Genomic DNA, 56,773 nt, shown 5'->3' with positions numbered 1-56,773 from the left:
TCCAGCGCCGTCGCCGAGCCGGGGATCGAGGTGATGATCGAGCATTTCTTGTCGATGAAGGCGCGGATCTGGTTGATCTGCTGACTGGCGTCGTTGTTGGAATCCGACACCTCGAAGCTCGCCACGGTGCCGTCGGCGATCAGGCCGTCGACCAGCCGCTTCAACTCCTTGGTGACGGTGACGCGCCACGGATTGCCCTGGTAGGACTCGGAGTGGCACCATTTCCATGGCTTTGGCGGCGGCGTGAAATTATCCCAGGCCGACGGCAGCACCTTTTGCGGCGCGCCGTCATATTGCGCCTTCAGTTCGGTCGGCAATCCAGCAATCACGCCCGAAACGTCTTGAGCGCAGGCTATGGTCGTGACCGATGCAAGTGCGGTTGCGGCCATAAGGCCGCGGATCAGGCTGTTCATGTTCTCCTCCGTTCGGTTGTTCAGGCTCCTCCGCCGGCAACGCCGGACACCTGCGTCGAAAGGCTCTCCCGAAACAGGCGATTGAGATCGGCAACGACGCGAGCGGCATTGTGCCTTTCGCTCAGGCCGAGATTGATGCGATCGGACGCCGCCTGCTGGAACGCCATGTAGCCGTCGTGCCGCGGCCTGACCCAGGCACCTTCGAGCGTGGCCCGCGTGTCCTTGTAGAAATTGCCGGCGGCGGCGTTGACGGCGGCATCCGCCCAGGCTGCCGCATGGCCGGGCTGGCCGCCGGCCGAGGCGTAAGGGCCGCGCTGCACGTCACCGCTGGCGATCCAGTAGGCGAAGTCGATTGCTTCCTGTCCGGCCTTCGAGAAGGCCGACACGGCGATGCCGGTGCCGCCGAGCGCCGAGCCTTTGGGGCCGGCATTGCCAGCGGCCGGAATATCCGCGAAAGCCAGGCGGTTGGGTCGAAACCCGGCGATGGCATAGGAGACATAGCCATAGATCAGCGGCGCGCAGGCGATCCGCGAGCCGGATCCGGCCATTTGCTCCAGAACCGCGATCGGATCCATGCCAAGACAGGCCGGGTCGACGAGGGCTGCGATCTCGCGCATCATCTCGAAGACCTGCTTGCCCGCTGCCGGATCCACATGGTCGCCAGGGCCTTCACCGGCGGGTCGGCCGAGATTGCCGGCAAGCGTGTAGAACACCATCAGCGAATGCGGCGGCCTGAGCGGCAACAGCACGTGGCCTTGCCGGGCCAGATCGAGGGCATCGGCCCAGCTCGCCGGCGCAGCCGAAAGCATGTCGGGCCGCCATGCCTGCACCTGGCTGGCCGCGTCGATCGGAAACGCCCACTGCCGGCCTTGCCAGTTGTAGCTCGGAAAGGACCGGCCGACGCTGCCCGCCGCAAGTGCTGCACGCTCGCCTTCCCGGCCGGCGACATCGAGCGGCGTCAGGCAGTTCTCGGCGGTGATCTGGCCGACATGCGGATGGTCGACGACGATCAGGTCGTAGGCACGGGCCAGTTCCTCGACCGGGAAGGATTCGAAATCCTGCAGCGAGCGCTTGTCCCATTCAACGGCGATGCCAGTTTGTTGCTTCCACAGTCTCGAACAGGCGACCATCGGGTCATAGCCGCGCGGATGGCTCCAGGTCATGCCTTTGAGCGTGACGTCGCTCACAGCCCGAACTCCGCGCGGATTTTTGCGCTGTGCTCGCCGATGCGTGGCGCGGCCCGCTCGACCTTCGCGCGGATGCCGTCTACCCTGAGCGGCGAGCGCGTGGTGAGGATCGAAACGTCATCCTCGCGCGTCACCGTCTGCAGCATGTCGAGGACCTGGAAGCCTTCGCTGGCCATCATCTCCGGCCAGGTCAAAACCTTGGCGCACCAGATGTCGGCAGGCTCGAGAATGGCAAGCCATTCGTCGACCGTCTTCGTTGCGATCTTTTGCGCGATGATCGCCTTGATCTCGTCGCGGGCGGTGAACCAGGTCGACGGCTGGTCGCGATAGGGCGCAAGCTCCTCGAGCCCGAGGAGATCGGCGAGTTTCGAGATCGGCGTCATGGCGATCGCCAGATAGCCGTCCTTGGCCGGATAGACGCCGTAGGGCGCCGAGAGATAGGCGTGCGCGCTGCGGAAGCTCGACCGCCGCGGCAGCCGGCGCCCGTCATTGAGGTGCGTGGTCAGCACCTCGAACTGGAAGTCGACCAGCGCTTCGAGCAGGCTGGTCTCGACATGGCTGCCCTTGCCGGTCACGCCGCGCCGCACCAGTGCGGCGAGGATGCCTTGCGCGGCGGCGGAACCCGCCAGCATGTCGGCGATCGCCAGGCCGAAGGGCACCGGCCCTTGGTCCTCGTCGCCGTTCAGCCACATCACGCCGGAGCGGGCCTGCGCCAGCAGATCCTGCCCGGGCCGCTTGACCCACGGGCCTTCGTCGCCATAGCCGCTGATCGAGGCATAGACCAGGTGCGGATTGATCTTGCGCACCGCCTCGTAATCGAAGCCCAGGCGTTCGATGACGCCGGGCCTGAAATTCTGGATCAGCACGTCGGCCTTGGCCAGCAGGCCGCGCAGCGCCGCAAGGTCGGCCTCGTCCTTCAAGTCGATGGAAAGGCTTTCCTTGGCGCGGTTGATCGCATGGAAAATGGTGGAATCGCCGCCGATCTCGGTGTCGCTGAGATAAAGCCGGCGCGACAGGTCGCCGCCATCCGGCCGTTCGATCTTGATGACGCGAGCGCCGAGGTCGAGCAGTCTGAGCGAGCAGTAGGGCCCGGACAAGAACTGGCTCATATCGACAACGATGAGCCCGGTCAGCGGCAGTTCGGCAATGGCAGCCATTGCCTATTTCTCCGTCTTGCCGGCGAAATCGGCCGGATTGCGGTACTTCACCGTCTGCAGGTGCTCGCAATAAAGCACGAGCTCGCCTTCACCCTTGAAGACTTCATAGCTGGCGCGGATCAGCCCCATTTCCTTGTATTTTGGCTTCTTGTCGAGGTTGGAGCGGATCGAATAGATCGTGTCGCCTATGAACACCGGCTTGATGAAGCGCAATTTGTCGTAGCCATACGAAAAGGCGTTGATGCAATTGGTGGCGACGAGACCGAGCCCGGCTGAGAACACGAAGGCCCCTGCCACCAGCCGCTTGCCGAAAATGCCTTGCGTCTCGGCGAACATCTGGTCCTGCACGTATGGATGGATGTCGAGCACCAGCGTGTTGAAGAGATGGCTGTCGCCCTCGGCAATGGTCCGGCGCAGCGAGCGGATCTTCTGGCCGACCGGCCAGTCTTCGTAGAACCAGTTCTCCGCGTTCCAGACGGGAAGGTCGGCGTGATTCCTAGGCATGTTGGCGGGGTGTGTCGATGCCACGCCCACGGTTGGCGCGAAACCGCTCATGACGACTTCCTCTGGGAGCGGGAATCGTCCATCAGGGCGCGCCGCAGACCAGCGAAATGCATGATCGATCCTCCCGTCAATCTTCTTTTGTGAATAGTATTTTCACATATGGGGTTGTGTTGCAAGCGTGAACAGGCGAAATTTTGCCTGCTCCGTCGGGGCCAATGCCGGCGGACAAGGGAGGAAGTGATGCAGAATGCCTGTCTGGTTTTCGTCGGCAGCCTCAATCGCGACGCCCCGTATTTTCAGGGCGCGCGCGGCATCGGGCTGGGTGTCTACAGTTTCGACGAAGGGACGCTGCGGACGAAGAAACTGGCCGAGACGGGAGACATCGACAATCCCACCTTCCTGTCGGTGACGCCGGACGGCTCCCACATCTATGCCAACTCAGAAGTGTTCACCTGGCGCGAAGGGGTGGTCTCGGCCTACCGTTTCGACAGGCAGACCGCCACGCTGTCCTACATCAACAAGCAGCCGACGCTGGGCAGCATCACGGCGCACAACGCCATCACGCGCGACCGGACGAAGCTGCTGGTCGCCAATTACGGCATGGGCGAGGGCGGCCCCGATCGCTCGGTCGTGGTCTATGGGTTGGGTGAGAATGGCGGCCTGACAGCGCCGTTGTCGAGCGTTGCCCATAGCGGGACCGGACCAGATCCTGCCCGCCAGGAGCGGCCGCATGCCCATAGCGTAACCGAGACGGTTGCCGGCGGCATGGCGATCGTCGCTGACCTCGGCATCGACCGGCTGGTGTCCTATCGCATCGGCTCAGACGGCAGCCTGACGAAGCTCGCCGAGTCGGCGCTTGCGCCAGGCGCGGGTCCGCGCCATCTCGCACTGCATCCGGGCGGTCGCTTCGTGTTCGTCATGAACGAGCTGGATTCGACGGTTGTCTCGCTGGCGCTGGACGAAGCATCAGGCAAGCTTCCGGTGATCGACAGCAAGCCGGCCGTGCCGCCCGAGGCGCGCGACGGCAATCACTGCGCCGACATCCAGATCTCGCCTGACGGCCGCTTTCTCTACGGCTCCAACCGCGGCCATGACAGCATCGTGGTGTTTTCGATCGACCAGCAAACCGGCAGGCTTGCCCTTGTCGGCTATACGCCTTGCGGCGGCGCCACGCCGCGCAATCTGGCACTGACGCCCTCGGGCGGCCATCTGTTCTCGGCCAACCAGAATGCCGACCGCATCTCGATTTTCGCCCGTGATGTCGCAACCGGCCGGCTGACCGACGCCGGCCGATCCATCGATATTGGCACGCCGATGTGTGTGAGGATCGTGCGTTGACGCGATCTCAGAACTCGAGCGCCTGCCTGAGTGCCGGGCCGCTCCTGACGCGCAGATCGAGGTCGGCCTCGATATGGTCGATGTGGTGCAGCATCAGCGCGCTGGCGCGTTCGGCATTGCCATTTTCCAGCGCCTCGAGGATCTGCGTGTGTTCGTTGTGGCCGCAGCTCGAGATGCCCGAGCGGCCATAGAGTGCGATCACCAGCGATGAACGAGCGACCAATTCCTCCATGAAGCGCTGCAGGATGACGTTTCCCGCGACCGACGCCAGAAGCAGGTGAAAATCCCCCGACGCCTTGATCTCCGATCGCCTTGCGTTCGGTCCGCGTTCGGCGATGAAACGGCCTTCTTCGTCGAGCTGGGCCTTGAACGCGGCGACATGCGCCGGCGTCATCCGTCCGGCGGCGGCAATCGCGATGCCTGGTTCGATGAGCCGGCGCGAAGCAAAAACCTGCCGCGCTTCCTCCGGCGACGGATTGGCGACGAAGGCGCCGCGATTGCGCTCGGTGCGCACCAATCCCTCGAAGGAAAGCATCTGCAGTGCCGCACGCGCCACGGTGCGGCTGACATCGAACAGCGTGCCGACTTCGCCTTCGGAAAGCTTTGTTCCCGGCGCCAGCCGGCGATCGACGATCGCGTCGCGCAACTGGTCGCGGATCGCCTGCGCGCGATCCTCGTTGGCGGCCTCGATAGCAGGGAAGGTCTGGTCGGCAATGTTCATGGCAGTGGTCCTGCGTTCTTCTACCCTGAATCGCATCGCTTGGACGAGAGACAAAGTGAATACAGAGATGAAAAAGATTGCATACGATCTTTGCGAAGATCGGCGGCAATCGCCTATAATTTGTGCATTGCACAAGGGCGACGTATCGGCAGCTAAATAGAGGCGGCCCTGATTTCTTCGAGGATTCAGTCGGTTGGTGCGGCGGCGCGCAACTGGCACGCATGATGCTTTGGCTAATCCGACCAAAGGGGAAGCTGGATGTCCAAAGCCGCCGAAATCGACATTGTGTCCGTTTCGAAAGTCTATGGCGCGACGACTGCCGTCGAAGGCATCAGCCTGAAAATCCCTGCGGGAACCTATTGCTGCCTGCTCGGTCCGTCCGGCTGTGGCAAGACCTCGACGCTGCGCATGATCGCCGGGCACGAGAGCATATCGAGTGGCGACGTGCGTCTCGGCAACACAGTGGTCACCGACCTGCCGCCGGCCAGGCGCGGCACTGCCATGATGTTCCAGTCCTACGCACTGTTTCCGCATCTCGACCTGATCGACAATGTCGCCTTCAGCCTGAAGATGAAAGGCGTCGGCAAGGAGGAACGCCGCGTCAAGGCACTCGACATGCTGAAGCTGATGCAGATGGAGGCCTATGCCAGCCGCCGCCCGGCGCAGCTTTCCGGCGGGCAGCAGCAGCGCGTTGCTCTTGCGCGCGCATTGATCACCGATCCCGAGGCGCTGTTGCTCGACGAACCGCTTTCGGCGCTCGATCCTTTCCTGAAGATCCGCATGCGAGCCGAACTGAAGAAGCTGCAGACGTCGCTCGGCATCACTTTCGTCCACGTCACCCACAGCCAGGAAGAGGCGATGGCGCTGGCCGACCTGATCGTGGTGATGAACGACGGCCGTATCGAGCAGGCGGCGCACCCTCGCACGGTGTTCGAGCGGCCGGCCACGGCCTTCGTCGCTCGTTTCATGGGCGACCACAATGTCATCTCCGGGCGCGTCGCCGGCAGTCGCGACGGCATGGTCGTTTTCGATGTGCCCGGCGGCGTCACGCTCGCGGCCAGCGGGCAGGGCAGGGAGACCGGGGAACCCATCGACATCGCCATTCGCACCGACCACGTGCGCATCGGCGAGCCGCCGGCAGCCGGGCTCGGCTTCACCGGCATTATTGCAAACGTCGAGTACCGCGGTTCGACCGTGAAGCTCTCGGTCAATGGCGCCGGCATCGAGGAGTTCACGGTGATCGTCGACGACACCAGCTTCTTCGCCAGCCCGGTTGCCGTCGGCGACGCAGTGCCGATCGCCTGGGACGCCGAGGACGCGATCGTCCTTGGTCGTCTCGATTCCTGAAATCCAGCATAACCAATCGAAACAGGGGAACTGAACATGACCAACACCACCGACAAGAAGACTGGAATATCGCGACGTTCGCTGCTCAAGACAGGTGCCGCCGCCGTCGGTTTCGCCGCCGGTTCCGGCGCCATATCTGGCTTTCCGACCATCTGGGCGCAATCGAACATCACGCTGCGCCAGTTCGGCACCGGCGTATCCAACCTCAATGCCATCGCCGACAAGTGCAAGGCCGATCTCGGCATCACGCTGGAGATGACAGCAACCGATTCCGACGCCGCCGCACAGCGCGCCGTGACGCAGCCCGACAGCTACGACATCGCCGACATCGAATACTGGATCTGCAAGAAGGTGTTCCCGACAGGCGTCCTGCAGCCGATGGATGTCACCAAGCTGAAATATTACGACGAGCTGGTGCCGCTGTTCAAAACCGGCAAGCTGGCGCCGGACAGCGTTATCGCCCAGGGCACCGCGCCGCACACGGTCGGTTACGTCGAGGCGCAGGACAGCAAGGTCTTCGCCAAGGCGCCGACCAACTGGTTCACCATGGTGCCGACGATCTACAATGCCGATACGCTCGGCATCCGCCCCGACCTCGTCGGCCGCGATATCACCACCTGGGCCGACATCATGGATCCGGCCTTCAAGGGCAAGACCGCCATCCTCAACATCCCGTCGATCGGCATCATGGATGCGGCGATGATCATGGAAGCCACCGGCAACATCAAATACGCCGACAAGGGCAACATGACCAAGGAGGAGATCGACAAGACGATCGACTTCCTGATCAAGGCCAAGCAAGCCGGCCAGTTCCGCGCCTTCTGGAAATCCTTCGACGAGAGCGTCAACCTGATGGCTTCAGGCGAAGTGGTGATCCAGTCAATGTGGTCGCCGGCCGTGGCCGCAGTCCGCTCCAAGGGCATCGCGTGCCGGTTCCAGCCGCTCAAGGAAGGCTACCGGTCCTGGGGTGGCGGGCTTGGCCTGGCAGCCCATCTCTCCGGCGCCGAACTCGATGCCGCCTATGAATACATCAACTGGTACACGTCCGGCTGGGTTGGCGGCTATCTCAACCGCCAGGGCTATTACTCGGCCAACATGGTGTCGGCCAAGAAGTTCATGTCCGAGGACGAGTGGGGCTACTGGATCGAAGGCAAGCCGGCAAAGGGCGATATCCTGTCGCCGGACGGCAAGGTCATGGAAAAGGCTGGCGCCGTGCGTGACGGCGGCTCTTTCGAAGAGCGCATGGGCAAGGTCGCCTGCTGGAACTCGGTCATGGACGAAGACCGCTACATGGTGAAGCGCTGGAACGAGTTCATCGCTGCGTAGGTACAACGTCTTCCCCTTCTCCCCTTGTGGGAGAAGGTGGATTGGCGCGCAGCGCCAAGACGGTTGAGGGGTGCCGGCCGGAGCGCTGTTGGTGCCAAGCTGGAACACCCCTCATCCGACCGAGCTTCGCTCGGCCACCTTCTCCCACAAGGGGGAGAAGGAAAGGCGGCTTCGCCGCATCGCTGACTTATACCGAGATGTTCATGACAGCCGCGCTCGAACGCCCCGCCACCGCCGCCGCCAAACCCGCCAGACGCCGCCGGCTCTCGATCGGCGCCCTCGTCCCCTATCTCCAGGCAACACCACTTGCCCTGATCCTCGGCGCGTTCCTCCTGCTGCCAATTCTGATGATCGCCGTGGTCTCATTCTGGGATTACGATTTCGCAGCGATGTATCCGGATTTCCTGACCACCAATTATTCCGACACGCTCGGCTCCTGGGTCACCTGGAAAACCTACCTGAATACGCTGAAATACGCCGCCATCGTCTGGGCGCTGACGCTGTTCATCGGTTTCTGGGTCGCCTATTTCCTTGCCTTCCATATCAGGACCACGGCCATGCAGATGGTGCTGTTCCTTGTCTGCACGGTGCCGTTCCTGACCTCCAACATCATCCGCATGATCTCGTGGATTCCGGTGCTTGGCCGCAATGGCCTGGTCAACTCGACGCTGGTGCAAATGGGGCTGATCCCGAAGCCGATCGAATGGCTGCTCTATTCCGAATTCGCCGTGGTGCTGGCCATGGTGCATCTCTATACGCTGTTCATGGTGACGCCGATCTTCAATACGCTGATGCGCATCGACAAGTCGTTGATAGAAGCCGCGCGCGACGCCGGCGCTTCCGGCTGGCAGGTTCTGTGGAACGTCGTCATTCCGCTCGCCAAGCCCGGCATGGCGATCGGCACCATTTTCGTCGTCACCCTGGTGATGGCCGACTTCTCGACGGTGCAGGTGATGTCCGGCGGGCAGAGCGCCTCCGTCGCGCTGATGATGAAGAACCAGATGTCGCTGCTGCAATATCCGGCAGCCGCCGCCAACGCCGTCGTGCTCTTGGTGCTGGTGCTGCTGATGGTCGCGGGCATCCTGCGCATCGTCGACATCCGCAAGGAGCTGTGAGGCGATGAGCCAGGACAAGCGCACCCTCGAATTCTATGTGTTGGCGGCGTTCTTCGGTCTTTTCGTGTTGTTCCTCTACGGCCCGCTTTCGGCGATCCTGATCCTCTCTTTCCAGGGCGAGAACGGCGGTCTGACATTTCCGCTGAACGGCGTGTCGCTGCACTGGTTCGCCAATTTGTTCGAGCGCCAGGCGGTCGGCGACTTCGGCGGCAGCTTCAAACGCTCGCTCGTCCTTGGCCTGATGGTGATGGTCGTCACTGTCGCCGTGTCGCTGCTCGCCGGCCTGGCCTTCCGGCAGAAATTTCGCTGCGCAACCGCACTGTTCTATCTGGCCGTCGCCAGCCTGGTCGTGCCGTCGATCATCATCAGTCTCGGCATCGGCGTCGTCTTCCAGCAGATCGGCTTCCGCCCCGCCTGGTACACCTCCGCTTTCGGCGCCCATCTGACCTGGACCTTGCCTTTCGGCGTGCTGATTATGTTTGCTGTCTTCAACCGGTTCTCGCCAGCCTATGAGGAAGCCGCGCGCGATCTCGGAGCGTCGTCGTGGCAGACCTTTGCCCATGTCGTGCTGCCGATGATCGCGCCCAGCCTGATCGGCGTCGGCCTGTTCGGTTTTACTCTGTCATATGACGAGTTCGCCCGCACGCTGATGACCTCGGGCACGTTCAACACGTTGCCGCTCGAAATATACGGCATGACGACGAATGTCACGACGCCGGTGCTCTATGCGCTGGGCACCGTGACGACCGTGTTTTCCTTCCTGGTGATCCTGCTGACGCTCGGCGCAATCGTCTATGTCGGCCGCCGCCGCGAGCGTGCCTGACAGTGCAGATCCTCGTCGTCAATCCAAACACCACCGCCAGCATGACCGATACTATCGCGGTCGCCGCCCGATCGGTCGCTGCTCAATCGACGAAGATCGTTGCCGTCACCTCGTCGATGGGACCTGTATCGATCGAAGGCTATTACGATGAAGCACTTGCCGTGCCCGGCCTGCTGGTCGAGATCGCCGCCGGCGAACGCTCGGGCGCGCAAGCCGCGATCATTGCCTGTTTCGACGACACCGGCCTCGATGCCGCGCGCGCCATGGCCAACATTCCGGTCATCGGCATTTGCGAGGCATCGCTCAGCACGGCCTCGTTCATCGCCCAGCGCTTCACCGTCGTCACCACCACCGGACGTTCGCGCGTGCCGGTCGAAGGGTTGGTGCAGCGCTATGGCATGGCAGGGCGCGCGCGTGTGCGCGCCGCCGACATCCCGGTTCTTGCCCTCGAAGATCCGGCGTCCGACGCACTGCTCAGGCTGCGCAACGAGATTGCGCGCGCCATCGACGAGGATCGCGCCGAGGCGATCGTGCTCGGCTGTGCCGGCATGGCCGATCTGGCGGCGGCGCTGCAGCGGGAATTCGGGCTTCCGGTCATCGACGGCGTGGGCGCTGCCGTGAAACAGGCCGAGGCATTGATCGCCCTTGGCCTGACGACATCCAAGCGCGGCGCCTATGCAAGCCCGTTGGCAAAGTCCTATCATGGCGCGTTGAAATCCTTCGCGCCTGGCGCCGCCGAGTGATCGCAATGCCCCGAACGATCCGAACGCTCGCACGTGAAGAAGTGCAAACCTTTGTCGATTGGGCGGCGGCGGAAGGCTGGAATCCCGGCCTTAACGATGCCGCGCTGTTTCAGGCAGCCGACCCGCAGGGCTTCATCGGCGCCTTTATCGATGGCGAGATGGCGGCCGGCATTTCGGCCGTCGCCTATGGCGACGGTTTCGGCTTCATCGGCCTCTACATCTGCCGGCCGGACAGGCGTGGCCAAGGCCATGGCAAGGTCGTTTGGGATGCCGGCACGGCGCGGCTCGGCAAGCGCACGATCGGCCTCGACGGTGTCGTCGAACAGCAGGCCAACTACCGCAGCATGGGTTTTGCACCGGCCTACCGGACGATCCGGTTCATGGGGTCACCGAATGTCCCGGCAGCCGTCGGCAACGACATTCGCGCCATAGGGCCGGAACTCGTGCCGGACATACTGGACTATGACCGCTGCTTCTTTCCCGGCCCGAGGCGATCCTTCCTGGAACACTGGCTGCGCCCGCCGCATATGGCGCTTGCCATCCTCAAGCACGGCGCCATTGCGGGATACGGCGTCGCGCGCCAATGCCGGGACGGCTGCAAGATCGGCCCGCTCTTTGCCGACAGCCTGGACGCGGCAAGCCATCTCTTCGCCGCGCTCGCGCACATGTCCGGTCCCGGAAACGTCCATCTCGACGTTCCCGAAACCAGCCGGCAATTTGCAGACTTGCTGTCGTCCGCAGGCCTTCAACCGGGCTTCGAGACGGCTCGGATGTACAAGGGAAAGGCGCCGCAGCTCAAGCAGTCCGGAGTTTTTGCGATAACGACGTTGGAGTTGGGGTGAGGCGGTACAAGCCGACTTCCAGTGCAAAGCCGGGCAACAGGACTACGCGGTCTATTTTTCCTGAACTGAAATGCCGGAATCGTCGATGCGAAGTTCCACGCCTTTCGGCCTAGTCTCCTCGCGATAAACGTAAATCCCCAACGCAATAACGGCGACGGCCAAAGCGCCGATGATGAGATAAAGATAGTTCTGCTTCATCCGCTGTCGTTAACAACATGATTTGAGCGAGTCTAGCGGTTCGGTATCAGGACGGCGGACGGACACGCGCCGTCGATCAGCCTTGGTATCCTACGCGCGCAGCGAGGGCGAGCTAGCCTACCCCATCCAGCCGGTCGCGCAGCATGCTCCAGGGGAGCAGCATGTTTGGCGCATGCCGCATCAGACTGTGGAGCGGGATCGGCGACGGCGGTCCAAACGGCAGCGGCAAATCCTGAGGCTTTGTTCCGCTCGCCCAGTCGGCAAGCACCTTGCCCATGGCAGTCGTCATGGCGATGCCGCGCCCATTGCAGGCAAAGCCCGCAATCAGGCCGGGGCCGAGATCGACGAGGTGCGGCAGGAAGTCGGGCTCGACGGCAGCCATCCCCGACCAGCTGTATTCAAGCGGCGGGATGTCCGGGAGATCGAGATGCTTCGCCAGCCGCCGCCAGATCGCCCGCGGCACCCGCGTGTCGGCACCGGGGCCAAAAACATGCATGCCGCCGGTGATCAGCCTGTTTTCGCCGTCGAAGCGGAAGGTGAAGAGATTGCGTCTTGTGTCGCCGACGCCTTGCCCGCCAGGAAGCAGGCGAGTGCGTATTTCGCGCGGCAGCGGCGCTGTCGCGATCTGGAAGATTTTCAGCGGGAAATAGGTTCGCTGCAACGTGCGATCCAGCGCTCCGCCATAGGCGTTGGTGGCGACCAGCACCTTTCCTGCGCGTACCGAACCGGAGGCCGTCTTCAAAGCCCAACCATCGCCTATGTGATCGATCGACGCGACACGCGTATGCTCGAAGATGCGCGCTCCGGCCTTTTCCGCCGCGTCGGCCAATCCGCGCGCATATTCGACCGGATTGAGGACGCCACCCGATCTGTCGATCCAGCCGCCGAGATAACCGCGAACGCCGGTCAGCTCTTCGACCGCCTGTCTATCCAGCGCAACGGCCGGCCTTCCGCGTGGTGCCCATTGTTCGGCGCGCGATCTGGTCTTTTGCAAAGCGGCCGGTGAATGGGCTGGTTGTATCCAGCCGCTCTGGACGGCATCGCATTCGATGGCATGCCGCCTGATCAGGTCGAAGACGAGGTCGGCGCTGCCGGCGGCGAAATCGACAAGGCGTTCGCCGCGTTCGGGCCCGAGCTGGGCAATGATATCGTCGGGGTCTCTTTTCGCGAAATTCGGCACGACGAAGCCGGCATTCCTGCCGGTTGCCCCCCAGGCGATGATTTCCGCCTCGAGGACGGCAACCGAGATGCCTTTCTCGGCACTGTGCAGCGCGGTGGAAAGGCCTGAAAACCCGCCGCCGACAATTGCCAGATCGACATCGAGTGCGCCTTCGAGGGCGGGCCGGTGGCGGCGACTGCGGCTGACGGCATGCCAAAGGGAAACGCCGTGCGGCCGGGTCACAGCGTTCATGAGCCGCTCTCGCTCGGGGCCACGCGTGCACGCTTGCCGAACCTTGGGCGCCGCGGCCTGTCGCCAAACAGGCCGTTCGGCCTGACCAGAAGGATGACGCACAGCATCACGCCGATGGCGACGATCTGCAGCGAAGCGGCGCGGGCCTGTTGTTCGGGCGAGAACAACATACTGGTCAAGGCTCCCGATCCGGCCCATATCGCCCAGACCAGGATGCTGCCGATGACGGCGCCGATGTTGCTGCCCGAGCCACCGACGATCAGCATCACCCAGACCTGGAAAGTCAGCGCCGGCAAATAATTGTCCGGGGCGATGAAGCCGGTGAAATGCGCCTGCAGCGCACCGGCAAGCGCCATGATGGCGCCACCGACGGCAAAGGCCTGAACGCGGTAGAACCGTGCGCTTTTGCCTAGGGATATGGCGGCCCGCTCATCCTCGCGAAGCGCCTTCAACACGCGCCCCCACGGGCTGCGCGACAGATGCTCCAGCGCGAGATAGACGATCAGCGTCACCACCGAGACGATCGCAAGGTTCGAAAGGTTGAACAGCAAAGGCGTTTCGGCAAGACCGCCGAACGGACGCGGAATGAAGCCGATGCCGAACGGCCCGCCGGTCAGCTTCTGGGCGTTGAGCGCTACCAGTTGCACGACGACGGCGACGCCGAAAGTAGTGATCGCCAGATAGTCCGATCTCAGACGTAGCGTGGCAATGCCGGTGATGGCGGCGGCGACGCCGCCCAACAGCATGGCGCCAAGCCAGCCGATAAGGATCGGCAGGTCGAAGCCGCCCAGGCGCGCGGCATCGTCGGGCGTGGTCAGCAGCGCCGAGGTGTAGGCGCCGATGGCAACGAAGCCGGCGACCCCGACATTGAAAAGCCCGGTCAGCCCCCATTGCAGATTGAGCCCGAGCGTGATGAGCGAAAAGATCAGCGCGGTGGTCAGGAAGAAGGCGCCGTAGCCGAGCAGATCCATCAGCGTTCCCTCACTCCGAAAAGGCCGATGGGCCGCACGAACAGCACCGCCATCAGGATGATGAACGAGACGGCTGCCCGCCATTCGGCGCCGATCAATTGCACGGCAGCCGCTTCGGCCATGCCGATGATCAGGCCGCCGAGAACGGCGCCGGGCACGCTGCCGATGCCGCCGAGGATGGCGGCCGCGAACATCGGCAGCAGCATCTCGAAACCCATGAACGGGCGGATCTGGATGAGAATGCCGATCATGACGCCGGCGACGCAGGCCAGCGCGCCGCCGATGATCCAGGTGACGCGCACCACCCTGGCGACGTCGATGCCGACGATGCGGGCAAGTGCCGCGTTCTGGCTCAATGCCTGCATCGAGCGGCCGGTCTGGGTCCGCGTCATCAGGAGATGCACGCCGAGCACCAGCACGGCGGTCAGCAGCAGCAGCGCGATCTGGTCCGGGGTGATGCGGATGCCGAAACCTATCGGCATGGCGATCTGGATCGCCCGGCTGAAATAGGTCGGACGCGAGGTGAAGATGAATTCGAGCAGGCTTCTCAGCGCCATCGAGGCGCCGAAGCTCGCCATCACCACGATGATCGCCTGGCCCTTGGCCCGCAGCCGCGCGAACAGCACCATGTCGAGCGCCAGCGCCAGCAGGCCGGTGGCCGCCATGCCGATGATGAGCGCGACGATCAGCGGCCAACCGAAGGAGAGGGGCGCGATCGGCGCGATCTTGCCGAAAATCGCGCCAATGGCGCCAACCACGGCGAGCGTCGCATAGGCGCCCCAGGCCATGAAGTCGCCATGGGCGAAGTTCGAGAAGCGCAGGATCGAATAGGTGAGTGTCACGCCGATGGCGCCGAGGCCGATCATCGACCCTGCCAGCAGTCCGTCGACGACGAATTGCAGGTTCATGCCGCGCTTCCTTGTCCAAGGTCGAGGCGGCGCTGGCCAAGATAGAGTTCAGCGACGACCGGGTCGTTCCAGAGCTCGGAGGCGACGCCCTGGTGCCGCTCCTTGCCCTCGACCAGCACATAGGCGCGGTCTCCAATGGCAAGCGCTGCCTTGGCGTTCTGTTCGACCAGCAGAATGGTGACGCCGGACTTTCGGATGCCGGCCAGCATCTCGAGCACCATCGCCACGAATTTCGGCGACAGGCCGGCCGACGGCTCGTCGAGCACCAGCACCTTGGGATGGACGATCAACGCCCGGGCGACGGCCAGCATCTGCCGCTGTCCACCCGACAGATTGCCCGCGGCCGTTCTGCGCTGACGGGCAAGATCGGGAAAGGCCGCATACATTTCCTCGATGCGGGCTGGGACCTCGCGCGGCCTCAGGATGCCGCAGGCGACCCTGAGATTGTCCTCGACCGACATCAGCGGGAAGATGTTCTCTGTCTGTGGCACGAAGGCAAGGCCAAGGCGGACCATGATGTGAGCGGGCGACGCCGTGATATTCTTGCCGTCCAGCAGCACCGTGCCGCCGGTGATCGGGACAAGGCCGGCGATGGCCTTGATAAGGCTCGACTTGCCGGCGCCGTTGGGACCGAGAACGACGACGATCTCGCCCTGGTCGACGGTGATCGAAGCGCCGCGCACGATCGGAACGCCAGGCTCGTAGCCGGCTTCGAGATCGCGGACATCGAGTACCTTTTGGCTCATGCCGTGCCTCCGAGGTAGGCCTCGATGACGCGCGGGTCGCGCGCCACCTCCTCCGGGGTGCCTTCGCACAGAAGCTGCCCGCTCGCCATGACCAGCACGCGGTGGCAAAGCCGCGTCACCATGTCGATATTGTGCTCGATCAGCAGGAAGGTGATGCCGCGCGCATTGATGTCGCGGATGCGGTCGATAATGATCTCGAGCAGGGTTGCGTTGACCCCGGCCGCCGGCTCGTCGAGCAGGATGATCGCCGGGTCGGCCATCATCACGCGGGCCAGTTCGAGCAGCTTGCGCTGGCCGCCTGAAAGCACGCGCGCAGGTTCGCGCGCGAGGTGAGCGATCGTGACGAGCTCGAGCAGTTCGACGGCTCTTGTCTCGGCAGCCCTTTCTTCGGCAGCGACCCGCCGGGGCGTCAGGAAATTGGCGAGCAGTTTTTCTCCGGCCTGCCCTTGCGCGGCCAGCATAACGTTTTCGATCAGCGTCAGGTTAGGCAAGGGCCGGGGGATCTGGAACGTGCGGCCAAGGCCGCGGCCAATGCGGCGATGGGCAGCTTCCCCCGACACCGATACGCCGTTGAGGAGGATTTCGCCGCTGGTCGGCAGAATGCTGCCGGCGAGCAGGTCGAACATCGTGGTCTTGCCGGCGCCGTTCGGGCCGATAAGGCCAAGTATTTCGCCCGGCCGGACGTCGAACGAGACATTGTTGACCGCGACCAGGCCGCCGAAGCGTCTGAGGACGTTCCTGGCCGTGAGGACCGGCGTACGGATCTCCTCCTGCCGTTCCGTCGTGTCGCTCATCAATTCCTCTGGCCGAAAAGCGATCTTCGTCGCCTATGATTTGATTTGTGATCACGCTTGCTTTGATCACGCTATTCGGCTTTAATTTCTTCCGCAAGCCGAAAACGGCCAAGACCGGGATTGCCTATGCAGAAGGCCGCCATCGAAAAGAACAATGAGATGATCGCAGCCCAGCTTACGCCGGTCGGCCGCGAGACCGTGCAGGATCGCGTCTATTCGGAGCTGCGCCGCGCCTTGATCGGCGGTCTTTTCGAGCCGAGCCAGGTTCTGACCATCCGCGGCCTCGCCGACGCGCTGGTCACCAGCACCATGCCGGTGCGCGAGGCGCTCGGACGGCTGATCACCGAGAAGGCGCTGGAGGCGCTTCCCAACCGCTCAGTGCGCGTGCCGCCGATCACGCTGGAGCGCATCGACGACCTCTTGCGGGCCCGCTCCCTGATCGAGGGCGAAGCGATCGCCCTGGCCGCCACGCGCATGAACCCGCGCCAGATCGCTTCGGTCGAAGCCATGCTCGGCGAGTGGGACGAGATGCGGGCGCTGAAGCACAAGAAGGATATCGACCGCGAGGCCACGCTCAACCAGAGCTTCCATTTCGAGATCTACCGTTGCTGCGGTTCCGCCGTGCTGATCCCGATGATCGAGAGCCTGTGGTTGCAATCCGGGCCTTGCATCCGCGTTGCCATTTACGCCTTCTCCGACGCCGGCGAGGTCGATACGGCCCACTACCACCGCAGCATCGTCGCAGCGCTTTCCAGGCAGGATGCGCAAGCGGCGCGCGAGGCGCTGGTGGCCGACATCAGCCGGCCCTTCGCCTTTCTGCGCGACAAGCTCCAATCCACAAGCAAAGAAGGATAGAGGGCATGACGGTGCCTGGCATCAACATCACCGAGCCACACTCGATGCTTTCCGTGACCGCGCTGCTGTTGCCTGAAAAGGCGCCCGACAACGCTGCCTTCCTGCTGGCGTATCTCGAGCAGCCGCGCGTCGTTGCCGGCATCCATGCTATGTGGACGGGGCCGGAAATCTCCTGCCCGGTTCCATCAGCCGAACTTGAGGGCCAAACCTATGCCAGGCCCTTGCCAGCGGAGAACGCAACGCTGACGCCGCAGCCGGGCGACATCGTGTTGTCCTACGTGCCGCCGCGCATGTGGGGCGGCAACCCGAATGCCATCTTTGACGTCGGCCTGTTCTACGGAGCGGGTGCACGCCTGCTGTTCCCGATCGGCTGGCTTGCCGGAAGCGTCGTCGCGCAGGTGGTGCCTGAGGATCGCGATAAATTCGCAGCCGCTTGTGGCGTGATCCGCCGCAACGGTGCCTGCGACATCACCTTCACCCGGGTGGAGATCTGAATGGCTGAGACCGACGACAGTTTCGAACTCTTCGACCTTCGCGTCGAGGCGGTTATCCCCGAGGGCAAGCCGATCTATTGCGGCGCCAAGCCCGGCGACTATTTCGAGTTGAACGGCGAGATGCTGTCGATGCCGGCGGGGCAAGGTTTCTCGATCTATTCCATTGCGGCAGTGTTGCCGCTTCTGGCCGCAAAGCAGCGCCCGACCCACAGGAACGACTGGATGACGTCGGACGCCGAGATCGCTTGTCCGGATCCCAATTGTGCCAGCCGGCTCCGGATCGTCAGGACCGGCAAGCGGCGGTTCAGCCATGCCGAAACGACGGCGGTGCCGCTGCCGAAGGAGAATGACCGGAGATGACCGCCAAGGCTTTCGAGCTCAGCCCCGGCTACACGATCTCGCGCGTTATTCGCGGCGGCTGGCAGCTTGCCGGCGGGCACGGCGCGATCGACCGCCAACAGGCGGTAACTGACCTGATCGCCACCTTCGACGCCGGCATCAGGACCTATGATTGCGCCGATATCTATACCGGTGTCGAAGAGCTGATCGGCGCGGCGCGCCTGCGCCTTGCCAATGAGCGTGGCCTCGACGCTGCCACCAAAATGAAGGTGCACACCAAGCTGGTGCCTGACCTGGAAAGGCTTTCCAATATCAGCCGCGACTACATCAGAGGCATCGTCGAGCAGTCGCTGCGGCGGCTGAAGACCGAGCGGCTCGATCTCGTGCAGTTCCACTGGTGGGACTATGCGCTGCCCGGCTACGTCGAAGCGATGGGCTGGCTCAACGAAATCCGCAGGGAAGGCAAGGTGCGCAACATCGGCACCACGAACTTCGACACGCCGCGGTTGGCCGAGATCCTGGCCGCCGGTGTGCCGCTGGTCAGCCAGCAATTGCAATACTCGGTGCTCGACCAGCGGCCAGCCAACAGACTTGCAGCGCTCGCCAGCCGGCACGGCGTCAGTTTCCTCTGCTACGGTTCGGTGGCGGGCGGCTTCCTCAGCGAAAAATGGCTTAGCGCTGCCGAGCCGCAGACGCCGCTCGAAAACCGATCGCTGGTCAAATACAAGCTGATCATTGACGACTTTGGTGGCTGGGAGCTTTTCCAGGAGTTGCTTCGCACACTGAAGGCCGTCGCCGACCGCCACGGCGTCGATATCGCCACCATCGCCAGCGCCTGGGTGCTGGAGCAGCCGCAAGTGGCGGCCGTCATCGTCGGCGCCCGCAACCAGGCGCACGCCCTTGCCAATGCCAGAATCATGGACGTCGCGCTCGATGCCGACGACCGGGCGAGGATCGCTGCCGTGATCGCGCAAAGCCGTGGGCCGCTGGGCGACGTCTACACATTGGAACGCGACCGTCACGGCCGCCACGGCTCGATCATGCATTACAATTTGAATGCAGGCAGGAAATGAACGCGGCCATGGACGAAAAGCCCTCCTTGCTTTCCCGCGCCAGCGCCGAGGTGGTCGATCTCCACCGCTTCTTCGTCGACTGGTTCAATGCGGCGAGTGCGGACAATGCAGATTTCAGGCGCTTCGAACGCGTCATGGGCGAAGGCTTCTGCATGGTTGTGCCGGATGGCCAGGTCCTCGATCGTGACGCGGTGCTCGACCATGTCAGGGCAAGCCGCGCCACTTGTGACGGCGATTTCACCATCTCGATCGAGGAAATCCGGGCCGGCTGGCAACAAGGCGACACGATCGTCGTCAGCTACATCGAAGCGCAGCAGCGCGCCGGCAAACATAGCCGCCGCCGCTCGAGTGCCGTTTTCACCACCAGTTCATCGGCGCCCAACGGCGTCGAATGGCGACATCTGCATGAAACCTGGCTGCAGATGCCGGAAGGCTGAACAGGCTCAAGACATCAATGAGAGTCGTGTAACGAAAGGGGAACAACAATGAAAAAGACCATACTTCAGATCACCACCGCGCTCGCACTGCTGACAGCGGCCGGCGCAGCGCAAGCCGCCGATTGCAAGATCACCGTCGGCCTCGTCATGGAACTGACAGGCCCGGCCGGCGAGTACGGCCAGGCCGGCGCCAAATCGGTCGAGATGGCCTTCCGCGACATCAACGATGCGGGCGGCGTCCGCGGCTGCGATCTCGCGACCGACACGCGCGACAGCCAGAGCCAGGGCAACATTGCGGTCGACGCCGCGACGCAGCTCGTGCAGGTCAAGAAGGTGCCGGTGATCATCGGCGGCATCATCTCCTCGGTGTCGATCCCGATCCTGACCTCGGTCACCGCTCCGGCCAAGATAGTCCAGGTGTCGCCTGCTTCCTCGTCGCCGACGCTGACGGCGCTCGGGCGCGACGGCAAGACCAACGGCATCTTCTTCCGCACCATCACATCTGATGCGCTGCAGGGCGTCGCTGCCGCCAAATATGCCATCGACAAAGGCTTCAAGAAGCTGTCGGTCATCCACGTCAACAACGACTTCGGCGTCAACATGGTGGCGGAATTTTCGCGCGCCTATAAGGCACTCGGCGGCACCATTGTCTCCGACACGCCCTACAATGAAAAGCAGTCGAGCTATGCCTCGGAAGTGACGGCGGCGATGGCTGGCGAGCCCGACGGGCTTTATCTCGTCAGCACGCCTGTCGACGGCGCAACCATCGCCCGCACCTGGATTTCGCAGGGCGGTGTCCAGAAATTCCTGCTCAATGACGGCATGAACAGCCCGGACTTCATCGAATCCGTTGGCGCGGATTACCTGAAGGATGCGTACGGCACTTCCTCCGGCACCAGTCCGACCGCATCGACCGAGTATTTCACCAAGAACTACAAGGAATTTTCGGGCATCGAACCGTCGAACCCGGCGGCCGACCGGTCGTATGATGCCGGCGCCATCGTCGGCTTGGCCATCGCCATTGCCGGCTCCGAGGATCCGGCCAAGATCAAGGACGCGATGTACAAGGCGGTCGACCCGGCCGGCACGCCGATCTATGCCGGCAAGGACGAGTTCGCCAAGGCGCTCGGCCTGATCAAGGATGGCAAGCCGATCCGCTACAAAGGCGTCATCGGCCCGGTCGCCTTCGACAAATACGGCGACATCACCGGCCCGTTCCGCCTCTGGAAGATCGTCGATGGCAAGGTGACGACCGACGGCGAAATGACGACGGATGACGTCAACGCCCTGCAGGCGAAGCTTCAGTAAGCCGCCTATGTCTTGTCCGGCGTCGATCCCATTTCAATGAGGTTGATGCCGGCCACTTGCATGTCCTGCCGCTGGTTAGGCCGGCCTGGAAACGACCACCGCACCTGCCGCCGGCATGATCCAAGGGCAGGCATAGTAATCGGCGATGCGATTTATGGTCCCGCCGGCGGCTTCGATCCGAACCGGATGGGCCGGCTTCCAACCGTTTTCGCCATGGTGGAGCACTAGCAGCACCGCCTGGCCATCGATCTCGCCAACCGCCATTTTCCAGGTCGTCGAGGCTCTTTCATATTCAACGAAGTAAGGTGATTCCGACAGCCTGCCCTTGAAGCAATCCGCGACACGCAATTGTGCGTCGGCGCTGGTCAACGCCCGTACCCCATCCCAATCGCGGCGGTTGAACAGTTCGACATAGCGGCTGAGCAATTCCAGGAATTCCGGATCGCGTTGGGGCTCCGAACGGACGATTGGGTCGCCTGACAAGGCGGCCAATTTCGAACGGCCACGGCTCAACGCAGCCTTGACGCCGCCCACGGTCGAGCCGACGAGGTCGGCGATCTCTTCCAGCGAATAGTCGAAGACGTCCTTGAGCAGGACGCAGGCGCGTTCTTTGGGCGGCAGGTGGATCACCAGCCGTTCGATCGCGCGATCCGCGCCCTGGCCCGCCGGCTCGACCGGCAGGATGATCTCGTCTTCGGCGAAATTGGCCTCCGCATGCTGACGCACCTGCCGGCTTCGCAGAAAATCGATGCAGCGATTATGTGCAATGCGAAAAAGCCAGGGGCGAAGAGCACTCGCATCGTCCAGCTTCTCGATCTTCCGATAGGCCTCGAACAGCGCCTCTTGCATCACGTCTTCGGCGTCGAGCGTTGAACCGGTCATGCGTGCACAGTAGCGGTGCAGCCGTCCACGCAAATGCGCGACTGTCTCCAGAAAACCGGCGTAGCGGACGTCGAAAAGCCCGGTCGGGTCAAGTCTTGGCTGCATCTTCATGGCATACGGATCATAGCGGGACATAGGTCAACGTAATGACGCCGTTCTTGAAACGGTGGGTATCTATAAGCTCCAGTCTGACCAGGGACGGGTCGACATCCTGGAAAGCGCGTTTGCCATGTCCGACGCGGGTCGGCACGATCGAGAGCTGATACTCGTCGACAAGCCTGTTGGCGAGCAGCGTCTGGTCGAGATTGCTCACTCCGTACTTCAAAATGTTGCCGCCGGCCTGCTGCTTGATCCTGGCAATTTCGGCAGCGATGTCGCCTTCGATCAGCGACGCGTTCCAGCTCACTTCCTTGAGGCTGCGCGACGCGACGAGCTTCTTCAGCCCGTTCATGCGATCCATGTACTTGCTGCCTTTGACCTGCGGCCAACGCGCCGAAAACATTTCGTAGGTGACGCGGCCGAGCAGGAAAAAATCCGCCTCGCCGGCCTTTTCATAGGAGTGTTCCTTCATCTCTTCGTCGAAGAACGGTGACGCCCATTCCATTGGTGCTTCGATGACGCCGTCCAGCGAAATGAAGCTGCCTACGATTAATTTTCTCATCGCGTGTCTCCGGTTGCGCAACAGGCATCCCGTCGGATCCAAGAACCGGCGCAAACGAACCGGCCCGACGGATGACCACAGGATGCAGTGCCTAAGACGTTTCCGGTTCGACTTTGGATACGCGTGAGAATCGTTTGAGCTAATAAAGCGGCTTGGCCATATGCCGGGGGGTCGGCCATTCCGTCGTTATCCCGGGCTGCACTGGCCGCTCGAGATAGGTCGACAGGACCACATAGCTTCGGGTCGAGGTGACGCCAGGCGTTTCGTAGAGGCGCGACAGCAGGCCTTCGAGTGCCCGCGTGTCCTCGGTGCGGACCTTGATCAGCATGCATGTGTCGCCGGCCACCGAATGGATCTCCTCGACTTCGGGGTGCTCGGAGATCGCCATCAGCTCCGGCGTCTTTCCCCACCCCTTGGTATCGATATGGACGAAGGCGAGCAGCGGCTTGCGCACCGCCTTGGGGTCGATGATGGCCGCGGTGTTGCGGATGGTGCCGCTGCGCCGGAGGCGCTTGACGCGTTCATGGGCTGCCGGCGGTGAAAGGCCGACGCGGTCGCCGAGCTCGGCATAGCTGATCGTGGCGTCGTCGACCAGAACGCCTAATATTTTTCGGTCGGTTGCATCGATATCGCGGGCGGCAGGCCTGTTCTGCGGAATGCCATCTGTTTCTTCATCCATATTAAAATTCCCGATTGATGCAGAATTTAATACGGCCATTATTGCCATATGTCGAACACTGATCAAGTCGCTACATTCGCAGCGGCCCCCAAGCCGCCAATCCCGGCACTCGCTTACCTGCTGACGGGGTGCATTGCCGTGATCGGCTCGAACTCGCTGGTGCTCGGTCCGATCGCGCCGGCGGTGGCCGCGTCCTTCGGCACAAGCGTGCCGGCGGTTATGATCGCGTCGGCCGCGTTCGGGCTCGGGACGTCGGCAAGCGCCTTGTTCCTGGCGCGCTATATCGACCGGCTTGGTGCCCGCCGCATGCTGCAAGGAGCGTTGCTGCTGCTGGCGATAGCGCTCGTCGCCAGCGCTGCTGCGCCGACGGTGACGGCGCTGGTCGCGGCCCAGCTTCTCGCCGGCATCGCTGCAGGTGTCGCCATGCCGGCAATCTACGCCAGCTCAGCCGCGATTGCACCGCCCGGCCGCGAAAGCGGCACCATAGGCGTCGTGCTGACCGGCTGGACGCTGAGCATGGTCGCCGGGGTTTCGCTGTCGGCCGTACTTGCCGACCTGGTGCATTGGCGCGCCGTTTTCGCGGCGGTCGCGGTGCTCGCAGCACTCGCATTGGCAAGCCTGGCGCTGACGTCGCTGAGCGATGTCAGGAAGAGCGGCCCGGCGCCGACGCCGCTGGGCGCCTTGAGCGTCCCTGGCATAGTGCCGCTTCTGGTTGCCTGCGCCGCATTCATGACCGCGTTCTACGGTGTCTATGGCTATCTTGGCGATCACCTTCACAATGGCTTGGGACGGCCGGTCAGCGCCAACGGGCTGGCCGCGCTCGCTTATGGCGCCGGATTTGGTGCGGCGGCACTTCTTGACGGCGTTATCGACCGCCTGGGCGCGCGGCGTGTCATGCCATTTGCCTATCTGCTTGTCGCGGTCGTCTATGTCGTGATTGCCGCGGCAAGCAGTAGTTTTCATCTGACCATAGCGGTGATAGCCGTCTGGGGCCTTGCCAATCATTTCGGGCTGAACGTCCTGGTGATGCGCCTGTCGGCGCTCGACCCTGCGCGTCGCGGCACGATCATGGGTTTGAACAGCGCGGTGACCTATCTTGCGGTGTTCGTCGGCACCACGGCGTTCGGACCGCTCTATTCCACGTTCGGTTTTGCAGCATCGGCGGTGATTGCAGCTTTGCTCATGCTAATCGCTGCTGCGGCAGCGGCGTGGCGTTCGCCGAAGCTATAGCGCAGCAAGGCTTGCTTCTCGGTCCCGTCCTTCGATAGATGCTTGGTGGATGGACAATACAACGCTCGAGACAACCGCCGATCCCTTGCCGCACGAGCTGGCTTTTCTCGGAGAGCGGCTTGCGGCGTTCAACGACAGTGATGTCGGCGCCTCCTGCAGGAAGGCATTGGCCGTGTTCGTGCGCGATGAGCACGGCGCTATTGTCGCCGGCATCTCGGGATATACAGCCTGGGGCTGGCTCTATGTGCAATGGCTCTGGGTCGATGAAAAACTGCGCGGTCACCGCATGGCTGGCAGGATGCTCGAAGCGGCCGAGAGGGAGGCGATCGCGCGCGACTGTCACGGCGCCTGGATCGACACGTTCAATCCCAAGGCCGCCAAGGCCTATGAGCGCCAGGGCTATTTGCCCTTCGGCGTGCTTGCCGATTTCCCCATTGGCCGCAGCCGTATCTTCCTGCAGAAGAAATTGTTGGCTTAGTTAGCTGGCAAGGCGTCCGCCGCGCATCGGCTGCGGCACGCCGGTCGTACTGGGGAAGCTGATCGGCAAGCCTCTGAGCACGCGCACTGCCAGGAACGCAAAACACTCCGCCTCCACCGCATCGCCCTTCCAGCCAAGCGCCTCGGCCGGAACCGCTTCGACGCCAGCGCGGCTGGCAAGCATGGCCATGATCGTTGGGTTGTGTCGACCGCCACCGCTGACCACCAGCCGCTTCGGCCGGCGCGGCAGAAGATCGAGCGCCTTGCCGACGGCGGCCGCGGTGAAGGCCGTCAGCAGGGCTGCGCCATCCTCGGCGTTCATTCCGTCCGCCATCGAGGCGCCGAAATCGAAACGGTCCAGCGATTTCGGATAGGGTTTGGTCAAATACGGATGCTGCAGGAGCTTGGCCAGCCGTGCCTCGTCGACCGTGCCGGCGCGGGCAAGGGCGCCGTCGCGGTCCATTTCGCCGAGCCCCTTCGATTTGATGAAATCGTTCAGCGGTGCGTTGGCGGGCCCGGTGTCGAAGGCAACAACATTGTCCGTGCCGTCCCACCAGGTGATGTTGGCGACGCCGCCGAGATTGAGCACCGCCGTGTCGCCGGTGGCGTCGGCTTCGCGCAGCAGCGCGGCGTGATAGGCGGCCGACAGCGGCGCGCCCTGGCCGCCGGCGCGCATGTCGGCCGAGCGGAAGTCATAGGCGACCCTGGTGCCAAGGATGGCATGCATCAGCTCGCCGTCGCCAAGCTGGCGGGTCTGGCCCAGTCGGCCCACTTGCGGGGCACGGTGCAGCACGGTCTGGCCGTGGAAGCCGACGACCCCTATATCGGCCATCGTCAGCCCGTGGCTTTCGACAAGATCCTTGACCGCCGCGGACTGGGCGCGCGTCAGCGCTTCCTCTGCCTCGTGGAAGATTGCCGGTTCCGGCCCTGTGAAATTCCAGCTCCTTGCCTGCCGCAGCGTCTCTTCCAGCAAGGTCCGGATCGACTGCGGGTAGGGGGCCAGCGTGTAGATGCCGAAGTCGTCAATCCGTTCGCCGTCGGTCTTGATCAGCGCGACATCGATATTGCCGTCCAGCACGGTGCCGGTCATCAGGCCGACGGCCCACATGGGTTCGCCATTTTTCGGATTCATGGTTGTCAGGCTCCGTTGACGAGATCGCCGACCGCTTGGCGAAGCGCTGCGATCCCGCTGTTGAAATGACGTGTCGGATGGATCCGGTTGGTGAGCAAGGTCCAGGCTCTGCCTTTGTCGAAGTCGACCCACAGCCCGACACCGGTAAAGCCGGTATGCCCGATGGTTTCGGGGCTGCATAACCGGCCGCCGGACCAGCCTTCGTAGGGTCGCTCCCAGCCATGGGTGCGGGTTGCCGACAAGGGCGTGCGCATCAGCGCGATCGAACGCTGCGACGCGCCGGTCCCGTCCAGCAGCCCTTGCGCAAAGTCGAGGACCGAAGCCGCCGTTCCGAACAGGCCGGCGTGACCGGCACCTTGCAAGGCCGAGCAATTGTCGTCGTGGACTTCGCCGCAGAGCACGCGATGGCGCCATGTGCAGTCTTCGGTCGCCGCCGCTTGATCCGGTTCGGCGGAGAACGCGAAGCCCGGACCGGGATCTATGTCGCGAATGGTCTTGCCAGACAGGCGTTCCAGGACGAAGCCGAGCAGGATGAAGTTGATATCGGAATAGACCGGCTCGCCAGCCTGCCATTCGCGCTGCAGGATGAACGCGCGCAGCAGCTCGGGGTCACGCCCATAGGTGTAGATTGGCGCGACGGCGGGAAACGGTGTCTGATGGCCGAGACACTGGCGAAACGTTACGTTCCGTTCCCAGGCTTTTTCGTCATATTGGCGAAGGTCGGGCAGGACGGAAATCAGCGGCGCGTCGAGGTCGACGACGCCTTCTTCCGCCAGCGCCAGGATACGCGACGTGGTGAAGATGACTTTGGTCAGGGATGCCAGGTCGAACCATGTCCCGACATGCATCGGCCGTATCTTGGGCACGACTTGGGCTGAGCCGATTGCCCGGACGATGCGTTCGCCGTCCCCGTCAACTATGCCGAGCACGCCGCCCGGAATGCGCGATGCGGTCACGGCCGCTTCGAGCGGGGCGAATGCGCGGGAGAAGAGATCATGGTCGATCAACTACGCCTCCGTTTGGAAGGCAGCGATGGGGCTGTCCCTCCGGCCTTTCATATCCTTGGGCGACAATCATCACACTTCCACCCGTGCTCTATGATCCGGCCCGAATTGCTGCCAATTGGCCGGGCCCGGCTCAAACCCCAGCGGACGCACGAGCGAGGGGACCTGGCGCGTGTCCAGCTCGAAACGTTCATGCCGCCGGTCTATAGTAGGAACGGCCGCGATAAGCTGTTTGGTATAGGAGTGCTTCGGCTCCGAGAGCACCGATCTGGCATCGCCGATCTCGACAATCTGGCCGGCATAGATGACCGCGATGCGATGGGCGATCCGCTCGACGACAGCCATGTCATGCGAGATGAACAGATAGGCCAGCCCGAATTCACGCTGCAGCTCGATCAAAAGCTTCAACACCCTGGCCTGCACCGACACATCGAGCGCCGAAACCGCTTCGTCGAGGACGATAACCGAAGGATTGAGCATCAGCGCGCGAGCGATGCACAGGCGTTGCCGCTGGCCGCCGGAGAATTCGTGCGGATAGCGCTGCAGGCTGTTTTCCGGCAGGCCGACGCGTTTCAGCAGCGCTGCCATTTTCGCCCGCGTTTCAGCAGTTATCCGTCCGCCGGTAGCGATCACCGGCTCTGCGAGGAGGTTTTCGACGGTGAGTCTGGGATTGAGCGAGCCATAGGGATTCTGGAACACCATCTGCACGGGAAGGGCGCTCTGCCCGGCGGCGGCCTTGCGCGCGCTGGCCGAGATTGTGCCGCGCGTCGAGCGCACCAGCCCCAGAATCGCGCGGGCGGTGGTGGACTTTCCGGAACCGCTCTCGCCGACGACCGCCAATGTCTCGCCCGGCATTAGCTCGAAATCCACACCGTCCACGGCATGGACGGCACCGCTGGTACGGCTGAGAAAACCACCCTTGACCGGAAATCGCACCACGAGGCCATCGACCTTCAGCGCCGGCTCGGCAGCTTTTTGCTTTTCGCGTTGCGCGTCCCTGCGTGTCGCACCGCCGCCGGCGAAATGCGGCACCGCATGCAGCAGATGCCGCGTATAGGGATGCTGCGGATCGTCCAATATCTGGTTCAATGCGCCCTGCTCGACAGCTTCTCCGCCTTGCATCACCATCACCTTGTCGGCGATGCCTGCAACCAGACCGATGTCGTGGGTGATGAAGATCATCGACATCCCGGTTTCCTGCTTCAACTCGGCGAGCAGCGCCATGATCTGCGCCTGCACCGTAACATCCAGCGCCGTCGTTGGCTCGTCGGCAATGAGCAGGCGCGGGTTGCACGCAATCGCCATGGCGATCATCACCCGCTGCAGCATGCCGCCCGACAGCTGGTTGGGCGTATATTTCAACCGCCTCGCTGCGTCCGGAATACGCACGCGGTCGAGCGCGTCCTTGGCCGCCGCCGTCGCTCGCCGGCCGGTCAGGCCGCGATGCAGGCGAAATGATTCCTCGATCTGCCAGCCAATGGTCAGCACCGGATTGAGCGAGGTCATCGGCTCCTGGAAGATCATGCCGATTTCGCCCCCGCGGATCTTCGTCAATTGCGGCTCGGCTGCGGCTGTCAGGTCGAAGGTGCTGCCGTCGGCCCGCCTCAGCTTGATCGACCCGCCGGTGATGCGGCCGCCGCCATAATCGACAAGGCGATTGATCGACAGCGCCGTAACCGATTTGCCCGAACCGCTTTCGCCGACGATGGCCAGCGTTTCGCCGTCGGCGAGATCGAAGCTGACGCCGCGCACGACCTCATTGGCTTGCGGGTTGCGACCGAAGCCGACGCGCAATCCGCTGACGGACAGCAGCGAGATCATGCGATCGATCTCCGCATCTTCGGGTCGAGGACATCGCGCAACGCATCGCCGAGCAGGTTGAAACCGAGGATGCCGATCATGATCGCCACGCCCGGGAAGATCATCAGCCAGGGAGCTGTCTCCATCAGATTGCGGCTGTCGCTCAGCATCAGGCCGAGCGACGCGGCGGGCGGCTGCGTGCCGAGCCCGAGGAAGCTTAAGCCGGCTTCGGTCAGCAGTGCCCAGGCCAGCGCCAGCGTCACCTGAACCGTCAGTGGCGCCACCAGATTGAGCAGCAGATGCCGTGTTACGATATAGCCCGCACTGCTGCCGAACGTGCGGGCCGCGTCGACGAACTCGCGCGCCTTGAGCGACAGAGCCGGACCTCGTACGACGCGCGTGAAGATCGGTGTGTAGACGATGGCGATGGCAATGACGCTGGTCGAGGTTCCCGGTCCCGCAACCGCGACGATCAGCAGCGCCAGCAGGATCGCCGGGAACGCCAGCACAACGTCCATGATGCGCATCACTAGGCCGTCCCAGCGGCGCCCGAACCAGGCTGCCGCCAGCCCGAGCACGGTGCCGGCCAGTGTCGCGACGGCGACCGAAAAGAAGGCCACGATGAAGGACTGGCCGATCCCGGTCATCAGCCGGCTTGCGACATCGCGGCCGAATAGGTCCGTGCCCATCCAGTAGGTGCTATCAGGCGCATGCAGCCGTTCGACCCGGTGCTGCGTCAGCGGATTGTGCGGCGTCAGCCCCAGCATGCCAAGCACGGCAAGCAGCAGATAAAGCGCAACGATCGCACCGCCGATGCGGCCGCTGGGATGCGCAAATATAGCCCGCAATGTCGCCATCAGTGCTCGCTTAGCCGGATACGCGGGTCGAGCGCGACATAGGCGAGGTCGACGAGGAGATTGACGATCATGAAGTTGAAGGCGATGAACAGCACGCTTCCCTGCACCAGCGCGTAGTCGCGCTGCAGGATGGCATCCAGCACCATGCGGCCGAGACCGGGCAGCGCATAGATCTGCTCGACGATGACAGCTCCGCCCAGGAGGTAGCCGAACTCTATGCCGCTCAGCGTCACGACCGGGATGAGCGCGTTGGGCAAAGCATGCCGCCAGATGACGCCGCGCGCCGAAACGCCCTTGCTGCGCGCCGTCCTGACATAGTCGTCGCTGAGCACATCGAGCATCGCCGAACGCGATATGCGGGTCACCGAAGCCGCGAAGGCAAATCCAAGCGTGATCGCAGGAAGCAACAGCTGGCCGAGATTGCGCAGCGGATCCTGCCACAGCGGCGAAAACTCGCCCATCGCCGGCAAAACGCCAAACCCCGCCGACAGCGTGTAGATGATCAGCAGGGCAAGGACGAAGTTCGGCGTCGACTGCCCGATCATTGCGACAACGCGCACGCCGAGGTCGGACAGCTTTTCGTTATGGGTGGCGGCAAAGATCCCCGCCGGCATGCCGACAAGCAGGGCGATGACCATCGACAGCAGGGCGAGTTCCAACGTTAGCGGGAAATGCTCGAGGATGACGTCGAGCACCGGCCTGCCATAGGTGGACGAAATGCCGAGATTACCTTGGAAAAGACCAAGCAGCCAGCGCCAGTATTGGATGAACCAGGGCTGGTCGATGCCGAAATAAGCTGCAAGCGCATCGCGCTGCTGCGGCGTCAGCAGGCCGGCTTCGGTCCCCAGCATTGCCGTGATCGAATCGCCCGGAACCATCCGGATCGCCAGGAACACCACGATGGACACGCCAAGCAGGACGAGAGGGAAGGTCGCCAGTCGCCGCATCAGATAGTTCACGCGAAGAATATCCTCTCGTCCGGCATCAAAGCAGCTACTGGATCGTCACCTTGGCGAGGCTGAACAGCGAACCTGTCGGCACCGGTTCGAATCCTGCGATATTCTTCTGCTGGGCCGTGTAGCTGTAGGACGTGTAGAGCCAGATCCAGGGCGACATCTCAGTGATGTGCTTCTCGAAGTCGGCGAAGATCGCTTTGCGCGCTGCCGGGTCGGTCTCGGTGCGGCCCTTCTGCATAAGACTGTCCAGCGTGTCGTCGATATAGTTCGCCACCTTCTGCAGATTGCCCGTCTTGGTCCAGTAGCGGTTGTACATAGTGTAGGGATCGGCCCTGCCGCCGTTCAGCGCGACGGCCATGTCGAAATCGCCCTTCAGCCAGGCGTCGACATAGACGTTGAGCTCCATCATCTTGATGTCGAGCTTGACGCCGATTTCTGCGAGTTGCGACTGGATGACCTGGGCTTCCGCCGCTGCCGTCGGCGGCTCGCCGGTGGCGCCGATCACGGTCGCCGAAAAGCCGTCGGCATAGCCGGCTTGGGCCATCAACTGCTTGGCCCTCTCAATGTCGCGCTTATAGCAGAACAACTGCTTCGGATCGGTCGCCAGTGCCGGGATGGTCAGCGGGCCGGTGACCTTGCCTTCGCCGAGCGAGGCGGTGTCCAGCACTTCCTGCCGGTCGATGGCGCAGGAAATCGCCTGACGCACCTTGAGTTCGGTCATCGGCTTGCGGGAGGGATTGAGCTGCAGCACGTGATAGGCAAGCACCGGCACGCGGTTCAACTGCAGGCTGGCTTCCTTGGGCACCAGCGTGGCGACAAGCGGATCGTTGAGCAGGGCAAAATCGATCTGCTTGGTGCGCATCGCCGCCAGAATCGCCGTCTCGTCCGGCAGCACGCTGATATCGATGCCGTCGACGCCGGTCGCGCCGCCTGCCCAGTCCTTGTTGGCGACAAGCACTTCCTTGGAATTCGGATCCCATTTTTCGAGCTTGAACGGACCCGAGCCGATCGTTGTCGTGCCGATCGAGCCGGCCGCGATTTCGCTTGCCGGGACGATCGCCGCGTTGACGTCGCTCATCGCCGTCAGGATCGGCACGTCCGGCTGCGAGAGGTGGAACACGACGGTGGCGGGATCGGGCGTGTCGATGCTGGCGATCGAGAGAAAGTTGGCGCGCGCCGCAGCACCCGTCTTCTCGTCGAGTATGCGCTCGAACGATGCCTTGACGTCGGCCGAGGTCACGGCGGCGCCGTTCTGGAATTTTGCTTTCGGATTGAGCCTGAAGCTCAGCTCCTTGCCGTCCGGCGAGAACTGCCATGAATCGGCAATCGCGGGCGTGATTTGCAGGTTTGCGTCGAGCCGCACCAGCGGTTCGTAGATCAGCTCCAGCAGCCGCAGTGAGGAGAATGCGGTCTGCTTGTGCGGATCAAGCCCGGTGGCGTCCTGCGACCACGCCATATGCAGCGTCGCCGCACTCGCCTGCACCGGTAGCGCGGCGATGGCAACCATTGCCGCGAGCGTCATGCCGGTAAGCAGTTTCTTGCCAATGTGCCGTACCATTGTCGTCTCCCATTATTGTTAAACCAGATGCCTTGCAGTTCCCCGGACCGCTTCAAAGGGACACACGCCCCGGAACATCGGCCCAGTATCCATGCGGTCTTACACCGTCTTTTCGCCTATCGCCTTGCGCAGGAAACCTCCCGCGTTGGCAAGCGCCTTACGTGCTTCTTCGACACCCATGCCGGTGATCGTCACCAGGATTGCCAGTTTTACATCATTGCCGGTCTGGTCGAGTGCCTGTCGTGCCTGCTGTGCCGCGCAGCCGGTCGTCTGCATCACGATCCTAACCGCCCTTGCGACAAGCTTCTTGTTGCTTGGATTGAGGTCAACCATCAGGTTCTGATAGCTCTTGCCGATGCGGATCATGCTGGCGGTAGACAGCATATTGAGCACCAGCTTTTGCGCGGTTCCCGATTTCAGCCGGGTCGAGCCGGTGAGGACCTCCGGGCCAACCACCGGAGAGATGCCAATATCGGCAATGCCGGCAATGGTCGATCGAGGATTGCAGGACAACGCCACGGTGGTGGCTCCCACTTCCTTGGCATAGGTCAGGCCACCGATGACATAAGGTGTGCGTCCGCTGACAGCGATGCCGACCACCACGTCGCCAGCGGTCAGCTTGATGTCCTGCAGCGCCTTTATTCCCTGTTTCGGATCGTCCTCGGCGCCTTCCGCAGAGTGCATCAGCGCGTCGACGCCGCCGGCGATCAGGCCCACCACCATGTCCTCGGGTACGCCGAAGGTCGGCGGACATTCCGAGGCGTCGAGGACGCCGAGCCGGCCGCTGGTGCCAGCCCCCATATAGACAAGGCGTGCACCGTTCTGGAACGCGCTCACGATCCGGTCCACGGCCGCAGCAATATCGGGGATGACCTTCTCGACGGCTGCCGCAACGCCTTTGTCCTCGTCATTGATCTTGCGCAGCACCTCGAGGGTCGGCAACAGATCGATGTCCATGGTTTTCGGGTTCCGGTCCTCGGAAATCAGCCGCTCCAGCTCCGACATCAACCCTTGTTCGACCACTTCGCTTACTTTCAAGTGCGACTGCGAGCAGGACTGTGATGCCCGCGGCAAGCGGCGTCCAGTGCCTGCACCTGGCCGTCGGCTCCGTACCGGCTGCGCCGGTTCTGTTTCGTTAACTTTTTAGAATTCGATATTCCCTCTGTCAACGGAAAGTAGGAATATTATATTCCTTGCCGAGCAAGGCATCACTGGCGGCAGAGGGATTGTCTGGCCAGGATTATGGCTCCCGAAACCGCATCGCCGTCGGCCGGCTTCAGCCGTCGGCGGACGTCGGGAGCGAGCCATGGCTCAAGCGGGCTGGACAACCCACCGAGCAACGTAATCCGCGGCGCGCCTTTTTCGAACAGCACCCGCACGAAGGTGTCGATCTGCTCGGCAGCGCCTTGCACGATCCGCCGACCGGCCGGATCGCCCTGGTCGGCATGGCGGATCACCATCGGCGCCATGGCGGCATAGTCCGTCGCGCTGGCGCGGTCCATCCAGGCCACCGCCTCGAACGGATCGTCCTTGAAGCGCTGCATCACCTCGGCCAGCAGCGCCGTCCGCTCATGCCGGCCGTCATGGGCTCGCAAGGCGAACTGCACTGCCTTCAGTCCGAGATCGGCGCCGCTGCCCTCGTCGGAAATCGGAAAACCGTAGCCGCCGACGCGCAGGTCGCGCCCTTCGACAAAGCCGAGCCCGATCGAACCGGTCCCGGCTATGACGATGGCGCCGTCCTGGCCGGAATGCGCGCCAAGGCAAGCCGCGACGCCGTCGCTGACGAAGTCGATGCTCGCAAAGGGTTGTTCGATGGCATGAAACGCCTCGAGCGCACCCTTACGGCCGATGCCGGCAACACCGATACCCGCGCGGATCCTGGCGATTTCCGCCGCCGCGAACCCTGCCTCTTCGATCGCCGCGCCAAAGGCTTTGGCAATCGAGGCCCAGGCCACCTCTATACCGAGTCGCGTTGTCGCCGGGCCCGACAGGCCTTGCCCGAGCACGGTTCCTGCTTCGTCTTCGATACGCGCCCGGCAGCCGGTTCCGCCGCCATCGACGCCCAGGAAATAATGCGGAGACGCCCCACCGGCACTCATTGCCTTATTCGTTCGATCTGGGCGCCGCACAGCCGGAGCTTGCGGTCCAACTGCTCGTACCCGCGGTCGAGATGATAGACGCGATTGATCGTCGTCTCGCCCTCCGACACCAGCGCTGCCAGCACCAGCGAGACGGAGGCGCGCAAGTCGGTCGCCATCACTTGCGCGCCCTTCAGCTTCTCGCCTCCGCGCACCAGCGCCATGGTGCCTTGCAGCTTGATATTGGCGCCGAGCCGCATCAGTTCAGGCACATGCATGAAGCGGTTCTCGAAGATCGTCTCGCGCAACAGCGAAGCGCCCTCGGCACAGCACATCAACGCCATGAACTGCGCCTGGAGATCGGTCGGAAAGCCCGGATAGGGCTCCGTCGTCACGTCGACCGCCTTGAGCGGCCCGTCTCTCGATACGATCAGCCCGCGGTCGCCCGGCCATATTTTCACACCGGCTGCTTCGAGCAGCTGGACGACGGATGCCATGTGCTCGAGCCGCGCGTGGGTCAGCTCGAGCTGACCGCCGGTGATGGCCGCTGCGACGGCATAGGTGCCGGCCTCTATCCGGTCCGGGATGATGTCGTGCGTGGCGGCGCGCCAGTCTGTGCTGCCCCCGATCAGGATGCGGTGCGTGCCGGCGCCCTCGATCCGCGCGCCCATGGCGTTCAGGCAGGCGGCAAGATCGGCCACCTCCGGCTCGCGGGCCGCGTTGAGGATCTCGGTCTCGCCGTTTGCCGTCGTCGCCGCCATCATCGCCGTTTCGGTCGCGCCGACCGATGGCGAGCTCAAAATGATGCGCGCGCCTTTCAGTCTGCCCGGCGCAGACGCGACGATCAGTCCGTTTTCGATCGCGATATCGGCGCCAAGTGCGGCAAGTGCGGCGACATGCATGTCGACCGGCCGTGCGCCGATCGCGCAGCCGCCAGGCAGCGAGACCCGGGCATGGCCGAAGCGGGCAAGCAGTGGACCGAGAACCAGCACCGTCGCGCGCATGCGCCTGACGGTATCGTAGCTTGTCTCCCTGGAAGCGGCAGCACTGGTATCGATTGTGGCGGCATGCGCCGATCTGGTGACTTCGGCCCCATGAAGGCCGACGACGCCAAGCATGTTGTCGACATCCGTCACCTCAGGCAGGTTGGTCAGCTGCAGCGGATAGGGGCTGAGCAACGCCGCCGCTATTTGCGGCAAGGCCGCGTTCTTGGCGCCGGAGATCGTCACCGCGCCCTCAAGCCTGTGCCCGCCGACGATCCGCAATTTGTCCATGGCTCTGACCTAATCCCGAGCTGTCGGCGTGTCTACGATCTTTCATGTCCGAATCGTCGACATGCCCGAAGGCTGGGCCGCAACCGCACCAGTCGAGATTTGATGGTTCATTCTTGGCTGTCAATCAGAGACGGAATAATTTATTCCTTGGCTTGGCATTGTCGATGACAGGCAATGGAGGAACGCATGTCCGTCCTGAAGAAGATCGAGGCCAAGCTCGAAGTCATGGCGCCCGGCGACCGCGAGATCGGTCGGTATATCGTCGATAATCCCGACCAGATGCTCCGCCTGTCGACGGCGGCGCTTGCCGCCGAGATCGGCCGGAGCCAGTCGAGCGTCGTCAAGTTCAGCCAGAAGCTCGGCTATTCCAGCTATCAGGAGCTTAAGCTCGCCGTCAGTGAGGCCAAGTCGCAGGAATGGCACGTGCCGGCCGGCATGATCCACGGTTCGATCGAGGTCGACGACAGCTATCTGGTCATCTTGCGCAAGCTGATCGGCAGCAAGCTCTTGTCGATGCAACAGACCGTCGCGGCCAACACCGAGCAGGAAATCGGCAAGGCCCTCGAAGCGTTGAACGGTGCGTGCCGCATTCATTTGGCCGGCGTCGGCGCATCCTCGCTGGTGGCGCGCGATTTTTCCTACAAGCTGATGAAGCTCGGCCGCAACGTGCTGCACGACAGCGACAGCCATGTGCAAATGGCCAATGTCTCGACGCTTGGACGAGGTGACGTGCTGTTCGCGCTCTCCTATTCCGGGGCGAGCATCGAAACCCTGCGGATAGCTGAACTTGCCCGCAAACGTGGCACCACCGTTATCGCCGTCACCGGACTTCGCGACAATCCGCTGAGCCGGGTTGCCGACATTCGCCTCCACACGATCGCCGATGAAGAGCGCGCGCGCTCGTCATCGATAACTGCGCGTGATGCACAACTGACGCTGACCGACCTGCTGTTCATCCTGCTCGTGCAGAAGCAGCCTGACGCCAACGAATACGTCCACAACAGCGAATTGGCCGTCTCGGTGCTGAAGGCTTAGCGCTCTTCGCCGTCTCGCGTTAAGGCCTCAGTTCCTCCCTGGCGCTGCACGCCGACAAGAGCAACTTTCGTCCTCCTTGGTGAAATAGCTTTCTTCAATGTGCTCACCCGCTTTCTTCGTCCGGCTGGCAGAGAGTCGCGGGAGCGCCGATTGGTCAAATGCCGCCGGTCGAAACAAATGTTGACAATGTCATCTGTTGTTGCGAAAGCGTTCAGCCTCGAATTTGACGGCCGGGTGAGACAATGGACGACCTTGGAGCACAGGAACAAGCGGTTCTCGACCTCATTGCGGCGAACCCATTCGCCGGCCAGCAGGACATAGCAACGGTGCTCGGCATCGCCCGCTCGACGGTCGCGGCTCACATCGTGCAACTCGTCAACAAGGGATACATTCTCGGCCGTGGTTACGTCTTGCCGACGTCCAAGCGCATGGTCTGCGTCGGCGGCGCGGTGCTCGACCGCAAATACCACGCCAAGAAGGATCTGATTTTCGAGACGTCGAACCCGGTCGACGGCTATCGCAGCTTCGGCGGGGTTGCCCGCAACGTCGCCGAAAACCTTGCCCGCCTCGGCGTCGACATAAGCTTCGTCTCGATCGTCGGCGACGATGAAACCGGCCGCTCAATGGTGCGGCATCTGCGCGACCTCGGCGCCGATGTCAGCCAGGTCATCACCACCGCGGAACGGCCGACGGCGGAATACGCGGCCATCCTCGACCGCAACAACGACCTCGTGCTCGGCATTGCCGACATGGAGATCTTCGATCTGTTTTCGTCGTCCTATCTCGACCGCTTCTGGCCGCATCTGGCTTCGGCGACATGGGTGTTCATCGACTGCAATCTGCCGGCTGCGACCCTCGCAGCACTGATCTCGCGCAAGCAGGCCGCGCGCTTCAAGCTCGCCGTCGACGCGGTCTCGTCGCCGAAATCAGCGCGCCTGCCGAAGGACCTGACGGGCATCGATCTTCTATTCACCAATCATGACGAGGCCAATATGATGCTCGGCATGACGGATGCCGACAAGCGGCTGACGCCGGAGGAAGCAGCGGCAGCGCTGCGCGCGGCCGGCGCCGGAGAGGTGATCGTGACCGTAGGCGCGCATGGATTTGCCGTTGCGACCGAGAGCGGTGTGACGAACATGCACTCCGTCCCGGCCCAGCCCGTCGACATCACCGGCGCCGGTGACGCGATGATCGCCGGCACTCTGTACAAGGTGCTTTCGGGTGAGCCGGTCGCTCATGCCGTGCGCACCGGCGCACTGCTTGCCACACTGACCACCGAGAGCGAATCCAGCGTCCATCCCGATCTGTCGCCGCGCTTCCTTGCCGCCGGCATGTACCGCATTCCTGCCTGAAAGCGAGATGATATGAAACCTTTCCTTGTCCACCTGAACGATGAAGTCGCTGCTGCGCTTGATGAAGGCCGCGCGGTGGTGGCATTGGAATCGACGATTATCACCCACGGCATGCCATATCCGGCCAATCTGGAAACTGCCCGTGGTGTCGAGACCGTAGTGCGTGAAAACGGCGCCGTGCCCGCCACGATCGCAGTGGTCGCCGGCAAGATCAAGGTTGGCCTCGACGACCGTGAACTGGAAGAGCTGGCAGCGGCAAAGGGCGTGGTCAAGGCTTCCGGGCGCGATCTCGCCGCCATCATGGTGCGCGGCGGCTCGGCCGGAACCACCGTCTCGGCGACGATGCGGATCGCCGCTTTAGCCGGGATCGGCATTTTTGCGACCGGCGGTGTCGGCGGCGTGCATCGCGGCGCCGAAGCCACTTTCGATATCTCCGCCGACCTGACCGAACTCGGCCAAACCGGCACGACCGTCGTCTGCGCCGGAGTTAAGTCGATCCTCGATATTGCGAAGACGCTGGAATATCTGGAAACTCAGCGCGTGCCGGTGATCGCCTATGGGAGCGATGATTTTCCGGCTTTCTACACCCGCTCCAGCGGGCTCAAGGCCGATCATCGCCTCGACACGCCCGACGAGATCGCGCGAGCCATGCTGCTGCATGACGAGATGGAATCCGGCACCGGCATTCTCGTCGCCAACCCTATCCCCGAAGCGGACGCGCTCGATCCGGCGTTCATCGACGGCACGATCGCAGCGGCCGTGGCTGAGGCCGAGAAGCGCGGCATCGGGCGCAAGGAACTAACGCCATTTCTGCTCGCACGCATCAATGAGCTTTCGCAAGGCCGCAGCCTGAAGGCCAACATCGCGCTGGTCCGCAACAACGCCGCGCTTGCTGCCCGCATTGCGGTTGCGCATGCGGAATTGAAGAGCGCGACCAGATAGAGACAGTATCCGGCCAGCGCTACCGGCCTTCGATTTCAGCCCGGCGCCAGGTCGAAGATGCGCCCGGCATTGAGGATGTTGTTCGGGTCGAAGGCTGCTTTCAGGCGGCGCATGGCCGCGATCTCGGCGTCGCTGCGCACAAGGTGCAGCCATTCCTTCTTGTCGAGGCCGATGCCATGTTCGGCCGAAACGCCACCACCGGCGGTGGCAACACCGCGGTACACGATGCCGTATGCGGCCGCCGGATCCGCGGTGCGGACCTGATAATGCAGATTGCCATCGCCGAGATGGCCGAAGACGTAGATGTCGGCGCCAGGGTCGACGGCCCTGATGGCGGCTTCTGTTTCGCCCAGGAAAGTCGCCATTCTCGCCAGTGGGATGCTGATATCGACGCCGATCAGGCCTGCCATCGAAAACAGGAAACGGTTGGCCTCTTCTCGCACCGCCCAGAGCGCCCGGAATTCGCGCGGCGATTGCGAGACGACCACGTCGTCGATCACGCCATCTTCAACCGCCTGCATCAGCACCGCGGCAAAACGTTCGCCGTCGCGGTCGGGCTCGCTGCCCTGTATCTCGGCAAGCACATAGACGGGCGAGCCGGCGGGCAGCGGCGCCGGCGCCTCCATGCCGGCGATCATGGCGCCATAGAGCGGTGCGAAATTCACCTCATAGGCCGACAGCAAGGGCCCGAGCTTCCGCCTGAGCAGCGCAAGCAACGTGATCGCCGCGTCGAGCGAAGCAAGCGCGCAGAAGGCGTTGATCTCGGTGGCCGGCTTCGGATGCAGCCGCAGGCATGCGCGTGTGACCACGCCGAGCGTGCCTTCGCTGCCGATGAACAATTGGCTGAGATCGTAGCCGGAGTTGTCCTTCGCCAAACCCTTGAGCGAGGTCAGAATACTGCCGTCGGCAAGCACCGCTTCCAGCCCAAGCACCTGCGCCCGGTACATGCCGTAGCGCAGCACACGGATGCCGCCGGCATTGGTGGCGACATTGCCACCGACGGTGGCCGTGCCGCGCGCTCCGATGTCGACGCCGAACAGCAAGCCGGCCGCATCGGCGGCTTCCTGCACCGCTTGCAGCGGCGCGCCGGCCTCGGCGATGATGGTCGCCGCCTCGCGGTCGAGAGCTTCAACGGAAGTCATGCGCTCCAGCGACAGCACAGCTTCGCCGGGTTGGATGCGAGCGCCGCTGGCAAGCCCGGTCCGGCCCCCCTGGACCACAAGCCTCTGCCCCGCCTCATTGCACAGGCGCAGTATGTCCGACACCTCGCCGGCAGTGCGCGGTCGCAGCACGACCTCCGGCCGCGCACCGGTCTTGCCGTCGGGGTCTTCCCTGTAACGCGGCCCGGCCTCATCTGCCGAGACGATCGCCGACCGATCCAGCCGACCCTCAAGTCGCGACAGAAGTTCGGCGGTTCGCGAGGAGAGGGCGCTCACGGATGCTATTGGCGCGCAGATATCGATGCAACGCACGCGAAGACCGCTGAGGATTGCAGGAGCGGCTTGACGCGAATTTCGCTGGAAAGAAAACGTGCGGAAAACCCGCCAAAAATGCAGTCGGTTGCTGTCGCCATGCACCGCTCCTGTAACAGGTCGACCATAGGCGCGGACCGCGTTTTGTCAAACTGTGGCAGTTGGTGATGGGTGGCTCGACGCCTGCGTTTCGGCGCGGACCACCTTGATGTCGGCGCCTGCCGCCCATGCTCCGATATCGTCGCGGCGTAAGGCCGCAGCCATCATGTCCGGAAACAGATCCGGCGTGCAGGCGAAGACGGGAATACCAAGGGCTGCTACCGAGCCTGCCATTGTTGGATCGTAGCCGGGCCGGCCTTGATCGGTCAGCGCCAGAAGCACGACGACATTTACGCCGGATCGAACCAGCGCTGCCAGTCGCCGCAGCAGTTCCTGGCCATTACCGCCTTCATAGAGATCGGTGATCAGCACCAGATGCGACTTGGTGGGCCGTTCGATACGGTCGGCGCAATAGGCGACCGCCTGATTGATGTCGGTGCCGCCGCCAAGCTGCACGCCGAACAGCACCTCGACGGGATCGCTGAGCTCTTCGGTCAGGTCGACGATCACCGTATCGAAGCAGACAAGCTTGGTGCGCACAACCGGCAGCGAGGCCATCACAGCCGCGAAGATCGAGGCGTAGACCACCGAGCTTGCCATCGAGCCGGACTGGTCGACGCAGAGAACGACCTCATCCAGATCGACAAGCCGGCGCTGCTTGCGCATGAAGCCGACCAGTTTCTCCGGCACGATGGTCCTATGCTCGGGTTGATAGTGGCGAAGGTTCGCCGAAATAGTGCGCTGCCAGTCGATATCGCGTGCACGCGGGCGGTTGGTGCGTCTCGATCGATCGAGAGCGCCGCGTATCGCCTCGGCGGTCTTCTGCTCCAGCTTCTGCATCAGCTTGCCGACGATATCGGCAATGATCGTCCGGGCAATGTCCTTGGTCTTGGCCGGCATGACCGAGCGCAGCGAAATCAGGTCGGCGACGAGATTGACGTCCGCCTCGATCGCCTTGAGGAATTCCGGTTCCATCAGCATCTGCTTCAGGTCCAGCCGTTCGAAGGCGTCCTTCTGGACGATCTGGACGACCTGCGCCGGAAAGAAGGAGCGGATGTCGCTCATCCATTGTGCAACGCGCGGCGCCGACCGGCCAAGGCCGCCACGCCGCTTGCGTGGGTCGGCAGAAGCGGCGCTAATGCCGTCGCCGTAGAGAGCGTCGAGTGCCGCCGAAAGCCGTTTGTCGTCGCTGGAAAGTGCCCCAGACGTTTCGTCATCGGCGCCGATCGCCAGTCGCCAGCGGCGCTCCCTTCCGCCATCGGCAGTGAGCGGGCCGGGTTCGTTCATTTCGGCCTCGTCATCCATTGCCGGTTTCTCCGTTGAGCAATGGTCCAAGCAGCCCCAGGTGCTGGCGCCATGCCTCGCCGCCATCCGGCGTCGGCGTCAGGCCAGCCGGCAAGCGCGCGGCGCGGCCGAGGACCGCTTCGATCAGCCGGCGGCGTTCCATGCGATCCAGATTGGAAAAGACGCGGCGCAGCAACGGCAGGTGCGCGATGAAAGCATCTTCGTCCAGGGATCTGAGCCACCCATCGACCGCACCGCGCAGACCCTCGTCATAAATCAGCCGTTGACCGGCTGTGCTGAAGAAGCCTTCGAAGAACCCGGCCGCGTCAGTGACAGGCGTCCCCGGTGACAGGCGTCGCCCGAGCAGCCCGGCAGCGGCTTCGGCGGACAGGCGACCAGCTTCATACAGCAGGTGTGCGGCGCACCCGGCCAGCAGCGCCGTCGACCGTGACGCCTCCAGTACGGCCGCCAGCCCGTTGCGCCATCCGTCCAGCACGTCTTGGCCGGGTTCGACCAGCCTGATCGCCTCATCGGCCTTGCGCATCGCACCAACCAGTGTCGCGGCGGCCTGCTCATCCAGATCGCGCGCAGCGTAGGGAAGCGCGATCGCACCTTCGACGATCAGCCGCTCCATGAGGCCGGACAGCCGGTCCGTTTGCGTTTTGCGGGCCTCGCCGTAGCGGACAATGTCGGCGAGCGGCGGCACCGACGCCAGGATCTCCAGGCATTCACTGCTGCGCGCCGCGCGTGCCTCCAACGCCGTGAGGCCGGCAGTCGATGCTTCCGACAGGCCTGCAGTGATGGCGCTCTGGACCAGTGCCGCAAGCGTATCGAGCGTCGCCGCCGTTTCGATCATCTGGATCAGGCGGCCATTGGCAGCCTTTTCGATGGTCGGCCCGTAGATCAGGTTCTCGACCAGACGAACGGCATATTCCGGTTCCCACGCTAGGGTCCACCGCTCGCGGAAGGTGCCACGGCTGCGACCGGCATCGGTCAGTCTGCCCCAATGCACACCAAGCACGTGCAGCCGATGCAGCAATGTCGAGCGAAACAGCCCGCTCTCGCTTCGCAGGTCGACCGACAGTTCCCGCTCCAGCGCCTCGGGTTTTAGGCGCGCCGCCTTTTGGCTACGCTGCAGATCCTCGATCAGTGGCGCCAGCGGTGTGTCGGGCGGAATTTCGCCGACGTCCGAACCCAGAAGCAGCTCGGCCTCGACCAGCCCCCACAGCAACGCTTCGCCGTTGAAGAGGGCGGCGATCGCGGCGTCGCGCAATTCCTCAAATCCGGGTTTCGGTCGTTCGCGAATCGCGGCTAGCGTCCGGGCGAGCCGCTCCGCTTCGATCAACGAAGCGGTCGAGATCAGGTGACCCTTCGCCCGCAGCACGGCGGCGATCGTCGCAAGCCACAGGGTCGCCGCATCGCGCCGGCCGCGCGTGCGCCAGAGATGCTTGCACCAGCCCGGTGCGACGACGCCCGCGCCATAGCCGTATCCCCGCGCCAGGCGCGGTCCCGTCCACGGTGCCCATGTCATTGTGCTCTTGCGCCGGGCAATTCCCTTGATCAGGACCTGATCGTTTTTCTGAGTGTGGGTGGCCTGCAGCGCCGGCACATGCCATGCCCCGCAGACGACGGCGATCGGCCCGTCGAACTGCTTACGCGCCTTGGCGATTTCGAGCCGCATATGCGCCTCGCGCTTGGCTTCGAACTGCGCGATCGGACCCTCACCATTCCGCAGTGTCGTCATCGCATCGGCGATGGCCGCAAATATGGGGCCGGGTTCCGGGTTCTGTTCAATGATGTCCGACCACCAGCTTTCGCCGTCCTCATAACCGGCGGCGTGTGCCAGCATGGCTATCGGATCACGCGGAAGCGGAGCCGCGTCACCATCCTCGGGGGCTTGGGTAGCTTCGGTCGCATCGGTGTCCTCCGCGCCACCGATCGCAGCAGTGGTGAACCGTGCCGATGACGGCAGGTCGATAAACTGCAACGTCGCCTTATTGCCCACAGCCCAAAGCGCCGCCTGGTATTCGGGCGAGAACTCGGCAAAAGGCCAGAAGCTTGTCGAAGCCGGATCGTCCTCCGGATAGCAAAGGAGCGCCACAGGCGGCTGCATTTCGGGGCGGGCCAGCATGGGCAGAAGCTCAGAGGCGTCGATCGGCCCCTCGATCAGCACGGCGACCGGGTTCAAATCCTTCAGTGCCTGCACCAGGCTGTCGGCGGAACCCGGCCCGTGATGGCGTATCCCGAAATAGGCAATGTCGCCGTGGCCCATGGCGTCAGATCGCTGCGTTCAGCGCCGCGTAATAGCCGGCATAGTCGGCCCGCTTCTTGAGCACGGTTTCCAGATATTCCTCCAGCACCACCTTGTCCTGTACCGGATCCTTCACGATCGCGCCGACAAGGCTGGCGGCGAGACCTTCGGCGCCGAGCTTGCCACTGTCGAACCACGCCGCCTGGCTGAGCCCGCCAACCATCGTGGCGATCGCTTCTGCGGTCGACAGCGAGCCGGAAGGCGTCTTCAGCGTCACCTTGCCGTCGGCAGTCGCGCCGGAGCGCAATTCGCGGAAAATGGTCAGCACACGGGCGATCTCCTCGCCGACATTTTTCGGCACCGGCAGGTCGAGTCCGCCAGCCATCTCGTCGACCCGTTTGGAGACGATCGCCACCTCTTCGGCCATGTCTTCCGGCAATGGCAGCACCACGACATTGAAGCGACGCTTGAGCGCCGAGGAGAGCTCGTTGACACCTTTGTCGCGGTTGTTTGCCGTGGCGATAATGTTGAAGCCGCGCTGGGCGTAGATCGAGGTGTTCAATTCCGGGATAGGCATCATCTTTTCGGAAAGCACGGTGATCAGCGTGTCCTGCACGTCTGAGCCCATGCGGGTCAGTTCCTCCAGCCGGCAGAGCTTGCCGTTCTGCATGGCTCGGTAGAGCGGCGTCGGCACCAACGCTTCCTGGCTCGGGCCCTTTGCCAGTAGCTGCGCATAGTTCCAGCCATAGCGGATCTGGTTCTCGTCGGTGCCGGCCGTGCACTGCACGATCAGCGTCGAGTCGCCCATGATGGCGGCGGCAAGATGTTCAGACACCCAGGACTTGGCGGTTCCGGGAACGCCGAGCAGCAAGAGTGCACGGTCGGTGGCGAGCGTCGCTACCGCGGTTTCCATCAACCGGCGGCGACCGACATATTTTGGCGTTACCAAGGTGCCGTCACCGGCCTTCCCGCCTAGCAAATAGGTCAGCACAGCCTGTGGCGACAGGCTCCAGCCGGCAGGCCTCTGCCGGTCGTCATCGCGCGCCAGCGCCTGCAATTCCGAAGCGTAGGCCTGCTCGACCGGGAGGCGGATGGCTGCGTTCATTTTGCTGTTCTCCGGATTGGTCATGTGTTGCTTCCAGGCCCCGCCAGTGATGCATTGAGACGTAGAAGCCCGAGTGAAGGAGCCGCGGGCGGCACGCCCGCCGCGACCATGTCGTCGATCAATTTCGCTGCCGTGGTCGCGGTGGCAAGGAAGCCGATCGTCTCCAGTACATCGTCGAGACCCCGCCGCGCGGCGTCGTCTTTTCCGCCGGCGGCGGAACGCAGTGCGGCGAGCGCCTGTCCATTCGTCAGGTCGTCCCATTCCAGCCAGTCGACATCGATGCCTTCCGCCAGGTTGATCATGCCAAGATAAGTTGTCTCCTTGAGGATCAGCCTGATGAGGACACGCTTTCTGCGGCTGTCCAGGCGCGGCATGAGGTGAAGCACGAACAGCGCCGGTTTGCCGCCTTCGGCGATAAGCGTATCCGCCATCTGCGTAAGGGCGGCTTCGCTCCCTGAGGCGGCGACCATTCGTGCGATCAGGATGTCGGCTTTATTGTCGGCACCAAATTGCCAGCCTCCTATGAATTCGGCTTCCGTAGTGTTGAACCGTTCGGTAACGTCGACGAGGTTGCATATCTCGAACAGTTCGGCGCGGCGTTGCTCCTGCACTTGGGATTTTAGTTTTGCTGGAGTGTAGATCGTCCGGCGGCGGATGAAGCCCGATCTGCCTTCAGTGATAAAGGCGGCGAGTTCGGCTACGGGATCGTCCGGTCCACCGTCGCTCGGGCGAACGTGCTCTCCTAATCTTGCCAGCAGCCGGCCAGCCAGTTCGCGCACCTTGCCGGACCTGTCGGCGGAAAGGCTTTTCAGGAAAGGCACGTCCTCGGCACTCAGGCCGAAGCGCATAAGCTCGACCAGCGCAAGCCTGACTTCCGCCGGTTCGCCCGACGCCTTGGCTTCGATCAACATTCGAGCCGATGTCGGGTCGGTACGGCGCATATCGGCAAGGACCAAGCGTCGCGCGGCGGGATAGAACTCATCCCAGTTTTCCGCAGTCAGTTTCTCTTGTGGGGCAAGCCTTTCCCCGTTCATGCTTGCTTGCCAGTCTACCCATGGTGCGTAGACGTCCGGGCTGTTCTGATCCGAGGGCATCCAGTCCATGGGATGGAGCACAAAGCCGCGGCTGGCGACGAGCGCCGCCACGCGTGCCTTTCGCCTCGCGTCGGCGGCGTGCTTCAGAGCGGCTCTCAACAACGGCCGAAATCGTGCCGGCAGAATGGGCAGGGCAAGTCTGGGCAGCGGCGGACGACGCTTGAGTGTCGTCGGCGCGGCCGGCCGCAGCGCGACGTCGAGCGCTTGTGCTGCGATTGCCAGGAGCCGGCGCTCCTGTTCGTCGGGACTTGCACCGCCGGCGATTGCCTTCCATCCGGCCGGAGCCAGATCGAACGTAGCACCGCCGGTGATCCAGCAATCGCGCATTGCCGCCAGGCCTGTTTGCTCGCTTTCGTTCACGCCAGATCAAGCCTCCCGAACTCGCTTTGCGCCGCCAGAAGCTCAAGCCGGGCGCCGTTCCAGAGCGCTGCCGTGGCTGCAAGGTCGAGGCCGAGCAAGGTTTGATCTACCGCGCCGGCGATCGGCAAGGCGATCCCCTGCGGTTCATCCTCCGCCTGCCACCATGCCGTGCCCCGATCGTCGAGCAGGATAGCACCGGGCGGCAGCATGAGGGGACAATCGGCGATCCAGGGCGCGGCGTCCTGATGGGAAGCATGCGTGGCGAGCGGATCCTTCGCGGTGCCAAAAGCAAAATCGGGCCACGCGCCGGGCACAACCTCCCCCATGCGCTCCACCACGAGGGCGCGGAGCGGCAGGCGTGATGGATAAAACACCAGTCGGGCATTGAAACGGTCGCCTGGTGCAAAAGCGTTGGACCGGCGCCCGGCCGAAGCCGGGAAAAAGTCGAGCAGCACGGCAAATTGCGGGGTGGCGCTTTTCAAATCGAGCAGCCAGGTCGAATGGCTGACCAGACCATCGCGGCGGCTCTCGATCTTCTCGCCGAGAACTTCCCAGAGGCTTTCAACCTGTCTTGCATCCGGACTGCTGAGAACCTGTTCGCGGGGTTCCGACGTTGATACGAGGCGCTTCAGCTCGGGGTCGTCGGGCTCCGACCGCCACGCCTTGGCCAGCAGCACGAGCTTGCCGAGCTCGCGGATTGCCGCATCAGACCGTTCCTCGCTGCGCAGCGCCATCAGCCGCGACGGAATCTCGTCGATACGGCCGGCGAGCGCGGCTGCCTTCATATCGACCAGCCGCGCAGCAATCCGCCGGCAACGGTCGCTGCTGGCGTCGACAAACCCGGACAGACCGAGCCGTAACTGGTCGGCAATCCACTGGTCAAGCTCATCGAGCCCAGCCGACACTGCTTCTCGTGTGCTTTCCGCCCGCTTGCGCTGCGCCGCCTCGCGACGCTCCAGCGCCGCGATGTCTTCAATGGCGGTGCTCTCGTCGGCTTGTGAGGCTTCGCCGATGCGCTTGGCTTCCGCACCGGGTACCGGTTGCGCCGGCTGTGGCGTTGTCTTCCTGCGTCGGCCAAGCCAGTCATTCACCCATTCCGGCGTGGTATTGGCAGCGGCAAAACTGGCTGGCGCGGTGGCGGCAATCCACATCAGGGCCAGAGTGTGCTTGCATGGGAATTTGCGCGAAGGGCAGGTGCATTTGTAGCCGTGATCACCCGTGTCGACCACCACTCGATAAGGATTGGAGCCGGAGCCCTGGCATTCGCCCCAGATGAGCGCCTGCTGCTCATGCTTTTCGAGCCGCGGCCAGTTCGTTCGTTTGGTGAGCTTGGAGGCGGCGCTCAGCGACGCCTGATCGGGAGCAAGCGCCTCAATGGTTTTCAGATCGAATTCCAAGCCGCGCTTCTCCCCGCCCCGACGCAGTATAGATAGCGGTTTGTGAAGAATTACTATAGCTCTGGCATGGTGAAGATTGGCATGCCTTGGCCCTGTTTTGATGGGCCGGGACATGCCTCAGACGCAAATGGGGTCGACTGTTATTCGGCAGACAGAACGGGCTTTGGTAGCCGGCGGCCTAGGCGGAAGCGTTCAGGCTCTGCCCTTCAGGAACTCGATCACCATTGCCGCGGTCCAGGTGAAGCGATTGCCGCCGAGCGGCTCGCCGCTGAGGGGATCGTAATATTCGGCAAAACCGCTCTCGGCGATCAGCTCGAGACTGGATTGCGTGATCCGTTGTGCGATTTGGCTGTGGCCGGCGGCGGCAAGGCCGTCGGCGATCATGTAGTTGACCACCAGCCAGACCGGGCCGCGCCAGTAGCGCTTTGGGTCGAAGCGCCCATCCTCAGGATCGTGCGACGGGACGATGTAACGCGCTTTGCCGGCGATGCGCTCGATCGTTGCAGCGATGGTCGCTGCCCGGCTTTCCGGGATGGCCGAAAATACCGACAGAATGCCGCCGACCGACGCGCTGTCAACATGCTTTCCGGCCACTCGGTCGAAACAAATGTACTGGCCATGCGCGTCGCTCCACAGCCGTTCCATTGCCGAAAGCCCCTTTTCGGCACGGGCGCGATTGGCTTCTGCGATTTCGGTTTCGCCAAGTGCCTCGGCGAGATCGGCAAGGTCGGCGGCGGAACGGATCAGGATGGCGTTGAAGCCGGGATCGACGACCTGGAATGGCGAGGCATCGTGCAGCCGGGCATTATCCCAGCCAAGCCCGCGGAAATGCTGCAACAGCCAGACATAGCGGTCATACTGTGCCTTGGTTGGACGATGCGCCGGATCGGCGTGCAGGATGTCGCGGCGGGTGTAGGGCTCGACGCCTTCGGTCGGCACGCGCTCGAACGCCTCGTCCCAGTCGATCGAGTTGTCGCGGCCGGACTCCCATGGGTGGATTATGGCGACCAGCCCTTCGCCGTCCGGGTCGCGATTTTCGTAGAACCAGCGGTGCCAGGCATCGATTTTCGGCAACAGCGCGCGGGCGCGATCGGCCGCCAGGGCCTTGTCCTTGGCCTGGTCGAACAAGCGGCGCACGGCAAAGCCGGCGACCGCCGGCTGGGTGATGCCGGAGGTGGCAGTCGGGCGGTTGGTTCGCCAGACCTCCGGCCCGGGGAAATAGCCGTCGCTCCAGACATGGAAGACGATGTGCGGCACCATGCCGTCTGGCCATTGGTGGGCGAACAGCGTGTCGATCTCGGTCCAGGCGCGCGCCTCGTCATAGTGGGCAAGGCCGAGCGCGGTCAGGCAGGAATCCCAGTTCCACTGAAACGGGTAGAGCCCCTTGGTCGGTATGGTATAGGTGCCTTGGTCATTTTCCCTGAGCACCTCGACGGCGCGGGCGATGGTTTCGTCGACAGCAAGAGATATCATCGGGGCGTTCGTACTTTCAGAATCGAAGGGGATCAAAGGGCGTTGGTGGTTTCGGGATCGAACCAGCGGACGCGATCGGGTTTGGGCGAAAGCCGCAAGTGATCGCCGACGGCGACCGTGGCATTCGATTCGAGGATGGCGCGGAACAGGCCGCCCTCGACGTCGCAGGTGACCAGCGTGTGCGGTCCGAGCGGCTCGACAACGCGCACGGTGGCGTTAATACCTTCGTTGCCGGCGTCCACATCCTCGGGGCGAATGGCGAATTCTATCGTCTGCTTGTCCGATTTGGGGCCGGGCAGCGTCAGCCCGGCGACGGTCCAACTGCCGTCGGCCGTCTTCGTCGCCGGGATGAAATTCATCGGCGGGTTGCCGATGAAGGAGCCGACGAAGCGGGCCGCCGGATTGCGGTAGACCTCTACCGGCGAGGCGGCCTGGACGATACGGCCCTGATGCATGACGGCGATGCGGTCGGCGAGGCTCATCGCCTCGACCTGGTCGTGGGTAACGTAGATGGTGGTGGTCTTGGACGCCGCGAGCACACCTTTGAGCTCGGCGCGCATTTCGAGCCGCAGCAGCGCGTCTAGGTTGGACAGCGGCTCGTCCATCAAGATCACGTCAGGCTCCATCGCCAGGGCCCGGGCCACAGCCACGCGTTGGCGCTGACCGCCGGAAAGCTGGCCCGAATAGCGCTTCAAAAGCTGTTCGATATGCATGAGCTCGGCGGTGCGGTTGACGCGCCCGTCGACCTCCTGCTGCGGCAGCTTCTTCATGCGCAGGCCGAAGGCGATATTCTCGAATACCGTCAGGTGCGGAAACACGGCGTAATTCTGGAACACCATAGCGATGCCGCGTTCGCGCGGCGGCAGATGGTCGACGCGACGGCCGCCGATCCAGACCTCGCCCTGGCTTGGCGTTTCCAGCCCGGCGACGATCCTCAGCAGCGTGGTCTTGCCGCAACCCGAGGCGCCAAGCAGCACCATGAATTCCTGGTCGGCGATGGTCAGGTCGATCGAATGCAGCGCTGTGAAGCCGCCGAAACGTTTTGCCACCTGCTTGATGACGATCTCAGCCATCGGCGTTCTCTTTTGTGCGCGTCATCGGTTGGCGATCCCCCACATGGCGAACAGATATTTGCGAACGGCGAAGATGAAGATCAGCGCCGGAATGACCAGTGCCGCGCCACCGGCAAATTTGAGGTAGAGCGGCGATTCGCCGAGGCTCTGCAACAGGAAGGCAGTCAGCGTCCGGTTCTCTATGGTGAGCACTGCGGCAGCAAACACCTCGTTCCAGGAGATGGTGAAGGCAAACACCGCCGACGCCGCGATGCCCGGCAGCGCCAGCGGCAGAATGACTTTTCGGAATGCCTGCAATCTCGTGCAGCCGAGCGTCCAGGCCGCCTCCTCCAGCTCGACGGGAATGCCGGAGAACAGCGAGAAGGTGATCAGCACCGCAAACGGCAGCGCCAGCGTGGTGTGGACCAGCGCCAGCCCGATCGCGGTGTCGTCGAGGCCGGTGCGGATGAACATCACCGCCAGCGGCAGCGCCAGCAGCGGCAGCGGGAAGGCGCGGGTCATCAGCACAAGGAAACGGAACGTTTCCTTGCCCGGGAATTCGAAGCGCGACAGCGCGTAGCCCGCGGGTGCGCCGAAGCCGATCGAGAGGAGCATCGTCAGCGTGGCGACGAGAACGGAGTTCCACAGCGCCTTGGCGACGCCGGCGAAATTGATGAAGAAAGAAAGGCTGCCGAAATCGAATGACGGGAAGAAGCGCTTGGGAAAGGCGGTCACCTCTTCCGGCGACGACAGCGCGTTGACGATCAACAGATAGATCGGCAGCAGCACCCAGACGCAAAGCAGGATGACCGTTGCGACCAGCAACCAGTTGCCGGCTTTGCGGGCCTCAGGCGCGGCGATCGAGAGCTCCGCGACAGTGCTCATATGCGAGTCTCCTTCGGCACACGCAGCACCCGCAGGAAGAACAGCGTGAAGCCGATCGAGATGGCGAGGATGAACAGCGCCATGGCGGCGGCGACATTGTGGTCCTGCAGCGTGAACTGCCAATTGTAGGTCTCGCCCATCAGCACCGGCAGATTGGTGCCGCCGAGTGCTGCAACCACGGCAAAGACCTCAAAGGCAAGGATGACGCGCAGGATGATCGAGGTCTGCAGGCTTGGGCGCAGCAGAGGCAGCGTGATCTTGATGAAGCGCTTCCACGGGCTAGCGCCAAAGACCTCCGCCGCCTCGTAGTATTCCCGGGGGATCAGCCCCATGCCGGCGACCAGAATGACCATCATGATGGCGGTCGCGCGCCAGATCTCAGCCAGCGCCACGGCGATGAAGATCGTCAGCTTGCTCTGGTAGCCGAGGAACATAACCGGCCTGTCGATGACGCCGAGATTGGAGAGCAAGGTGTTCAGGAAGCCGGACTGGTCGAAGATGGCGAGCCAGATCAGCCCGGCGGCGAGATCGGAGATGCCGAGCGGAATAGCGAAGATGTAAAGCGCAGCGCTGCGCCCGGTTTCAAGCCGCGACACCACCGTTGCCATCAGCAGCGCCATCACCAGTTGGATCGGCACGACGATGGCGCTCAGCAGCAGCGTATTGCGGACAGTGACCGGAAACTTCCAGCTGCCCGCCATGGTGCGGAAATTGTCGAGCGTAAAGCCGCCGTCGCGGGTGAACGCCTCGAAGGCGACCAACACGAACGGGTAGAGGAAAAAGACACAGAGGAACAGCGTCGCCGGCGTCAGCAGCAGATAGGGCAGGGCCTTGCTGTGCATGGAGCGCTCTCTATTCGAAGCTTCAAAAGGGGTGGGCGCCCGGCGCGCTGGAAATCCGGACGCCCGGGAGGATTCTTAATCGACCGGGCAGGCGCCTTGCGAGGGCTTGTCGGGCGCCCAGCATGGCGCCTTCGCCTGGTCGATGATCGCCTTCAGCGCCGTCGCCTGTTCGTCGAGCACGCCGTGCACATCGTCGCCGCCGAGCACGATGCGCTCGAAGCTGTCGGTGTAGACCTGGTTGAACTTGCCGCCGAGGCCGCCAAGTCCCATCGGCAGCAGCGCCGGCAACGCATCGGGAGCTCCGGTCATGGTGGCGATCACTGGGCTGAAGGCCTTCACCGAGGCCGGCATGTCGTCGGGCAGCTTGACGTCGACGATGGGGAAGAAGTTTGTCGCCTTCACCGTCGCGATCTGGGTTTCCGGTTTCAGCATATAGGCGACCAGCGCCTTGGCCTTGTCCATGTCAGGCGAGGTCTTCGGGATAGCGACACCGGCCACCACCGGCATGTAGCCGCGGCCTGCCGGGCCAGCCGGCGCCGGGAAGGCGACAAACTCGTCGGGTTTCTGGTTGAAGGCGTCGGCGAGGCGCGCCACGTGATCGAATGCCACCCAGACTTCGCCGGTCAGCAGCGGCTCCTGCATGAAGGCATAGTTGGTCGAATTCGGGTTGGTGTATTGCCACAATTCCTTGAACTTATTCCACGCCGTCTCGGCCTCCGCCGAGCGGAATTTCGTCACCATCGAGCCGGTATACGATGGAAGGAGAAAACCCTCGAAGAAACGGTGCTTCAGCCCTTTCGGGCCGGCCGGAAAACCGAATTTGGGCGAACCGGTCTTTTCAGCGATGTTTTTCGCCCACTTGATCAGTTGGTCATAAGTGATGGTGTTGAGATCGGTGCCGGCCGGCAGATATTGCAGCGCCTGTTTGTTGGCCGCCATCAGAAAGGTGGCCTGCATCCATGGCAGGTACTTCTGCTCGCCGGTGCCGAGCATGCCGAGCTTCTTGTAGGTCTCGTTGACCTTGACGCCACCGAGATCGACGCCAGAGAGATCGACAAGGTTCGCGCCGACGGTGGAGAAGTCTCCGTGCAGGCCGCCGAGCACGCCTATGGTGCCGGAGCCGGCCTGCAGTTCGGCCTGAAGGCGGGTGAGCCAGGGCCCGTCCTCGGCGACCTGATAGTCGACCTGGCCGTCAAACCCCTTCAGCACTTCGCTGCGCATCTTCTGTGTCTCTTCCACTGGTCGCGCCTGTGTCGACCAGAACAACACCTGCTGGGCTTGTGCTGCGCCGGCAGCAAGCGACAACGCCAGCACCGCACCTGCCAATGTCCTCAACGCATTCATCGTCGTCTTCCTCCCTGGTTGTGCGCCGCTAAGGCGTCAGTTCCGTCCTGTGGGTGCCGGGCCATGGCTTGCCCGCGAGACAAGTGTCGGCCGGACCAGCCGCGTCAGTGGCGAGTCCGGCCTGTCGCCGATGACGGTCAGCAGCATCTCGCCGATCTCGCGCGCGCACCGGCGGATCGAGGCGTCGAAAGTGGTCAGCCCCGGCGGCGCATAGGCGGAGGCGGCTATGTTGTCGAAGCCGATCACCGAAAGGTCGCGAGGAATGGCAAGTCCGGCGCGCCCCGCCTCTTCCATCACAGTCAGCGCCAGCTCGTCGAACAGCGCGACAATCGCCGTCGGCCGCTCGGTGGCGTGCAGAAGCCGGTTGATTGCCTGGATGCGGGCACCGCGATCGAAACGCGGCGCCGTCGCCACATCGAGCCTGACGGACGGATCGCCCCGGCGGGCGATCGCGGCGGCGAGCCCGTCCTGTCTGAGATGGCGAAATGTCATCGGCTCGGAAATCGTCACCAGGCCGAAATGGCGGTGTCCGAGATCGTAGAGCATGTCGAAGGCCTCGCCGAATGCGTGCGCGCCATCGGTATCGAGCCAATGGTAGGCAAAGTCGCCGTCGAGCAGCCGGCCATGCGCGACGAACGGGAAATTGCGGTGACGCAGATAGGCAAGCCGCTCGTCGACCTCGGCGATGCGGGTGACGACGACCCCATCGGCGCGTCCGGATTCGACGACATGGCGAAGCACGGAAAGTTCCGACTGGCCCTGCGCCGCTGCGGCCAGGATCAGGTCGGAGCCGTGCGAAACCAACCCTTCGCCGAGCCCGGTGACGAATTCGCCGAGGAAGGAATCGACCAGATTGGGGCCGCGGATCGGAAGCACCATGCCGACAAAGCCGCTGCGGCCGGAGACCAGCGTGCGGGCTGCGGTGTTCGGCACATAGCCGGCCTGATGCGCAGCCTCGGTGACACGTTGGCGCGTTTTCAAGGCGATCTGCTCGTGGCCGGCAAGGGCGCGCGAAACGGTCGTGATCGACAGGCCGAGCTGCGCAGCAAGTTCCTTGAGGGTCGTAACGCGGGCCGGCATCGTTCCTCCCGAACGAAGTTTGAAACGTTTGTAATCAGTTCAAGCGAAATTGCAAACGTTTTAAATGGCGCGCGGTCGGTGTTGTTTCTTGCCCGTTGGTTAGCGCGGCCCTATTCGGCCCCGGCCGGCAAGCTCCTGGCCGGAGATTTAAACGCAGCGGTTGCTTGACTCGGGCGACGCCTTGTGAAAAATTTTGCAGCAACTGATAAAAATATCAAAGGGCGGAAATGGTTGGTTTTGGCAACGGCCTGCTGCGCGACGATGAGACCGGAATGGCAGCCCGTGCCGCCTGGCTTCACTATGCCGGCGGCCTGACCCAGTCGGAGGTCGCCAAACGGCTTGGCCTGACCAGTCTCAAGGCGCATCGCCTGATCACCAAGGCCAATCAGGAAGGCCTGGTCAAAGTCTACATCGACGGCGAAGTCTCAGAATGCGTGGAGCTTGAGGATGAGTTGTCCGGCCGGTACGGCCTCGACTACTGCGAGGTGGTTCCGGACTTCGATGCCGAAGACCTGCCGCTCAAGGCGCTCGGCATTGCTGGCGCGCAGTTTCTCAAGCGCGAGATCGAACGCGGCGAAGAGGCGCTGATCGGCGTCGGCCACGGCCGCACGCTTGCCGCCTGCGTGGAATATCTGCCGCGCATATCGGCCGGCAGGATCCGTTTCGTCTCGCTGCTTGGCGGCCTGACGCGCAAGTTCTCGGCCAACCCGCATGACGTCATCCACCGCGTCGCCGAGCGGACTGGTGCGGAGGCCTATGTGATGCCCGTACCGATGTTCGCCAACACGGTCGAGGATCGAACAGTGTTGCTCGGGCAGAAAGGCGTCAGCGATGTCTTCGACCTCGCCAAGTCCGCCGACTTGCTCATCGCCGGCATCGGCACCGCCGAACGTGAGGCCTCGCTTGTCGCCACCGGTATGATCGAGAAGGGCGAGATGGAGGAGATCCGCCGCAACGGCGGTGTCGGCGAACTGCTCGGCCATTTCTTCGACGATGCCGGAAAGGCCGTTGCGACGACGCTTTCCGACCGGGCGCTGGCACTGGCGCGCGAAGACATCAGCAACCGCAGGATTGTCGCCGTCGCCGGCGGCAAGGTGAAGGTTCGCGCCATCAAGTCAGTGCTGGAGGGCCGTTATCTCAAAGGCTTGATAACCGACGAGCGGACGGCGCGATCGCTCGTGGAACAGACGCCGGTCGGGTAGCCGGGAACCATTTCGTTGAAACTACCCTGTGGAGGAGAAGAGAAATGCATGAGAAAGAGAAAGACCTCATCGACGCATTCCTGCGTGGACAAGTCGACCGCCGTGGGCTGATCAAGGGCCTCGGTGCAATGGGCCTTGCCGCCAGCACCGCCGGCACACTGCTCAATTTCGGGCAGACCCGCGCCCTGGCGGCTGATTTCGACTGGCAGGCGCATAAGGGCAAAACCATCAAGCTGTTGCTCAACAAGCATCCTTACGCCGATGCGATGATCGCCAACCTCGACAATTTCAAGAAGCTGACCGGCATGGAAGTCGTCTATGACGTATTCCCGGAAGACGTCTATTTCGACAAGGTTACCGCCGCGCTGTCGGCCAGCTCGCCCGAATACGATGCCTTCATGACCGGCGCCTACATGACCTGGACCTACGGCCCGGCCGGCTGGATCACCGACCTCAACGAATGGATCAAGGATCCGGCCAAGACCAACCCGAAATATGCCTGGGACGACTTCCTGCCAGGCGTCAAGAACTCCTGCGCCTGGAACGGCCAGCCGGGCGGCGCGCTCGGTTCGGCGGACGCCAAGCAATGGTGCATTCCGTGGGGCTTCGAGCAGAACAATATCACCTACAACAAGGGCATGTTCGACAAGGTCGGCGTCAGCGTTCCCGGCAATATGGATGAGATGGTCGCTACGGCGGCGAAGCTCACCAAGGACGTCGGCGGTGGCGTCTACGGCATCGGCGTGCGCGGCTCGCGCTCCTGGGCAACGATCCACCCGGGCTTCCTGTCGGCCTACGCCAATTTCGACCAGAAGGACCTGAACGTCTCGGCTGACGGCAAGCTGTCGGCCGCGATGAACACCGCC

The 56,773-nt window shown here is 63.3% G+C and carries 55 protein-coding genes (2 of these 55 only partly in view); 20 read left to right on the top strand and 35 right to left on the bottom strand.

Going from position 1 to position 56,773, the window contains the following annotated elements; all coding sequences use genetic code 11:
* The 4 genes in view from NKI67_RS14145 to NKI67_RS14130 are tightly spaced (at most 20 nt apart) and all read right to left on the bottom strand, a layout consistent with a single transcriptional unit that may run on beyond the window.
* Positions 1-413, bottom strand: the beginning of a protein-coding gene (locus NKI67_RS14145) for an ABC transporter substrate-binding protein (RefSeq protein ID WP_352645651.1). The gene continues 775 nt to the left of window position 1, outside the view; only the first 413 of its 1,188 coding nucleotides appear in the window; it begins with the start codon at positions 411-413; its stop codon lies beyond the left edge, outside the window.
* A 20-nt stretch (positions 414-433) separates the two neighbouring features.
* A complete protein-coding gene (locus NKI67_RS14140) occupies positions 434-1,576 on the bottom strand; it encodes an ABC transporter substrate-binding protein (protein ID WP_198023551.1) in 1,143 nt (380 codons plus the stop codon).
* A 20-nt stretch (positions 1,577-1,596) separates the two neighbouring features.
* Positions 1,597-2,757 (bottom strand): CaiB/BaiF CoA transferase family protein, encoded by a 1,161-nt coding sequence (locus NKI67_RS14135; RefSeq protein WP_023676079.1) that lies wholly within the window; start codon positions 2,755-2,757, stop codon positions 1,597-1,599.
* A gap of 3 nt (positions 2,758-2,760) precedes the next feature.
* Positions 2,761-3,312 carry a MaoC family dehydratase gene (locus tag NKI67_RS14130; RefSeq protein ID WP_023676078.1) on the bottom strand — a complete coding sequence of 184 codons (552 nt, stop codon included), beginning with the start codon at positions 3,310-3,312 and terminating at the stop codon, positions 2,761-2,763.
* A gap of 189 nt (positions 3,313-3,501) precedes the next feature.
* Between NKI67_RS14130 and NKI67_RS14125 the strand changes: the two genes are divergently transcribed.
* Positions 3,502-4,599, top strand: a complete 1,098-nt coding sequence (locus NKI67_RS14125; protein ID WP_352645649.1) for a lactonase family protein — start codon at positions 3,502-3,504, stop codon at positions 4,597-4,599.
* Between the two features lie 7 nt (positions 4,600-4,606).
* Here the strand turns inward: NKI67_RS14125 and NKI67_RS14120 are convergent, their stop codons facing one another.
* Positions 4,607-5,320 carry a GntR family transcriptional regulator gene (locus tag NKI67_RS14120; protein ID WP_023676076.1) on the bottom strand — a complete coding sequence of 238 codons (714 nt, stop codon included), beginning with the start codon at positions 5,318-5,320 and terminating at the stop codon, positions 4,607-4,609.
* Positions 5,321-5,578: 258 nt separating this feature from the next.
* On the opposite strand from NKI67_RS14120, the gene NKI67_RS14115 reads away from it, so the two are divergent.
* The 6 genes from NKI67_RS14115 (at position 5,579) to NKI67_RS14090 (ending at position 11,516) form a co-directional block, all read left to right on the top strand.
* Entirely contained in the window at positions 5,579-6,667 is a 1,089-nt protein-coding gene (locus tag NKI67_RS14115) for an ABC transporter ATP-binding protein (RefSeq protein WP_023676075.1), read from the top strand.
* A 36-nt stretch (positions 6,668-6,703) separates the two neighbouring features.
* Positions 6,704-7,993: an ABC transporter substrate-binding protein gene (locus NKI67_RS14110; protein WP_023676074.1), complete on the top strand. Its 1,290-nt coding sequence runs from the start codon at positions 6,704-6,706 to the stop codon at positions 7,991-7,993.
* Between the two features lie 203 nt (positions 7,994-8,196).
* Positions 8,197-9,108 carry an ABC transporter permease gene (locus NKI67_RS14105; RefSeq protein ID WP_023676073.1) on the top strand — a complete coding sequence of 304 codons (912 nt, stop codon included), beginning with the start codon at positions 8,197-8,199 and terminating at the stop codon, positions 9,106-9,108.
* 4 nt (positions 9,109-9,112) lie between these two features.
* Entirely contained in the window at positions 9,113-9,931 is an 819-nt protein-coding gene (locus NKI67_RS14100) for an ABC transporter permease (protein ID WP_023676072.1), read from the top strand.
* 2 nt (positions 9,932-9,933) lie between these two features.
* Positions 9,934-10,674, top strand: a complete 741-nt coding sequence (locus NKI67_RS14095) for an aspartate/glutamate racemase family protein (protein ID WP_023676071.1) — start codon at positions 9,934-9,936, stop codon at positions 10,672-10,674.
* Positions 10,675-10,679: 5 nt separating this feature from the next.
* Positions 10,680-11,516 (top strand): GNAT family N-acetyltransferase, encoded by an 837-nt coding sequence (locus tag NKI67_RS14090; RefSeq protein ID WP_023676070.1) that lies wholly within the window; start codon positions 10,680-10,682, stop codon positions 11,514-11,516.
* Positions 11,517-11,567: 51 nt separating this feature from the next.
* On the opposite strand, the gene NKI67_RS14085 is transcribed toward NKI67_RS14090, so the two are convergent.
* The 6 genes from NKI67_RS14085 to NKI67_RS14060 form a co-directional block, all read right to left on the bottom strand.
* On the bottom strand, positions 11,568-11,714 hold the full coding sequence (locus NKI67_RS14085) for a hypothetical protein (protein ID WP_352452379.1): 147 nt from the start codon (positions 11,712-11,714) through the stop codon (positions 11,568-11,570).
* A gap of 112 nt (positions 11,715-11,826) precedes the next feature.
* Positions 11,827-13,125 (bottom strand): NAD(P)/FAD-dependent oxidoreductase, encoded by a 1,299-nt coding sequence (locus NKI67_RS14080; protein ID WP_023676068.1) that lies wholly within the window; start codon positions 13,123-13,125, stop codon positions 11,827-11,829.
* The gene (locus NKI67_RS14075; RefSeq protein ID WP_023676067.1) at positions 13,122-14,099 is read right to left on the bottom strand and encodes a branched-chain amino acid ABC transporter permease; all 978 of its coding nucleotides are present in this window, start codon (positions 14,097-14,099) and stop codon (positions 13,122-13,124) included. Before NKI67_RS14075 ends, NKI67_RS14080 begins: the two co-directional genes overlap by 4 nt.
* Complete coding sequence (locus NKI67_RS14070) at positions 14,096-15,004, bottom strand: branched-chain amino acid ABC transporter permease (RefSeq protein WP_023676066.1); 909 nt, start codon at positions 15,002-15,004, stop codon at positions 14,096-14,098. Before NKI67_RS14070 ends, NKI67_RS14075 begins: the two co-directional genes overlap by 4 nt.
* Positions 15,001-15,750: an ABC transporter ATP-binding protein gene (locus NKI67_RS14065; RefSeq protein WP_023676065.1), complete on the bottom strand. Its 750-nt coding sequence runs from the start codon at positions 15,748-15,750 to the stop codon at positions 15,001-15,003. Before NKI67_RS14065 ends, NKI67_RS14070 begins: the two co-directional genes overlap by 4 nt.
* Complete coding sequence (locus tag NKI67_RS14060) at positions 15,747-16,544, bottom strand: ABC transporter ATP-binding protein (RefSeq protein WP_023676064.1); 798 nt, start codon at positions 16,542-16,544, stop codon at positions 15,747-15,749. The genes NKI67_RS14065 and NKI67_RS14060 overlap by 4 nt, the downstream gene beginning before the upstream one ends.
* A 126-nt stretch (positions 16,545-16,670) precedes the next feature.
* On the opposite strand from NKI67_RS14060, the gene NKI67_RS14055 reads away from it, so the two are divergent.
* Genes NKI67_RS14055 through NKI67_RS14030 form a run of 6 tightly spaced genes read left to right on the top strand, consistent with a single transcriptional unit; the run spans position 16,671 to position 21,050 of the window.
* Positions 16,671-17,399 (top strand): GntR family transcriptional regulator, encoded by a 729-nt coding sequence (locus tag NKI67_RS14055; RefSeq protein ID WP_023676063.1) that lies wholly within the window; start codon positions 16,671-16,673, stop codon positions 17,397-17,399.
* A 5-nt stretch (positions 17,400-17,404) separates the two neighbouring features.
* Complete coding sequence (locus NKI67_RS14050; RefSeq protein WP_031211593.1) at positions 17,405-17,893, top strand: DUF3830 family protein; 489 nt, start codon at positions 17,405-17,407, stop codon at positions 17,891-17,893.
* Entirely contained in the window at positions 17,894-18,253 is a 360-nt protein-coding gene (locus NKI67_RS14045) for a TIGR04076 family protein (RefSeq protein ID WP_023676061.1), read from the top strand. It abuts the gene before it with no gap.
* Positions 18,250-19,305 (top strand): aldo/keto reductase, encoded by a 1,056-nt coding sequence (locus NKI67_RS14040; protein ID WP_023676060.1) that lies wholly within the window; start codon positions 18,250-18,252, stop codon positions 19,303-19,305. Before NKI67_RS14045 ends, NKI67_RS14040 begins: the two co-directional genes overlap by 4 nt.
* 8 nt (positions 19,306-19,313) lie before the next feature.
* On the top strand, positions 19,314-19,742 hold the full coding sequence (locus NKI67_RS14035) for a DUF4440 domain-containing protein (RefSeq protein ID WP_023676059.1): 429 nt from the start codon (positions 19,314-19,316) through the stop codon (positions 19,740-19,742).
* Positions 19,743-19,790: 48 nt separating this feature from the next.
* On the top strand, positions 19,791-21,050 hold the full coding sequence (locus NKI67_RS14030; protein ID WP_023676058.1) for an ABC transporter substrate-binding protein: 1,260 nt from the start codon (positions 19,791-19,793) through the stop codon (positions 21,048-21,050).
* Between the two features lie 75 nt (positions 21,051-21,125).
* On the opposite strand, the gene NKI67_RS14025 is transcribed toward NKI67_RS14030, so the two are convergent.
* From NKI67_RS14025 to NKI67_RS14015, 3 genes are all read right to left on the bottom strand, one after another.
* The gene (locus tag NKI67_RS14025) at positions 21,126-22,043 is read right to left on the bottom strand and encodes a sigma-70 family RNA polymerase sigma factor (protein ID WP_036238331.1); all 918 of its coding nucleotides are present in this window, start codon (positions 22,041-22,043) and stop codon (positions 21,126-21,128) included.
* A 10-nt stretch (positions 22,044-22,053) separates the two neighbouring features.
* On the bottom strand, positions 22,054-22,593 hold the full coding sequence (locus NKI67_RS14020) for a dihydrofolate reductase family protein (protein ID WP_023676056.1): 540 nt from the start codon (positions 22,591-22,593) through the stop codon (positions 22,054-22,056).
* A gap of 139 nt (positions 22,594-22,732) precedes the next feature.
* Positions 22,733-23,272 carry an Lrp/AsnC family transcriptional regulator gene (locus tag NKI67_RS14015; protein WP_023676055.1) on the bottom strand — a complete coding sequence of 180 codons (540 nt, stop codon included), beginning with the start codon at positions 23,270-23,272 and terminating at the stop codon, positions 22,733-22,735.
* 48 nt (positions 23,273-23,320) lie between these two features.
* Between NKI67_RS14015 and NKI67_RS14010 the strand changes: the two genes are divergently transcribed.
* On the top strand, positions 23,321-24,502 hold the full coding sequence (locus tag NKI67_RS14010) for an MFS transporter (protein WP_023676054.1): 1,182 nt from the start codon (positions 23,321-23,323) through the stop codon (positions 24,500-24,502).
* A 49-nt stretch (positions 24,503-24,551) separates the two neighbouring features.
* Positions 24,552-24,980, top strand: a complete 429-nt coding sequence (locus NKI67_RS14005; RefSeq protein ID WP_023676053.1) for a GNAT family N-acetyltransferase — start codon at positions 24,552-24,554, stop codon at positions 24,978-24,980.
* Here the strand turns inward: NKI67_RS14005 and NKI67_RS14000 are convergent, their stop codons facing one another.
* The 9 genes from NKI67_RS14000 to murA form a co-directional block, all read right to left on the bottom strand.
* A complete protein-coding gene (locus NKI67_RS14000; protein ID WP_031211590.1) occupies positions 24,981-26,111 on the bottom strand; it encodes an anhydro-N-acetylmuramic acid kinase in 1,131 nt (376 codons plus the stop codon).
* A 5-nt stretch (positions 26,112-26,116) separates the two neighbouring features.
* A complete protein-coding gene (locus NKI67_RS13995; RefSeq protein ID WP_023676051.1) occupies positions 26,117-27,118 on the bottom strand; it encodes a serine hydrolase domain-containing protein in 1,002 nt (333 codons plus the stop codon).
* A 69-nt stretch (positions 27,119-27,187) separates the two neighbouring features.
* A complete protein-coding gene (locus tag NKI67_RS13990; RefSeq protein WP_023676050.1) occupies positions 27,188-28,936 on the bottom strand; it encodes an ABC transporter ATP-binding protein in 1,749 nt (582 codons plus the stop codon).
* Entirely contained in the window at positions 28,933-29,772 is an 840-nt protein-coding gene (locus tag NKI67_RS13985) for an ABC transporter permease (RefSeq protein ID WP_023676049.1), read from the bottom strand. Before NKI67_RS13985 ends, NKI67_RS13990 begins: the two co-directional genes overlap by 4 nt.
* Entirely contained in the window at positions 29,772-30,731 is a 960-nt protein-coding gene (locus tag NKI67_RS13980) for an ABC transporter permease (protein ID WP_023676048.1), read from the bottom strand. The genes NKI67_RS13985 and NKI67_RS13980 overlap by 1 nt, the downstream gene beginning before the upstream one ends.
* A 34-nt stretch (positions 30,732-30,765) precedes the next feature.
* Complete coding sequence (locus NKI67_RS13975) at positions 30,766-32,286, bottom strand: ABC transporter substrate-binding protein (RefSeq protein ID WP_352645642.1); 1,521 nt, start codon at positions 32,284-32,286, stop codon at positions 30,766-30,768.
* Between the two features lie 99 nt (positions 32,287-32,385).
* Entirely contained in the window at positions 32,386-33,309 is a 924-nt protein-coding gene (gene murQ / locus NKI67_RS13970; protein ID WP_023676046.1) for an N-acetylmuramic acid 6-phosphate etherase, read from the bottom strand.
* Between the two features lie 185 nt (positions 33,310-33,494).
* On the bottom strand, positions 33,495-34,385 hold the full coding sequence (locus NKI67_RS13965) for a glucosamine kinase nucleotide-binding domain-containing protein (RefSeq protein ID WP_023676045.1): 891 nt from the start codon (positions 34,383-34,385) through the stop codon (positions 33,495-33,497).
* The gene (gene murA / locus NKI67_RS13960) at positions 34,382-35,638 is read right to left on the bottom strand and encodes a UDP-N-acetylglucosamine 1-carboxyvinyltransferase (protein ID WP_023676044.1); all 1,257 of its coding nucleotides are present in this window, start codon (positions 35,636-35,638) and stop codon (positions 34,382-34,384) included. The genes NKI67_RS13965 and murA overlap by 4 nt, the downstream gene beginning before the upstream one ends.
* Positions 35,639-35,824: 186 nt before the next feature.
* On the opposite strand from murA, the gene NKI67_RS13955 reads away from it, so the two are divergent.
* The 3 genes from NKI67_RS13955 to NKI67_RS13945 all read left to right on the top strand — a co-directional run bounded on the left by NKI67_RS13955 (position 35,825) and on the right by NKI67_RS13945 (position 38,967).
* Positions 35,825-36,673, top strand: a complete 849-nt coding sequence (locus NKI67_RS13955; protein ID WP_023676043.1) for a MurR/RpiR family transcriptional regulator — start codon at positions 35,825-35,827, stop codon at positions 36,671-36,673.
* A 242-nt stretch (positions 36,674-36,915) separates the two neighbouring features.
* On the top strand, positions 36,916-38,025 hold the full coding sequence (locus tag NKI67_RS13950; RefSeq protein ID WP_023676042.1) for a carbohydrate kinase: 1,110 nt from the start codon (positions 36,916-36,918) through the stop codon (positions 38,023-38,025).
* Between the two features lie 12 nt (positions 38,026-38,037).
* Complete coding sequence (locus NKI67_RS13945) at positions 38,038-38,967, top strand: pseudouridine-5'-phosphate glycosidase (protein ID WP_023676041.1); 930 nt, start codon at positions 38,038-38,040, stop codon at positions 38,965-38,967.
* Between the two features lie 35 nt (positions 38,968-39,002).
* On the opposite strand, the gene NKI67_RS13940 is transcribed toward NKI67_RS13945, so the two are convergent.
* The 12 genes from NKI67_RS13940 to NKI67_RS13885 form a co-directional block, all read right to left on the bottom strand.
* The gene (locus NKI67_RS13940; RefSeq protein WP_023676040.1) at positions 39,003-40,403 is read right to left on the bottom strand and encodes an FAD-binding oxidoreductase; all 1,401 of its coding nucleotides are present in this window, start codon (positions 40,401-40,403) and stop codon (positions 39,003-39,005) included.
* A gap of 183 nt (positions 40,404-40,586) precedes the next feature.
* Positions 40,587-41,843, bottom strand: coding sequence for a VWA domain-containing protein (locus NKI67_RS13935; RefSeq protein WP_023676039.1), 1,257 nt, complete (start codon positions 41,841-41,843; stop codon positions 40,587-40,589).
* On the bottom strand, positions 41,836-44,094 hold the full coding sequence (locus tag NKI67_RS13930) for a DUF5682 family protein (RefSeq protein ID WP_023676038.1): 2,259 nt from the start codon (positions 44,092-44,094) through the stop codon (positions 41,836-41,838). Before NKI67_RS13930 ends, NKI67_RS13935 begins: the two co-directional genes overlap by 8 nt.
* A gap of 4 nt (positions 44,095-44,098) precedes the next feature.
* On the bottom strand, positions 44,099-45,178 hold the full coding sequence (locus NKI67_RS13925; RefSeq protein ID WP_023676037.1) for an ATP-binding protein: 1,080 nt from the start codon (positions 45,176-45,178) through the stop codon (positions 44,099-44,101).
* A gap of 20 nt (positions 45,179-45,198) precedes the next feature.
* Positions 45,199-46,323, bottom strand: coding sequence for a DUF5691 domain-containing protein (locus tag NKI67_RS13920; RefSeq protein ID WP_245274672.1), 1,125 nt, complete (start codon positions 46,321-46,323; stop codon positions 45,199-45,201).
* A gap of 305 nt (positions 46,324-46,628) precedes the next feature.
* Positions 46,629-48,029: an SWIM zinc finger family protein gene (locus tag NKI67_RS13915; protein ID WP_023676035.1), complete on the bottom strand. Its 1,401-nt coding sequence runs from the start codon at positions 48,027-48,029 to the stop codon at positions 46,629-46,631.
* A 192-nt stretch (positions 48,030-48,221) separates the two neighbouring features.
* Positions 48,222-49,502 (bottom strand): amylo-alpha-1,6-glucosidase, encoded by a 1,281-nt coding sequence (locus NKI67_RS13910; RefSeq protein ID WP_023676034.1) that lies wholly within the window; start codon positions 49,500-49,502, stop codon positions 48,222-48,224.
* Between the two features lie 32 nt (positions 49,503-49,534).
* Positions 49,535-50,575: an ABC transporter ATP-binding protein gene (locus tag NKI67_RS13905; protein ID WP_023676033.1), complete on the bottom strand. Its 1,041-nt coding sequence runs from the start codon at positions 50,573-50,575 to the stop codon at positions 49,535-49,537.
* A 21-nt stretch (positions 50,576-50,596) separates the two neighbouring features.
* Positions 50,597-51,439: a carbohydrate ABC transporter permease gene (locus NKI67_RS13900; RefSeq protein WP_023676032.1), complete on the bottom strand. Its 843-nt coding sequence runs from the start codon at positions 51,437-51,439 to the stop codon at positions 50,597-50,599.
* Positions 51,436-52,281: a carbohydrate ABC transporter permease gene (locus NKI67_RS13895; protein ID WP_023676031.1), complete on the bottom strand. Its 846-nt coding sequence runs from the start codon at positions 52,279-52,281 to the stop codon at positions 51,436-51,438. Before NKI67_RS13895 ends, NKI67_RS13900 begins: the two co-directional genes overlap by 4 nt.
* A gap of 75 nt (positions 52,282-52,356) precedes the next feature.
* A complete protein-coding gene (locus NKI67_RS13890; RefSeq protein WP_023676030.1) occupies positions 52,357-53,625 on the bottom strand; it encodes an ABC transporter substrate-binding protein in 1,269 nt (422 codons plus the stop codon).
* Between the two features lie 36 nt (positions 53,626-53,661).
* A complete protein-coding gene (locus NKI67_RS13885) occupies positions 53,662-54,705 on the bottom strand; it encodes a LacI family DNA-binding transcriptional regulator (protein WP_023676029.1) in 1,044 nt (347 codons plus the stop codon).
* A gap of 227 nt (positions 54,706-54,932) precedes the next feature.
* Here NKI67_RS13885 and NKI67_RS13880 point away from each other — a divergent pair, with 227 nt between their 5' ends.
* Both NKI67_RS13880 and NKI67_RS13875 read left to right on the top strand, forming a co-directional pair.
* On the top strand, positions 54,933-55,907 hold the full coding sequence (locus NKI67_RS13880) for a sugar-binding transcriptional regulator (RefSeq protein ID WP_023676028.1): 975 nt from the start codon (positions 54,933-54,935) through the stop codon (positions 55,905-55,907).
* Positions 55,908-55,951: 44 nt separating this feature from the next.
* Positions 55,952-56,773, top strand: the 5' portion of a protein-coding gene (locus NKI67_RS13875) for an ABC transporter substrate-binding protein (protein ID WP_023676027.1). The gene runs 624 nt beyond the window's last position; only the first 822 of its 1,446 coding nucleotides appear in the window; the start codon lies at positions 55,952-55,954; its stop codon lies beyond the right edge, outside the window.

Origin of the sequence: Mesorhizobium sp. M0408 (assembly GCF_040321495.1) — a bacterium.
Taxonomy (GTDB): domain Bacteria; phylum Pseudomonadota; class Alphaproteobacteria; order Rhizobiales; family Rhizobiaceae; genus Mesorhizobium.
Note: the sequence above shows the minus strand (reverse complement) of the source record. Positions and strands in the feature narration are given on the sequence as shown.

Bases quoted from the DNA above. Each gene is read 5' to 3' on its own strand.
- NKI67_RS14140 (WP_198023551.1), bottom strand. From the start codon at position 1,576: ATGACCTGGAGCCATCCGCGCGGCTATGACCCGATGGTCGCCTGTTCG.
- NKI67_RS14135 (WP_023676079.1), bottom strand. From the start codon at position 2,757: ATGGCTGCCATTGCCGAACTGCCGCTGACCGGGCTCATCGTTGTCGAT.
- NKI67_RS14130 (WP_023676078.1), bottom strand. From the start codon at position 3,312: ATGAGCGGTTTCGCGCCAACCGTGGGCGTGGCATCGACACACCCCGCC.
- NKI67_RS14125 (WP_352645649.1), top strand. From the start codon at position 3,502: ATGCAGAATGCCTGTCTGGTTTTCGTCGGCAGCCTCAATCGCGACGCC.
- NKI67_RS14120 (WP_023676076.1), bottom strand. From the start codon at position 5,320: ATGAACATTGCCGACCAGACCTTCCCTGCTATCGAGGCCGCCAACGAG.
- NKI67_RS14115 (WP_023676075.1), top strand. From the start codon at position 5,579: ATGTCCAAAGCCGCCGAAATCGACATTGTGTCCGTTTCGAAAGTCTAT.
- NKI67_RS14110 (WP_023676074.1), top strand. From the start codon at position 6,704: ATGACCAACACCACCGACAAGAAGACTGGAATATCGCGACGTTCGCTG.
- NKI67_RS14105 (WP_023676073.1), top strand. From the start codon at position 8,197: ATGACAGCCGCGCTCGAACGCCCCGCCACCGCCGCCGCCAAACCCGCC.
- NKI67_RS14100 (WP_023676072.1), top strand. From the start codon at position 9,113: ATGAGCCAGGACAAGCGCACCCTCGAATTCTATGTGTTGGCGGCGTTC.
- NKI67_RS14090 (WP_023676070.1), top strand. From the start codon at position 10,680: ATGCCCCGAACGATCCGAACGCTCGCACGTGAAGAAGTGCAAACCTTT.
- NKI67_RS14085 (WP_352452379.1), bottom strand. From the start codon at position 11,714: ATGAAGCAGAACTATCTTTATCTCATCATCGGCGCTTTGGCCGTCGCC.
- NKI67_RS14080 (WP_023676068.1), bottom strand. From the start codon at position 13,125: ATGAACGCTGTGACCCGGCCGCACGGCGTTTCCCTTTGGCATGCCGTC.
- NKI67_RS14070 (WP_023676066.1), bottom strand. From the start codon at position 15,004: ATGAACCTGCAATTCGTCGTCGACGGACTGCTGGCAGGGTCGATGATC.
- NKI67_RS14065 (WP_023676065.1), bottom strand. From the start codon at position 15,750: ATGAGCCAAAAGGTACTCGATGTCCGCGATCTCGAAGCCGGCTACGAG.
- NKI67_RS14060 (WP_023676064.1), bottom strand. From the start codon at position 16,544: ATGAGCGACACGACGGAACGGCAGGAGGAGATCCGTACGCCGGTCCTC.
- NKI67_RS14055 (WP_023676063.1), top strand. From the start codon at position 16,671: ATGCAGAAGGCCGCCATCGAAAAGAACAATGAGATGATCGCAGCCCAG.
- NKI67_RS14050 (WP_031211593.1), top strand. From the start codon at position 17,405: ATGACGGTGCCTGGCATCAACATCACCGAGCCACACTCGATGCTTTCC.
- NKI67_RS14045 (WP_023676061.1), top strand. From the start codon at position 17,894: ATGGCTGAGACCGACGACAGTTTCGAACTCTTCGACCTTCGCGTCGAG.
- NKI67_RS14040 (WP_023676060.1), top strand. From the start codon at position 18,250: ATGACCGCCAAGGCTTTCGAGCTCAGCCCCGGCTACACGATCTCGCGC.
- NKI67_RS14035 (WP_023676059.1), top strand. From the start codon at position 19,314: ATGGACGAAAAGCCCTCCTTGCTTTCCCGCGCCAGCGCCGAGGTGGTC.
- NKI67_RS14030 (WP_023676058.1), top strand. From the start codon at position 19,791: ATGAAAAAGACCATACTTCAGATCACCACCGCGCTCGCACTGCTGACA.
- NKI67_RS14025 (WP_036238331.1), bottom strand. From the start codon at position 22,043: ATGAAGATGCAGCCAAGACTTGACCCGACCGGGCTTTTCGACGTCCGC.
- NKI67_RS14020 (WP_023676056.1), bottom strand. From the start codon at position 22,593: ATGAGAAAATTAATCGTAGGCAGCTTCATTTCGCTGGACGGCGTCATC.
- NKI67_RS14015 (WP_023676055.1), bottom strand. From the start codon at position 23,272: ATGGATGAAGAAACAGATGGCATTCCGCAGAACAGGCCTGCCGCCCGC.
- NKI67_RS14010 (WP_023676054.1), top strand. From the start codon at position 23,321: ATGTCGAACACTGATCAAGTCGCTACATTCGCAGCGGCCCCCAAGCCG.
- NKI67_RS14005 (WP_023676053.1), top strand. From the start codon at position 24,552: ATGGACAATACAACGCTCGAGACAACCGCCGATCCCTTGCCGCACGAG.
- NKI67_RS14000 (WP_031211590.1), bottom strand. From the start codon at position 26,111: ATGAATCCGAAAAATGGCGAACCCATGTGGGCCGTCGGCCTGATGACC.
- NKI67_RS13990 (WP_023676050.1), bottom strand. From the start codon at position 28,936: ATGATCTCGCTGCTGTCCGTCAGCGGATTGCGCGTCGGCTTCGGTCGC.
- NKI67_RS13985 (WP_023676049.1), bottom strand. From the start codon at position 29,772: ATGGCGACATTGCGGGCTATATTTGCGCATCCCAGCGGCCGCATCGGC.
- NKI67_RS13975 (WP_352645642.1), bottom strand. From the start codon at position 32,286: ATGGTACGGCACATTGGCAAGAAACTGCTTACCGGCATGACGCTCGCG.
- NKI67_RS13965 (WP_023676045.1), bottom strand. From the start codon at position 34,385: ATGAGTGCCGGTGGGGCGTCTCCGCATTATTTCCTGGGCGTCGATGGC.
- murA (WP_023676044.1), bottom strand. From the start codon at position 35,638: ATGGACAAATTGCGGATCGTCGGCGGGCACAGGCTTGAGGGCGCGGTG.
- NKI67_RS13955 (WP_023676043.1), top strand. From the start codon at position 35,825: ATGTCCGTCCTGAAGAAGATCGAGGCCAAGCTCGAAGTCATGGCGCCC.
- NKI67_RS13950 (WP_023676042.1), top strand. From the start codon at position 36,916: ATGGACGACCTTGGAGCACAGGAACAAGCGGTTCTCGACCTCATTGCG.
- NKI67_RS13945 (WP_023676041.1), top strand. From the start codon at position 38,038: ATGAAACCTTTCCTTGTCCACCTGAACGATGAAGTCGCTGCTGCGCTT.
- NKI67_RS13935 (WP_023676039.1), bottom strand. From the start codon at position 41,843: ATGGATGACGAGGCCGAAATGAACGAACCCGGCCCGCTCACTGCCGAT.
- NKI67_RS13930 (WP_023676038.1), bottom strand. From the start codon at position 44,094: ATGGGCCACGGCGACATTGCCTATTTCGGGATACGCCATCACGGGCCG.
- NKI67_RS13925 (WP_023676037.1), bottom strand. From the start codon at position 45,178: ATGAACGCAGCCATCCGCCTCCCGGTCGAGCAGGCCTACGCTTCGGAA.
- NKI67_RS13910 (WP_023676034.1), bottom strand. From the start codon at position 49,502: ATGATATCTCTTGCTGTCGACGAAACCATCGCCCGCGCCGTCGAGGTG.
- NKI67_RS13905 (WP_023676033.1), bottom strand. From the start codon at position 50,575: ATGGCTGAGATCGTCATCAAGCAGGTGGCAAAACGTTTCGGCGGCTTC.
- NKI67_RS13900 (WP_023676032.1), bottom strand. From the start codon at position 51,439: ATGAGCACTGTCGCGGAGCTCTCGATCGCCGCGCCTGAGGCCCGCAAA.
- NKI67_RS13895 (WP_023676031.1), bottom strand. From the start codon at position 52,281: ATGCACAGCAAGGCCCTGCCCTATCTGCTGCTGACGCCGGCGACGCTG.
- NKI67_RS13890 (WP_023676030.1), bottom strand. From the start codon at position 53,625: ATGAATGCGTTGAGGACATTGGCAGGTGCGGTGCTGGCGTTGTCGCTT.
- NKI67_RS13885 (WP_023676029.1), bottom strand. From the start codon at position 54,705: ATGCCGGCCCGCGTTACGACCCTCAAGGAACTTGCTGCGCAGCTCGGC.
- NKI67_RS13880 (WP_023676028.1), top strand. From the start codon at position 54,933: ATGGTTGGTTTTGGCAACGGCCTGCTGCGCGACGATGAGACCGGAATG.